Origin of the sequence: Rhizobium giardinii bv. giardinii H152 (genome assembly GCF_000379605.1) — a bacterium.
GTDB lineage: Bacteria > Pseudomonadota > Alphaproteobacteria > Rhizobiales > Rhizobiaceae > Pararhizobium > Pararhizobium giardinii.
This window is the reverse complement of record NZ_KB902613.1, coordinates 57672-114850: the sequence shown is the minus strand read 5'-3', so window position 1 is coordinate 114850 and position 57179 is coordinate 57672. Positions and strand designations below refer to the sequence as shown.

Sequence of the window (57179 nt, the reverse complement as noted above, 5' to 3'; positions counted from 1 at the left end):
TTTTGCGGGCCAGAGCCTTGCGCTCATCCATCGTTTCAACTGCGGCCCACTTGGCGCGCAGCGCCTCATATTCATCGTTCTTTGGCCAGCCGTACCAAGCATTTTCGCCATTCGCGCTGAGGAGCGCGCACCCAAGTGGATCGGAGAAGGCGCCATTAGGCCAACTCGATATGTGAACGTTCCAGCCACCTTTCTCAGCCGGACCCTTGTTCGCTCGGCGCGCGACAATGCCCGCCCAGTCGCTCGGTGCCAACTCTGCGTTGACGCCGATTTTCTTCAGCTCTGACGCCAGTAGCTGAGCGGAAACGTCGCCCTGTGCCCAGTCAGTCGAGTCAAGAATGACGACCTTCTCGCCAGCGTATCCAGCCTCCTTGAAGAGCTGCTTGGCTTTTTCTGGATCGCCGCCTTTTTTATACCATCCCGTGTTTTCGTCATTCGTGTATGGCGAGCCATTGCCGAACATCGACGTCATGGGGTGGACGTATCTTGGATCGGGAGCCAGGACGCTCAGGAACGCCTCCTGATCAACCAAGTGCAATAGCGCTTGACGCGCCTTGACGTTGTCGAATGGCGGCTGAAGGAAGTTTACTCGTGCAAACATGCATTGCCCCCCCTTAACCACAAGCTGTAGTTGAAGGTTGGGATCTCCCTCGACAGTAGAATAGAAGTCCGGCGGGCAAGTAAGCAGCAAATCAATCTCACCCGCCTGCAACGCGGCCAAAGCAGTCTGTTGATCGGCGATGTTCTCCCAGATGGCTCGATCGACTTTAACGATCTTCCCCCCGGCGAATCCGTCGGGCGCCTCGTTGCGGGGAACGTATTTTTCATTGCGGTCGTACGTGAAGCTTGCACCCGGCTTGGCCAGTGCGTGATTGAACCTGAACGGCCCCGATCCGATATTGGCAGTTACTTGCTCCGCTGGGGGAAGATTAGCGTCCTTCTCCCGCATTATCGCTAGTAACTGCGACGGCGAGGCCAGCGCTTCGATCAGAAGCTCAAATGGCTCCCTCAACTCGATCGTGAAGGTTTTATCATCCTTCTTCGAAACGTCCTTGGTCCTTTCCATGAGCAGTTTTCCACCCGAGGAACCCGCGCCCCAACGCCGAATTGAAGCCACACAGTCTGCTGCGGTGACAGGGGTGCCGTCGTGGAAGCCCAGGCCGTCCCTGAGCGCGAATGTATAGGTCTTCCTGTCCTCGGATACGCCCCAATTTCCGATCATTTGCGGGCGCGCCACCCGCTGGGAGTCGAACCCAAAAAGCATATCATAGATCGCCAGGGCATGGTTTCCAGTGTTGGCACTTGTCGTATTGTGAGGGTCGAAGCCCGAGGGGAGTTGGTCCAGCACCACGCGGACCACGCGCGTGTCTGCTGAAGCCGCCTGAGCACGCAGGATAGACGGGGCCGCAAAAGCGGCTCCTGCAGATACGCTCAGCTTGATGAGATCGCGTCGAGAAATATGCATGTGTTCCTCCCTGTGTTGAGTAGTTTCGTTGCGAACTTTGTCGTGGCGACCCCTCCTCGAGGGCCAGACCCCTAGAGCGCGTTAGCTCGCTTTTTCACGATTGCGCTCTCCACCAGCTTCTTGAACTCCGGACGAGTAGCGTTCCCCGTCGATTCCGACTGGGTCAAATAGAGGCCGATTAGGTCATTTTCCTTATCAACCCAGGATAAAGTGCCTTGATGTCCCCCATGCCCAAAAACACCATCGCCGAATGCTTGCCAATGGAGACCGTATTCATTCGACATCGCGCTTGGGCCCGTGGCGAGTTCGACAGCCTCCTCCGACAGCAAGCGGCAGTCGCCAAAGCGCCCACCGTCCAGCATGCAGGACAAAAACTTCGCATAATCGATACCCGAAGCGAAAAGGCCGCCGGAGCCCCGGAAAAACGGGACTTCCTCCGGTTGCGTGTTATCCCAGGTCTTTGTCCAGGGGCCGCTCTCGCCGTTCTCCCTGCAGTAGCTTGCGGCAACACGTTCTGCACGTGGATCGCCAGGCTGCAGCTTGAAGTCTAAGAACGAGTCGCCCATCCGGAGCGGCTCCAAAATTCGGTTGCTGATGAAGTCTTCGACAGGCATCTCGGAGATCTCGGCGACAACCGCCCCAAGAGTGCTCGAGCCCGGATCACTGTATTCATATCGCGTGCCGGGCGGATGTTCGGGTCCTTTCCGACCAACCTCGTCAACCGCCTGACGCAGTGAGGCGTATCGCGCGGCCCCAATATTCCCAACAATCGAGCCGGTGATTCCAGAGGTGTGAGTGAGAAGCTGGTAGATCGTAATGTCGCGCGAACGCTCATTGTCAAATGCCGGGAGATACTCGCACACTCTATCCTGGAGCGTCAGCCGCCCGTCTTCTTTCAACATCAGGATGGCCGTGCCGAGGAGCGGCTTCGTCATTGAGCGCATCATAAAGATCGTGTCGGTTTTCATCGGAATCTGGCGCTCTCGGTCGCTCCAACCAACCGCCTCGTGCAAAACGATTCGATTCCGGCGGATCACCAGCATCACTGCACCAACGATGCGGCCCTCGTCTACCCAGACCCGAGCAGTCTCGACGGCGAGCCTAAGAGATTGTGGCAACATGTCCACGCTTTCGGGCGACGCGGGCGAGAAGGGCTCACTCAACTCGTACCGGACGGTCTCATAGTTCATTGTGTTCTCCACATTGTCGGAGCAGATGGCATGCATCCGCTGCCACCGTTTCCCTAGCTCACTCGCATCATTTGTTTTATCTTTATGTGAATGCACCATTTGTGTCAATGTGCCATTGGCGCTTAAATTGCGCGCCTCGGTCAAACTTAGTGAGTAGAAAAGTCTGGCGAGCGGACTTGTGGTATGCTGACATTTCATCTGGCGGAGGGTATGTATGGACGTACCTATCCTGACCGAAACCGATTTCGAGAACGGGGATATTCAGCGGGACGAACGTGGGGCTCTTGGCTATTCAACTCCCGTGAGGGTAGGCAAGAAATTTGCTTTCTGAATTGGCGCCCGAGTAGCTTTCAAAAATGGTAGGTTGAAATGCGTTGGCGGACTTCTTGGAGGCGTCGATCTTACGGGGGATGGGTCTCGGCGGCGAATTTGAGTTCGAGAAGAATCCCGATGAGTTTGATGACGGCAAAATCGGGGGCTCGCTCGAACACGCAAGGTGGTTCCGTCGGAAATTCGGATAGCCGTCCGTGAATGGAGCGAAGCAGTATTTGTAGGCCCTTGGTTGGCCGTCTGCCGTTCAAGGGAACATAAGGTATGTGGCGACGAAAAAGTTTGGCGTCACCGTCGAATTTTGATCGGGCTGGCGGATGTGAATAGGGGAAAACGGGCAACAACGAAGACTGCCGGAGAGGTGGCAGTTCCAGAGCATAGATTTCCATCTTGCAATGCCGCATTTGGTGACAGGATTTGAATACAATGATGCGGCGTAGGTTCATTTCTCTCGATGAAGACGCACGCGAGTTATCTGGCGGCTTTCAAGTCATCGTGGGATGAGAAGGTATCCGCCTTTATCAGTTCGGTTATTCACACGGCGTTGTAAACGGCGGAAATCATCGCCAAGCCGCCTCTACGAACCGATTCAGATCTTTCGCCGCGGGATAGACGTTGCGTATGTATTCATCGCGGAGAGATGGCGATCGGCACGCTTAAGTTCTTCCAAAGCGGCACTGCGGTTGTGGCTAGCCAACAGACCGCAGAGAACTTCCGAGACTGCAAGGGCGGGAACTAACGTATGGAAAAACGTCTGACTCTCGGTTGAGAAAAGCACGACGTGGTCAGCAATGGTTACGAGAGGGGAAACTTCACTATCTGTAATCGCAACAATTCCCATTCCCTTTTCCCGAGCAACCTCGGCGAGCTCCAGTGTGTAACGGGAATATGGACTTATAGAAACTGCGAGCAGAACATCTTCGGACTCAGCACGAATGAGCGCATCACCGCTCGTGCCAGCCGGCCCGTCGAGATGCACCGTCTTATCTCCAAGTAACGTCATGACATAATGAAAATGCCAGGCAACGGAATGGCAAGAACGCAGCCCGAGAACATAGATCTTACGAGCTTTGCCCAGGTGGCCGGCCATTGTGGTTAGCCGTAGAAGCGAATCAGGTTCGCAGAGGCGAGCAACCTGAGCAGAAAGGTTCTGAAGCATCCGTAGCGCCAGTCCCTCAACATTTCCGCCTTCGTCCCGCTGCAGCGCCCGAGCCGCAAACCCGTCGGCGCTGACGCGAATAACATCGGCATGCTGACTACGAAACTCGTCGTAGCCAGGAAATCCCAAGAATTTTACAAGGCGGGTCATCGTCGATGGTTGCACGCCCGCATTTCGCGCCAGCTCACGCATCGAAACGAGCGCCACTTCCTGCGGATGTTCGAGGATGTGGCGAGCTGCTTGCTGCAACTGATCGGACATGTCGTCGAATCGCTCAATGATATGAGCGTGGAGGGGGCCTTTTTGCAACATTTGCCTCATTGTGGTCATTATAAATCAACCGAACCATCTCTCTACCCGACGAAAAAGTCAAATATTTCCGAAACTTCGGGCCTGCCCCTGGAAACCTGGCGAATGCCTCGCAATTGAGAAAACAAATGCATCAGAAATTCGTGTATAAAACAAGTGTTGCATTTTTTTGAAAAACCTGCAAATCAATAAACAGGAACTGCCGGCATGCCGGATAGACACATAGCCCGAGAAATCAATATGACCAAAATTTTGCATCGAACGATCGGTACGCATTTGCCACGAGCTTTGGCAGGTGAAGGTATCTACATCACCGACAGCGAAGGCCGGAGCTATATAGATGGATCAGGCGGCGCAGCTGTAAGTTGCCTCGGCCACAATCATCCAGAAGTTTTGGACGCGATGAAGGTGCAGATGGGCCGTATCAGCTATGCTCACACGTCCTTCTTTACGACTGATGTCGCCGAGCGGCTTGCAGAGCAATTGATTGAACTCGCGCCGGAAGGTCTCGATTATGTCTACTTGGTGTCGGGCGGCTCAGAAGCTGTCGAGGCTGCCCTCAAGATGGCGCGCCAGTATTTTGTCGAAATCGGGCAACCCCAACGGCGCCACATCATCGCACGTCGGCAGAGCTATCACGGCAATACGATCGGTGCTCTGGCAACAGGCGGCAATGCTTGGCGCCGTGCCCAGTTCAAACCGATCTTGCCTGAAACACATCATGTTTCTCCCTGCTATGCCTACCGCGATCAACAGGAAGGCGAAACGCTCGAGGCTTATGCCGAGCGTCTGGCCGCGGAGTTCGAAGACAAGATCCTTGAACTTGGCGACGACAAGGTCATGGCTTTCGTCGCCGAACCGGTGGTCGGAGCGACGCTGGGCGCAGTGGGGCCGGTTGCCGACTATTTCAAACGGGTTCGGCAGGTGTGCGACAAGTATGGCATCTTGCTGATCCTCGATGAAGTCATGTGTGGAATGGGGCGGACCGGCACGATCTTTGCGTTGGAACAGGAGGGGATTGTTCCGGATCTTGTGACGATTGCAAAGGGTTTGGGCGGAGGCTTCCAGCCGATCGGGGCGGTATTGCTCTCCGAAAAGATCTACCGTGCGTTCGCAGATGGGTCTGGTCTGTTCCAGCATGGGCATACCTACATCGGACATCCTATCGCAGCAGCGGCAGCCAGTAAGGTAATTGAAATAATCACGCGCTCCGAGATGATGGCAAACGTTATCAGGATGGGTGATCGCCTGCAGGCCGGACTCGACGAGGCGCTTGGACAATCGCCATATGTCGGCGACATCCGCGGCCGCGGTCTTTTCCGCGGCGTGGAGATCGTGGCGGACAAAGACGGCAAGCAGCCTTTCGATCCAGCCCACAAGATGCATTCCCGGATCAAGAAGGAAGCGATGCGCCGCGGCCTGATGTGTTACCCAATGGGCGGGACAATTGACGGGGTGCATGGCGATCATGTGCTGCTGGCGCCACCATACATTATTCAACCCGAGCAAATCGATATGATCGTGGAGCGGCTCGCCGCCGCAATAAATAGCGCAGTTGCTGGCTGAGGTTATTTGTCATGAATGTCTCCCCTAAAACGCCATCTCCCTGTCCGCCCCTAGCCGACGAAGACTGGCCCGCAGAAATCGCCGATATGAAGGCTAGCTTTGCCGGAGCACTTAACGTCTATCGAACGATGGCGCGTCACCCGGCGTTGCTAAAAGCCTGGGCCCCGCTACGCCAACACATCGTCAAGCACAGCGCTCTGGGTAGCGTTCGATCAGAACTTGTGATTTTGAGATCTGCCCATCGTATGGATTCGGACTATGAGTGGATCCACCATGTGAGTCGCGCCCGAGCACTTGGCATTGCAGACGCGCGAATTCAAGCAATGCGAAATTCGCCAGACGGAGAAGACGGTCTTGTTGCATCTGCTGTCGACGCGCTGTTTGACAGAGGATACCTGCCTCCGGAGATAGAAGCAGCCCTTGCCGCAGCAGTGGGCCAAAAGGCTGTATTCGACCTGATAGCGACAGTTGGGTTCTACGCAATATTAGGCTTCATCTTGAGGACCTATGAGACGCCTATCGACCGCGCTGTCGCCGCCGAATTCCAAGAGTGGCCCCTCTGAAATCAGTCTGCGTTGTGCATTGGCCATCGACGTGGAGGAAGGATTGAACTCGTGAAAGTAGCCATCGCTGGATTCGGGGTCGAATCAGTTAGTTTCCTGACTAACCTTTTGACAATCGAGGACTTCAAACACTCAGAGTGGATCGGAAGTGAGATATTACGAAGTCACCGCGGAATGAATACCGTACCGGGCGGCTTCGTTGACGTCTGTGAGCGTGAGGGCATCGCGATGGTGCCCATTGTTTACGCCGAAGCCAGTGCAACGGCACCTGTTTCCGATAAAGCGTTCGACTACTACAGTCGAGCCATCATTGATGGCCTGAAAGAACATCGTGGGACGCTGGATGGCGTACTCCTCTACCTGCATGGGGCATGCACGACTCCGACGCGACCCGATCCCGATCGCGACCTTCTGCTCCTCGTTCGGGCCGAGGTCGGCCCCGATGTTCCTATTATGCTGGCCCTCGACTACCATGGCAATTTGGATGCATCTACAATCTCGGGTGCAACGGCTGCATTCGGCTATCACTATTCGCCGCATATTGACATGGCAGACACCGGGCGGCGTGCCGCGGAATGCCTCGTGAAGACTTTGCGGGGAGAGATCAGCCCCGTCACGGCAATCGCGCGTCCCGGTGTTATGGTTCCGAGTATTTTCAGCGCGACAACTTTACAACCGCTTTCGAGCTTCGTCGCCCGCTCTGTGGAACTTCCACAAACGACCCCCGGAGTGCTGGATGTTTCTATTTTTGCGGGCTTCTCATATGCAGACGTCCCGAACTGCGGTTTCTCCGTGGTCGTCGTCGCGGATCGAGACCGCAGCCTTGCCGAGCGGGTGGCAAACGACCTTAGCAGGTCAATACATGACGCTCGTCGTGAACTCCATGTGCCTGGATTGGTAAGGAATTTGACAGAGGGTGTGTCCTATGCCCTTCAACGGGCCCAATCGTCAAACGGGCCAATTGTCCTGCTCGAGCACGCCGATAGGATGATAGATTCTACCCACGTTTTGCAGGAATTGATCCGGCAGGGTGCCAAGAACGCAGTTGTACCGTTTCTTTGGGACCCCGACAGCGCGGCGGCTGCATGCGGAGCTGGCGTAGGAAAGACGATCAAACTGAAGCTAGGTGGTCACTCGTCCCCGAGATCGGGCGGGCCGGTCGCGGTTGAGGCAAAGGTCAAGTTTGCAGGTGAAATGAGCTATTCCGTTTCCGGGCCGATGTATCATGGACTTAAGGTTGACCTGGGTCCGACGGCATTGCTTGACGTTGGAGGCATTGTTGTAAGTGTCACCACTGCGCCGAGCGTGGCGGTCGATGAGGACCCATTCTTGCAGTTTGGCATGCGCCCGCAGGACTTTGACATCATCGTGCTCCGATCGAAGACGCACTTCCGGGCGGTTTATGAGCCCCTGGCCGAAGAGATTGTCATTGTCGACACGCCGGACTGGGGGCCAGCCGACCTCACGACGCTGCCGTACCGGCACGCACCTACCGCCACCTCCTATCCGTTCGTCGACTATGACTGAGTTCGGTCGCCGCCTTTCATCGGACGCCAGGTTTAGTCGCCTTAGGGTGGTACCTGGACGCTGTGGTGACGGCAAAGTCCCGACGCTGGATTCGGCCCAACAACTGTCCGTGGGAAAAAAGCCGACAGGCCGAACCGAACGCTGCCGCATGACCTCGTCGCTTCGACATGTGCTCAGAATTCACATGTCATTGGGAAAGCAGCACCAATTCGGGCGTCGGCATTTTGGTAGCACTCTAGGCACAGAACAGAAGGCCAGCCCAACCACGGTTCAGCGTGGCCACCGGTAGAGTTTTCACAGTTGGAGGAGTGACATGAACAAAGTCTTTTCCGAGGTAGCATTGGCCCTTGAGGGATTGCTGTTTGACGGGATGTTCATTGCCGCAGGCGGTTTCGGGCTTTGCGGGATACCGGAACTGTTGATCGACGCGATCCGCGGGGCTGGCACCAAAGACCTGACGATCGCCTCGAACAATTGCGGCGTCGACGACTTCGGCCTCGGCGTGCTGCTGAAGACCAAGCAGATCAGGAAGATGATCTCGTCCTATGTCGGTGAGAACGCCGAGTTCATGCGGCAATATCTGAGCGGCGAACTGGAGCTCGAGTTCAACCCGCAAGGAACGCTGGCCGAGCGGATGCGCGCCGGCGGCGCCGGCATTGCCGGCTTCTATACCAAGACGGGCGTCGGCACGGTGGTTGCCGAGGGCAAGGAGACGAAGACCTTCAACGGCGAGACCTTCGTTCTCGAGACCGGCATCGTCGCCGATCTGTCGATCGTCAAGGCCTGGAAGGCGGATACCTCGGGCAATCTCGTCTTCCGCAAGACGGCCCGCAACTTCAACCCGCCCGCCGCCACCTGCGGCAAGATCTGCGTCGCCGAAGTCGAGCAGATCGTGCCGGTCGGCAGCCTCGATCCCGACCATATCCACGTACCTGGAATTTACGTGCATCGCCTGATCCAGGGTCAGCACGAAAAACGCATCGAACAGCGCACCACGCGCGCGGCGGCATAGGGGCAGGGGGGAAGAGACATGGCCTGGGACAGAAACCAGATGGCGGCGCGGGCAGCCCGCGAACTCGAAGACGGAACGTACGTCAATCTCGGTATCGGCATTCCGACGCTGGTCGCCAACTATATCCCCGAAGGCGTCCATGTGACGCTGCAGTCGGAGAACGGCCTGCTCGGCATCGGCCCCTTTCCCACTGAAGGTGAGATCGATGCCGATCTCATCAATGCCGGCAAGCAGACGGTGACGGCACTGCCGCATTCAGCCTTCTTCGATTCCGCGCAGAGCTTCGCGATGATCCGCGGCGGCAAGATCGCCATGGCGATCCTCGGCGCCATGGAAGTGGCGGAGAACGGCGACCTCGCCAACTGGATGATCCCCGGCAAGCTCGTCAAGGGCATGGGCGGGGCGATGGATCTGGTTGCCGGCGTCAAGCGGGTGGTGGTCGTCATGGACCACACCAACAAGGTCGGCGAATCCAAGGTGCTGAAGGCCTGCACCCTGCCGCTGACCGGACAAAGCGTCGTCGACCGGATCATCACCAATCTTGGTGTGCTCGACGTCGTCGAGGGCGGACTGAAGCTGGTCGAGCTTGCCGACGATGTCACCGACGGCGAGATCCGCAGCGCCACCGAGGCGACCATTGTCAACTGAGAACCGGCGCTTCTTTGCGAAGTAGCTGGAGCCAAACTCTGCCAGTTTCGCAGGACCATAGAGGAGACCACCATGAGCACCGCATCGATCGTCATCGCCAGCGCCGCCCGCACCGCGGTCGGATCCTTCAACGGTGCTTTCGCCAACACCCCAGCACATGAGCTCGGCGCCGCCGTCATCAAGGGCGTGCTCAAGCGCGCCGGCGTCGAAGCGGGCGAAGTCGACGAGGTGATCCGCGGCCAGGTCCTGCAGGCCGGCGAGGGCCAGAATCCGGCACGTCAGGCGGCGATGAAGGCGGGGATCCCGCAGGAAAAGACTGCCTGGGGCATGAACCAGCTCTGTGGTTCGGGTCTTCGTGCCGTCGCACTCGGCATGCAGCAGATCGCCACCGGTGATGCGGACATCATCGTTGCCGGCGGCATGGAATCGATGTCGATGGCGCCGCATTGCGCGCATCTTCGCGGCGGCGTGAAGATGGGCGACTTCAACATGATCGACACGATGATCAAGGACGGCCTGACCGACGCCTTCTACGGCTACCACATGGGCATCACCGCCGAGAACGTCGCGCGCCAGTGGCAGTTCAGCCGCGAAGAGCAGGACGCTTTCACCGTCGCTTCGCAGAACAACGCGGAAGCGGCACAGAAGGCCGGCCGCTTCGCCGACGAAATCATTCCCTTCATCGTCAAGACCCGCAAGGGCGACGTCACCGTCGACCAGGACGAATATATCCGCCATGGCACAACGCTCGACCAGATGACGAAGCTGCGCCCGGCCTTCGACAAGGAAGGCACGGTCACCGCCGGCAATGCCTCCGGCCTCAATGACGGGGCCGCCGCCACCCTGCTGATGACCGAAACGCAGGCCTTCAAGCGCGGCATAGAGCCGCTCGCGCGGATCGTTTCCTGGGCAACGGCCGGCGTCGATCCGCGGGTCATGGGCACCGGCCCGATCCCGGCCTCGCGCAAGGCGCTGGCGAAAGCCGGTTGGGCGATCGGCGACGTCCAACTGGTGGAAGCCAACGAGGCCTTTGCGGCGCAGGCCCTGCGCGGTCAACAAGGACCTTGGCTGGGATCCTGGCATCGTCAACGTCAATGGCGGCGCCATCGCCATCGGCCATCCGATCGGCGCGTCCGGCGCCCGCGTGCTCAACACGCTGCTCTTCGAAATGAAGCGCCGTGGCGTGTCCAAGGGCCTGGCGACCTTGTGCATCGGCGGCGGGATGGGTGTCGCCATGTGCGTGGAAGCGATTTAATGAAGGGCAGTGTGATGGCTCCCGCCGAGTACCGTCTTTGCGACGTATCGCTCGACCGGTCCTTCGGTGGCCGGGACGCAAGAATTGAGCGGGAGCAGGCGCTCGCGGTCATCGACCTGCTGGAATCCAATACATTCACTCCGGTCGACCACGACGGCGGCCCTTATCGTCTCCGGATCGAAGCGGTTGATGGGCGCCTGGCTTTGGATGTGGCTGATGACGAGGGCGAGCATGTCGTCAGCCACTACCTGTCGCTCACGCCCTTCCGCCGATTGCTCAAAGACTACACCCGCATCTGCGAGAGTTAGTCTGTTTACGCTGCGCTGCTCGTGCGCAATGCCGATCAGCGAATTTTGTTGAGCTGAGACAGCATGCGGCGCCAACACAATCGAACAAGGAGAACCCACAGTGAATGCAATACCACAACGCGAAGCACACGTCGGACAGACAAGTTCCGCAGGCTTTCTCGAAAGCGTTGACCAGAACTTCCGCCATGCGATGACGTTCCTCGATCTGCCGGCAGGCCTGTCGGAGCGGATCATGCAGTGCAACTCGACCTATACGGTTCGGTTCGGCGTCCGCTTGCGCGGCCGTATGTACAGCTTCATCGGCTGGCGGTCGGTTCATAGTGAACACTGCGAGCCGGTGAAGGGCGGCATTCGCTATGCGTCGAATGCCGATGCCGAAGAAGTCGAGGCGCTGGCAGCCCTGATGACACTCAAATGCTCGCTGGTCGATGTGCCGTTCGGCGGCTCGAAGGGCGCCCTGAAGATCGATCCGCGTGAATGGACGCCGCAGGAGCTCGAGCGCATCACGCGCCGCTTCACCCAGGAACTCAACAAACGTGGCCTGATCGGCCCCGGCGTCAACGTCCCGGCTCCCGACATCGGCACGGGCGAACGGGAAATGGCCTGGATGATGGACGAGTTCCGTCGCGCCAATCCGACCGATGTCATCAATGCCCGCGCCTGCGTCACCGGCAAGCCGCTGTCGAAGGGCGGTATTGCCGGCCGGACCGAAGCGACTGGTCGGGGCGTCCAGTTCGCCATCCAGAGCTATCTCCGCGATCCGCGCACTGCCGGGCTGAACGGCAAGCGTGACCTGAAGGGTGCTGCGGTCATCGTTCAGGGCTTCGGCAATGTCGGCTACCACGCAGCAAAGTTCCTCTCCGAAGAGGACGGCGCCCGGGTGACGATCGTTGCAGAACGCGACGGCTATGTCGCCAATGCCGATGGCCTGGCGATCGAGGCGCTGAAGCAGCATCAGATCAAGACAGGCAGCATTCTCGGCTTCGAGGGTGCTGCCTCGTTCCTTGGTGACATGACGGGCATCGAGCAGCCGTGCGACGTTCTCATTCCAGCGGCAATGGAAAATGCCATCCATGCAGGCAATGCAGAGCGCATCAAGGCAAACCTTGTCGTCGAAGCGGCCAACGGACCTGTAACCTTCGAGGCCGACAAGTTTCTGCGCACTCGTGGGATCACAATCCTTCCGGATCTTTACGTCAATGCCGGCGGTGTCGTCGTCAGCTACTTCGAGTGGGTGAAGAACCTGACGCATATCCCCTTCGGCCTGATGGAGCGGCGCCGGCGCGAGCGGCGCAACCAGACGATTGCCGCAGCGCTTGAACGCATGACCGGCAAGGAATTCCCCGCCGATATTCGCGATGAGTTCCTCGAAGGCGGCGCTGAAATCGATCTCGTTCGTTCCGGACTGGAAGACGTCATGCGCAGCACCTGGGGTCGCATCGCCGACCTCATCGAACAGCAACCGGAGCTCGGTGATTACCGAACCGCCGCATACGTCGCGTCAATCCGGCAGATCGCTGACGCTTACGAAGCGATAGGGATATGACTTCTCCGTTCCAAAGCTATCTTATGCGATATGTTATGACATAACGTCTAGATAACTCGCCTGCTGCGTCGTTAACGCCGGTTTCCTGCATCGGCTAGCTGCATAACGGCGAAATCCGTCCTTCGGTACCAGATATTCTGCTGCGTCGCAGCAACGCGTTAGGAGCTTGAGAAAGACAAGAAGAAATGCAGCGTGAAGATCAGCATTCAGCCGTTTCGACGACCCTGGCTCCTCTCCGGAACCGGGCGTTTCGCGTCATCTGGACGGCGACCCAGATCTCCAGCCTTGGATGGCTCATCCAGACAACCGCGATCAGTTGGCTGATGGCCACGATTTCGGCTTCCGACCTTATGGTCGCGCTTGTACAGGCCTCGTCGACGCTGCCCGCATTCTTCCTGTCCATCCTCGCCGGAGCCATTGCCGACAGCTTTAGCCGGCGAGGCGTTATGCTCGCCGGACACTTCCTGATCGCTCTGGCTTCGCTTACACTGGCGATCTCCGTTGCATTGGGCCTTATCAGTCCATGGCTGATCCTGGGATTGGGCTTCCTCGCCGGCTGCGGCTTTGCCTTGAACGACCCGGCCTGGCACGCCTCTGTCGGCGACATTCTGGACAAGCGCGACATCCCGGCGGCGGTGACGCTGATGTCGGTCGGCTACAACATCGTTCGAAGCACCGGCCCGGCCATTGGCGGCGCCATCCTGGCCTTCTTCGGCCCCCTTGCCGCTTTCGTCCTGGCGGCGATGAGCGATCTGGTGCCGCTTGCCGCGATCTCGCGCTCGAAATGGCACGTGCGCTCGTCCTCGCTGCCACGCGAGCGCGTGGTTACGGCCATTCAGGATGGGCTGCGCTTTACCGCGATGTCCTCGGAAATCAAAGCGGCTATTGTGCGCGGGACGTTGTTCGGCGTGGCGAGCATTTCCGTCCTCGCGCTGCTGCCGCTGATCGTCCGGGATCATCTGGCGGGCGGGCCGATCGTTTACGGCGCGCTGCTGGCCGCTTTCGGCGTGGGTGCCTTTTCCGCCGGTCTCAGCAGCAGTTTTCTCAGACGGGTCGTGCCTCAGGACCGGCTGATCGCACTTGCATCCGTCGCCTGCGCCCTATGCTGCTTTCTGCTTCCGCTGACGACGTCGATCCCTATTGCGGCGCTTGCGCTGGCCATCGGTGGCGCGGGATGGCTGCTGACCTGGACCGGCGTTGACGTTGCGATCCAGCTGTCGAGCCCGAGATGGGTCGTTGGGCGGACGCTTTCGATCTACTACGCCCTCTCCTACGGCGGAATGGCTGCCGGCAGCTGGATCTGGGGCGCTGTCGCGCAGAACTACTCGCTGACCATGGCTTTCGAGAGCGCGGCCGCGGTCCTGCTCCTCGTGGCCGCCGCAGCATTCGTGCTGCCAATCGAGTTTTGGGAAGAACCCGAGAAAGAAGCGTCGGAGTTCGTACCGCCGTCGCTCGCACTCGACTTGACGCCGAGAAGCGGACCTATCGTCGTCAAAGTCGAATACGCCATTGGCGAGCACGACCTCGAGGATTTCCTCGGGTGCATGCGCGAGCGGCGGCGTATCCAGAGTCGGGCGGGAGCGCGCAACTGGACGCTCCAGCGCAACCTGCTGGTCCCCAATCTTTGGACGGAGACGTTCCGGACGCCGACATGGACGGACTATCTTCGCCTGAACCATCGGTTATCGCCAAGCGATAAAGAGCTCGGCGAGCGGCTTGCCGCCTTCCACAACGGAGCCGGCGCGCCTGAGACCGTGCTGGCGATCGAACGAGGGACAACTCCGTCTCGCGCACGCAGCCAGCCGATAACCCGCGTCTCGCGTCCCTGAGGAGCGTTTGAGATGTGGCAGAACATCAAACATCGCCAGTATCTGCAGCCTGTGCGCGCAAGCGGCGGGGTTGCTGAAACCTCGACGTTTGACTGGCGTCAGCTTCGATCTGAGAAAGTTCCCGGCCTGCGAATGGCATTTACTCCAGCCTCGCAGGGTCACTTGGCTGCCGTCGAACAGGTCCCGACGGCAGCCGCTTTTTCTTCGGTTTGCAATCGTGCGATCGCCTGGATGACACTCGCGGGAGACCGCCGTCCCCGGTTTGCGCTTCGGATTTGGGAAACGAGCATTTCGCATAGATTTTTCTTTTGCCCAGCCTCCCAGGGCAAAGTGGCTGTCGTCGGACCCGTTCCGGCGGCAGCCACGTCGCTTGGTTCTGAGAAGAAACGCGGTCTCGCGGTCGAAATTGTTCCGGGAGGCCGTCCGCGATGACCTGCATGAATTCCACGCCATCCCGATTTCGCCTTTCGGCAATTTCGCTGGACCCGCCGTTGGGCGGCCGGACGGATGCAGCACAGGACCACGAGCAGGCTGTCGCCATTTTCGACCTTTTGGACAACAATCGTTTTACGCCGGTCGAACATGGCGGCGGTCCCTACCGGCTGCACCTTGAATTGGTGGACAGGCGACTGGTGCTGACCGCCACCACAGAGACTGGCGCGCCTGTTTTGTGCCACCATCTCTCGCTGACGGCATTTCGCCGGCTGCTGAAGGACTACCGGCTCGTGTGCGAGAGCTTTGCCAACGGCACAGCGCGGCTGCCGCCGGATCGGTTGGAAGCCATCGACATGGGGCGCCGCGCCATCCACAACGAAGCGTCCGCCCTGCTCATAGACCGCCTCAAATCCAAGGTGGAGATCGATCAGGACACAGCCCGTCGGTTGTTCACGCTGATCCATTTGCTGGTCTCACAGACGCTGCCCGCAGGGGTCGATTGAAATGCAGGAACTGAACAGTCAAGCAATCGCAATTCTCTTCCTTCCGGCGGCCGAGACGGAACACTGTCCGAACGGTTGGTGACGGGGACCGCAATCGAGAGCCGGCAAGCCCATTCCCGAGCTTGGACGGCTTACGGAGACCGACTCCGGAGCGGCCCAATATTCGAGGAGAAGATTAAATGCGACAATGGCTGGACAAGCTCACCGATCTCGCCGCCATACCCGGCGATGAACGGATCATAAAACACGGACTGGCGACTTTCACCGAGGAGTTTGGCTTTGTGGGCTATGCCTATGTCAACATCCTCTCAAGTCACGCCCACGTTGTTTCAAACTATGGACCGGCGTGGCAATCCCATTATGCCGAACAGCATTACTTCGAGATCGATCCTGTCGTGCGACGGGCCAGGGCGCTGAAAGGCGCCTTTACCTGGAGCGGTGAAGCGGAGAGGTCACAGCTATCGAAGGAGGAGCGTTCGTTCTATGCGCATGCGGCCGATTTCGGCATCCGCTCGGGGGTGACCATCCCCATCAGAGCCGCACATGGCACGCTTGCGATGTTCACGCTTGCCTCGGGAAAGCCGGAGAGCGAATTGAAACACGGGTTGGACCCGTTGGCCGCGGCCGCGGCGGTCGGGCAATTGCATGCCCGCATCAGCTTTACCGATCTGGCGCCGACCCTTCCGCAGCCTGAATTCTTCGATTCCACGGCAGCCAACTATCTTTACTGGCTCTCCGAAGGCAAGACGAAGCAGGACGTGGCAGATCTCGAGAACGTCACATACAACAGCGTGCGGGTAAAGCTTCGAACGGCGAGCAAGCATCTCGAAGCCAAGAATACAATGCACCTGGTCTCGACCGCCATTCGCAAGGGGCTGATCTGAGACTCAGTTCGCCGGCACCTTCGGGATATAGCCGAGGATGTTGATCAGCGTGTTCGTCGCATACATTTGGGCGTGCATCTCCATGCAGGCCCTGATGTAGTCGAGATGCTGCGCGCTGCCGACCATCTCTGGAATCTTGTCTTTCTCGGGCAATGCCTGGAAGAGTTGATCGGCTTTGTCGACCAGGATCCGGTGGGTTTGAATCGCTTCTACAGTAAGTAGTTCCAACTGGGGCTTGGGAAGCCCCTTCGTGAGCCCGAACAGGGCGCGAATTTCGGGTTTCGATTGCAACGCGGCTGTTTCCGATCCCATTTCATTCTCCCGGCTTGTCTGCGGTGCGCCCCCGCAAACGTTAATCCCTGATCCCAAGCCGGGGGTTGGAAACTGTCGTAGACAGTCCTGCGACCTTTAGCACCGGAGTACCTGGACATACGTCACAGGCCCCCGGCCAAATGGTCAGAGGATCTGGCGCCGTATCGGCCGGCGCCAACCGCTACGAGAGGTTTCCACACCCCGGGACAGCGCGTACTGCCCTACCCGCCCTTATAGAGGGCGGTATCTGTTTTCGCCAGTGCAAACAGGCGGATAATTGCCGTCGGCACGGTGCAAATTTGGCTCTCTCGCACGCTCATTTCGCACCGAGGCCGGAAAGATCGATCCGGATGCCGGCCTTGTCGGGGTCACCGTCAAGATCGGGATTTTCGGCCGGTTCGCTCTGTTCGTCTGCACCTGGCGCTTCCGATTTCTCGGCGTCATCGTTGCCGGGCACGTCCCTGTTCGGCTCGGCCACCTCGGTCTCACGAGGATCAGGCGTCCGGAACACCGCCTCCCCCTCGAAATATCCCGATTGCCAGGCAATCAGCGCATCTTCCAACACCTGGCGCTCGGCCTCTTCGCCGGTCGGATTGCCATACCATTTCAGGATGACCCGGTAGATTTTCGCGAACAGGGCCGTGCCCATGCGGAGGTTGGCGCAGGCATCGACGAGATCCGGCTTCAGTGCGCCTGCTTCGAGAACGCCGAGCCCGGCCGGATATTGGGTGATCCCGACCCGCACGACATTGCGGCCGATATTCTGGCGGATCAGTGCCATCGCCTCTTCCGGCGTTGAGGGCTTCGGAATGAGGACGACGCGTTTTCCCGAGCGCACCGTGACCGTCAACGGGTCATCCGTGCCGGCCTCGGCAATGAACTTTTCGACGATCGCCGGCTTCAGCCCGTGATCGGCGCATTCCTTGATCAGTGCCGCATCGACCATGCGTTTTCTCCATTTCTCTCAGGTATTGAATGCGGTGACGAGCGGCAGGCCGAACAGTTTTGCCCAGGCGATCGTGCTCGCCTGCTGGATGGCGACGATCGAGGTGCCCGTCGTCCACCAGCCATTGCCGGTGGCGACAATGATGTCGGGGGAACCCAGCATCGACTCCAGTGCCGGCCAGACGAGGAACTGCTCGTAGCAGATCAGCGGCGCGATCCTGATGCCGCCGAGCTCGACGACCGGGTTGGCGAACAGGTGCCCCCTGGCGCCGCCGCCCTCGCCCGTCCAGGCTTTCCAGGGTTGCCACATCGATACCGGGACCGGCATGCGTTCGCGGTAGAGGATGTGCGACCGCTCAGTCGAGACCGCCACCAGCACGTTGTCGTAGCCGACCGCGTCGATGACGGTGGCGCCGGCGATCACCGTGATTTCGGACCCACGCAGTCCATCCTGCCAGAGGCGCGCCACGGTCGGCGTCCAGAAACCGAGCGCGCTTTCGGGAAGGACAACGAAGCGGACATTGGGACCTGCGGCGGATAGCACCGTTGCGATCAGGCCACGGTGATGCTCGAGCGACCCGTCGCGGCCGAGGTTTTGGCCGAGTTCGAGGTCGAAGCCTTTCCAGCCTTCCGGTAGAACAGGCTGCGTCCACGTTGCGGCGGACCAGAACCATAAGCCGAGCAAGGCAACGGCGGCGGCCGGCCAATATCGCGATGTCATCATCACGAGGCCGGCGGCAGTCGCCGCGACGCCCCACCATCCCCATCCCGGAAACAGTACGCCCGCCGCCGTTATTGGCTGCGCCCAGCCGGTGATGCCGAAGGGCGGCAGCCCCATCAACACGGTCGCCACGAGATACCGCACCGCGCGCTTTCGGTCCGGATGGGCCCTGCCCTCACGCCCCTCTTCCGGCCGCCCCCTCCCCGACTGCTTTGTCCAGGCCGCCGCATGCACAAGGACAAAGGAGGCCGAGGCCGCTGCCCAGAGCAAAAGCCCGGGCCAGAGATCGGCGGCATAGAAGTTCGCAACACCTTGCGGCAGACCGCGCGAGGCGGCTAGGAAATAGCCGGCCGAGACCAGGCTTGCGACGCTGCGCGACGGCGACAGCGCCCAGAGTGCGGAAAAGATCATCGCGACCGGAAGGGCAAGCACGAAGCCGCTCCAGCCAACCGCGCCAACGACGATCGCCAGCGCAATGAGGAGTGCGGCGCGTGCGCGGTTACGGGTCAACGGTGAGGACCGGCCGGGCAAACCCGAGCAATCCGGTTTCGGGGATCGGACCAAAATATCGGGAATCATAGGAGCTCGCAAAAGGGGAGTGCAGATAGAGCGTGCCCGGCGGCACGATGCCGCCGGCGAAGGGTGTGAGTGGTCGCCCGGCACCGTCGCTCTGGCGCAGACGCGAGGACGGCAGGCGCTTGCCGTCGATGCGCACCACGTCGCCGATCTCGACATGCTGTCCGGGCAGCGCCGCCACAGCCTTGATCAGGGGTGCGACGCCGCCCGGGCAAAGGCCGCGGGCGAGATAAAGGCGGCCACGCGCCTCCTCGAACAGCGGCGTCAGCGGCGGGCAGACGAAGACCAGATCGCCAACCGCAATGGCCTCAGTCGGCGTCTCGATCCGCCAAAGGCCGAGCGGTTCGCTCGGTGTCAGGTTCAGTCGAAAACCGCCGAGCAAGGCCGCGGCCGAGAGGAGTCCCACAACCATCGCCGATGCGCCGAGAACCATGATTGCCCGCCGCCGTTTCATTGTTTCAGGGTCGGAGTCTGGCGTTGGGTGAGGCGCAGGTCCTCGACCTGTTTGAGCGTGGCGGTGGTGCGCTCATGGGCGGCCAGTTGCTGGGCTGTGCGCATCACCGGCCAGGCCTCCTTGAGGCTTTCTTTCTCCTGTGGCTTGAGATCGGCAGAGAGCTTGTCGAAGAGCTTTCCTTCGGGCTCGCGCGCCGCGTTCGAAAGCAGCACGCGTTCGCCGAACCGTTCGGTCACAGCCTTGTTGAAGCCATCAATTTCGAGCTTGGTCTCTCGGTTGCTGAGCGCAAACCCAAGTGCGGCGGGAAGATCGTTGCGGTCGATCGCATCGCGAACCCGCTCGAGCACGACACGCGCCGCCGGCGACAGCGCCGGAATGTCGATCGACACGCGCTGCCGAAGGCTCTTTTCCTCCGCCTCCAGCCGTTCCCGGGCCGTCTCGCGCATCTTGAGATATTGCTCAATGTCGCGTTTCAGCGCGGGTACGTTGAGCTCGGCGACACGACGCGCCTCGCGGTCCGCCTTGCCGGCAAGCAGGCCGGTCTTGCCCTTCAACGCTCCGATCGATGCCGGCTCGCTTGCAAGCTGCTGCAACGCCTGTGTCGCCGCTTGCCCGTCGGCAAGAACCGCATCGAAGTTCATCGCCCGGAAGGCGGTTTCGGGATCGGCGAAAACGTAGCGGAAGCGGGTGGAGACTTCCTCCCACTGGGCCTTCAGCGCCGGATCCTCGCTGAGCTTGCGGTCGACGCTATCGCCAATGGAGAATAGGAACTGCTTGACGCCGGCGACCATCGGCTGGGCCTCCTTCTTCTGTTGCAGGATGGGTGATTGGAAAAGCCCGAGCCGCTCGCCCGCGACCCGCAGGCGAGAAACCAGATCGGTCAGCTTCTGTTTTTGACGCAGCGTCCAGTCGAGCCGGTCGCGCACAAGCGTGCGGGCGACCTGGACGAGGTGCAGACCGCGGTTCTCGGCAAATGACAGCGCCTGCCGGTAGAGCGTGGCACGCTCGTAATCGAGCGTCGTCTCCTTGGCGTTGCGGCGCGACAGCACCTTTTCGAGCCCACCATTGAAAGCGAAGGAGCGCGTACCGTAATAGACCTGCAGATCCTCGCGGTGGCGCGTCATCGCCACATAGGCGAGATGACGATCCAGGGAGAGTGAAGCGAGCACCTTCACCCGGTCGACGGTGGCGCCTTGGGCTTTGTGGATGGTCGTCGCATAGCCGTGATCGAGATTGTTATAGAACCGCTGTTCGATCGTGATCTGTCGGCGTTGGTCGCCCTCGCCGACCACGGCGACGATACGGTTTGGCGAGGCCTCGATGACATGGCCGATCATGCCGTTCTTGACGCCAAGCGATCCCTCGTTCTTCAGAAAGACGATCTGGTCGCCGGCATCGAATGGGCGCATGCCGTCGGCGGTGCGGAATGCGTGCCCCTCACTGAGAACGCCGCGCTCGACCAGTTTCGCCCGTGCCAGATCGTTCAGCAGGCGCACGTCGCGGCGTAAGTGCGCCAGCATCAGCGTGGTCTTCTTCGCATCGTAGTCACGGTTCCAGTCGGCGATCAGCGTGTCGATGGCCTCGGCCTTCAGCGTCGAGCCATGCAGGCTGTCATGGCTTCGATAGGCGGCAAGCGCCGAGCCGATGTTGCCCCGCGCCAGATCGAGCGAGGCAGCCCGCATCCAGTCCTCACGCTGGCGGTAGATCGTTTCGAGTTCGGCGTAGCCGATGCGGTCGGCAATCGCCCGGAAGGCGGCACCCGCCTCGATCGGCTGGAGCTGATCGGGATCGCCGACCAGGACGAGCTTTGCCCCCGCCCTGACGACCGCCTCGACGAAGCCGGCCATCTGTTTCGAGGCGACCATGCCGGCCTCGTCGATGACGAAGATAGTCTTGGCGTCGAGACTGTCGCGGCCCCGGTTCCAGCGCAGCTCCCAGGAGGCGAGCGTGTGGCTCTGGATGCCGGCTTCCTTCTCGAGGCCCTCGGCCGCCTTGCCGGCGAGCGCGCCACCGACGACGCGATAGCCGGCCAGTTCCCAGGCCTCCCGGGCCGCCTTCATCATCGTCGTCTTGCCGGCGCCGGCGCGCCCGACGATCGCGGCGATCCGCGCCGGGCCTGCGACATGCTCGATTGCGGTTTTCTGCTCATCCGAGAGGCGCGCATGGCGGGCGAATGTCGTCTCCAATACTTGCTCTCGAATACCGTGCGAAGATTGCCGCGAGAGCCAGATCGCACGATTGGCCATCTCGGCCTCGAGCCGGATCAGCGCCCGCGTCGTGTACCGCGCCGGCACCCGTTCGCCGGTGGCAAAATCGATCGTGTCGCGCTGCAGACGCAACGCCTCGGCGTGCTGGAGAACGCGTACCATCAACTGCTGGAAGAGCGCGGGATCGTCGACATAGCGATGCAGCACCTTGGCGACATCCTGGTTGTCGAAGACGCTTTTCTCCCGCGTGATCAGGTCGAGCACGATCGCCGGGTTTCGAAGAATTCGACGGGTGTTCTCGGTGCGGCGTTTCTCGTTGAGTTCGAGCCGTTCGAGCTCCGGCCGGACGCCTTGGCTTGCCGCCTTGCGCTCGATCGCCTTGGCACCGACGCCGAGATGGATGGTCGGTTCCAGCTCGATGCCCTGCTTCTCGTAGGAGCGGCCATCGACGGTGAGCGAAATCCCGTTCAGCGCCAGATGATGATTCTGACGCTCGAACCAGCCGTCGCGCAGGGCATTGAAATCATCCGTCGAACCGGCCCAGAGCTCGTAAACGATCTTGCCCGCTTTGGTCTTCAGCGGCTGGCCGTCCTCGCCGATGACAGCGACCTTCTTGGCGCCGAAGCCGTTCTCGGTCAGCGGCCGCAAGGTGGTCATCAGGTGGATGTGCTGGTTGCCGGGATTGTCGTGATAAACCCAGTCGGCGACCATGCCCTTGGCGACGATGTGTTTGTCGACGAAGTCGCGCACCAGAGCGATGTTCTGCTCGGGCGTCAGCTCCAGCGGCAGGGCGATGGTCAGGTCCCTGGCAAGCTGGGCGTCGGCGCGCTTCTCGAAGGCCTCGACCCGGTTCCAGAAGGCTTCCGATGCACCGGCAACCGCGCGATCGGCGATGAGTGCGCGCACCCATTTCGGGGCGTCGGCCGGAAGCACGAACTCCTCGTGCAGCAGCCCTTCCTTCCTTGTGTAGTCGATGGTGCGGGCCTCGCGCTCGTAGTCCATCCTGGCGCAGTGGCGATAGGCCGCCGACAGCACGGCGCTGCGGCCGGAGCCGCGGCTGACGATGCTGGCTGAGAAATGGGCGATGGCCACGGCGACAAAAACTCCCGGGTTGAACCTCGCTCGGCCCAAGAGCGGGCCCCGCCAGGATCGCAAACAGCCACGTCGCTACAGCGACGTATAATTGCGCCCTTGGATCCGCTCTCGTCGAGCGGCGGGATGATGCTCGAAAGTGTCGGCTTTGCCGACGTGCAGATTTGCACCTATGCCTGACGGCGCATTCGGGAGAGTCTGGCGCTGCTGAAGCAACGCCAACTCCAAGAGGAGCGACACCCGGAAATGAAGAAGCCGTCATCGAAGATCAGGGAAGAAATCGCACGCCTGCAGGACCAACTGAAAGCAGCGGAGACACGCGAGGCCGAGCGGATAGGACGCATCGCACTGAAGGCCGGCCTCGGCGAGATCGAGATCGAGGAAGCAGACCTCCAGGCGGCGTTCGAGGAGGTCACTAAACGCTTTCGCGGAGGCAAGGGACAGGCGACCGGAAGGAAGGATGCCGGCGACGGAAAATCGGGCACCACATCGCCCGCAGCGCTTGCGTCTGGCGCGGATGCGGGCGGCGCTGGCGAGGCTTGAGCGCATGGCCCGGACGATGTCGAACGATGCCCGGAAGAAGGACACCCGCGAGAAGATCGAGCTCGGCGGCCTAATCGTCAAGGCTGGGTTGCGTTATGAGAAACGGGCGCTGCTGCTCGGTCTGCTGATCGATGCCGGCCGACGCATCAGGAGCGACGAGAAGGAGCGCGCGCGCCTCGCCGCAATCGGAGCGGAGGCCTTCGGTCATGACGGCGACTAGGTTTCTCCTTGCCGTTATTCCGGTGACGACGATGGTCGCCGCTGCGATCGTCATGCCGGGCATCGAACATTGGCTGGCGGCATTCGGAACGACGCCCCAGGCAAAACTGATGCTGGGACGGATCGGGCTTGCGCTTCCCTATGTCACGGCGGCGGCGATCGGCGTGATCGTCCTATTCGCCGCCAACGGTTCGGTGAACATCAAAAGCGCCGGCTGGGGCGCGCTCGTCGGCAGTGTGGCGGTGATCGTCCTCGCGAGCTCGCGCGAAGCGATCCGTCTCGCCGGACTGGCTGGCAGCGTACCGGCAGGCCAATCGCTGCTCGCCTATGTCGATCCGGCAACAATGGTCGGCGCGGCCGCCGCCTTGCTTGCCGGCATCTTCGCGCTCAGGGTCGGGCTCAGAGGAAATGCCGCATTCGCGACAGCGGTGCCGCGGCGGATTCATGGTCAGCGGGCGATCCATGGCGAGGCCGACTGGATGAAGATGGGCGACGCCTCCAATCTGTTTCCGGAGAGCGGCGGGATCGTCGTCGGCGAGCGCTACCGGGTCGATCGGGACAGCGTTGCGGCGATGCCATTCCGGGCCGATGATCCGCAAAGCTGGGGTGCCGGCGGCAAGTCACCCCTCCTCTGCTTCGACGGCTCGTTCGGCTCGTCGCACGGCATCGTCTTTGCCGGCTCCGGCGGTTTCAAGACGACGTCGGTGACGGTTCCGACCTCGCTCAAATGGGGCGGCAGTCTCGTTGTGCTCGACCCTTCGAGCGAGGTGGCGCCGATGGTCGTCGAGCATCGCCGCAAGGCTGGCCGCAAGGTAATCGTCCTTAATCCCGAGACACCTTGCGTCGGCTTCAATGCGCTCGACTGGATCGGCCGCTTCGGCGGGACCAAGGAAGAAGACATCGTCGCGGTTGCCACCTGGATCATGACCGACAATGCCCGCACGGCCTCGGCACGCGACGACTTTTTCCGCGCGTCGGCCATGCAGCTTCTGACGGCGCTGATCTCGGACGTCTGCCTGTCGGGACATACGGAGGAAAAAGACCAGACGCTGCGCCGTGTGCGCGCCAATCTGTCCGAGCCCGAGCCGAAGCTGCGCGAGCGGCTGACACGCATCTACGAACAGTCGGACTCCGATTTCGTCAAGGAGAACGTCGCGGTCTTCGTCAACATGACGCCGGAGACATTTTCCGGCGTCTATGCCAATGCGGTGAAGGAAACGCATTGGCTGTCCTACCCGAACTATGCGGCGCTCGTGTCGGGCGACAGTTTTTCGACCGGCGATCTCGCCGACGGCGAAACGGACGTGTTCATCGCGCTCGATCTCAAGGTGCTGGAAGCCCATCCCGGGCTGGCGCGTGTGGTGATCGGCTCCTTCCTCAATGCGATCTACAACCGCAATGGCGACGTGAAGGGGCGCACGCTGTTCCTACTCGACGAAGTCGCCCGCCTCGGCTACCTGCGCATCCTCGAAACGGCGCGTGACGCCGGCCGCAAATACGGCATCACGCTCACCATGATCTTTCAGTCGATCGGACAGATGCGCGAGGCCTATGGCGGCCGTGACGCGACAAGCAAATGGTTCGAATCCGCGTCGTGGATCTCGTTTTCGGCGATCAACGATCCCGACACGGCCGACTACATTTCGAAGCGCTGCGGCGACACGACAGTCGAGGTCGATCAGACGAACCGCTCGACGGGCATGAAGGGATCGTCGCGATCGCGATCGAAGCAGCTCAGCCGCCGCCCGTTGATCCTGCCGCACGAGGTGCTGCGCATGCGCGCCGACGAGCAGATCGTGTTCACGGCCGGCAATCCGCCGCTCCGGTGCGGACGCGCGATCTGGTTCCGGCGCGAGAACATGAAGGCCTGCGTGAAGCCGAACGCGTTCTTCCGCGACAGCGTGGAGAAGCAGTGAAGCCGGGTGTCAGGTCGCGTCCACGGGCGCCTCATTGAGCAGCCCGTCATAGACTTCCATGAGCGCATTGGTGATCGCCTGCCCGAGCGCGTTGCCGGCAACCCGGACATCCTCCTCCGTGCCGTCACGCGCCGCCCTGGCGAGTTCGAAACCCTCTTCGCCGACGATCTGCTTGGCGACTTCGATCGCCCAGAGGCCGAAGTCGCCACGGCTTCCGATTTGTATGCTGTCGTCCATGCTGAACCCTCAATCATCCTGTCCGCGCCGAAAACCAGCGCGGCTGCTGAAGGGGCGTATTCATCATCGTTGTGAATCGATCAAGGCCTATCGATTCACAAGTGTCGTTGGACGCAACCGCCAGGATCGGCGATTCTCACAGCATGATCTCACAGCCCTATCAGTTTTACGTGGAACGGACAGATCGCTCGAGGAATATGGCGCGCTATTACGCCATGGCGATCGAGCCCAACCTGTTCGGGGACGTCTGCCTGCTGCGCAGATGGGGCAGGATCGGCGCCAAGGGACAGATGAAGGTCCATCAGTTCGAACGCGAGAAGGAGGCGGTCGAGCTGTTTCTCGATCTCCTGCGACAGAAGCGCAAGCGTGGCTATCGTCCGCGGCCCGCGGTGCCTGTCTGAAAACGGCCCGCCGTAGCGGGCCCGCATACGCCTCATCGGCGCGCCGATTCCAATCGGTTTCGAAGGACGCCTCGATCTCGACGAAGAACGGGATCTTGATGGCGAGCTTCAGGCCGAGCTTACCCTTGCGGAAGAAGTGACAGATCACCTTGCCGAGGGTGCGGAGCTGGCGGCCGGTGGCGGTGAGGAATTGAGCGAGTCGTTGCATCATTTGTCTCCTTCGATTGCGGTCATCGCGGGATGACCAACCAGACTGGAAGGAGGGGAGCACCCGACAGGGCCGGAACGGAGGTGGATGATCTGCTCAAGCCTGAATTTTGAGCCGCGAGGAGCCGCTTAAGCGGCGGGGAAAATTCTGGCGCCGGCAGATTGCGTCACGACGAAGGGACTGCAACATCCCCGATGCAGATGACAACAATGTCGAAGGAAGAGGAGCGGAAGGGTCGCTCCATTGCCGCCCGGGTTGGCGCCAGTTGGCCAGATGCCGCCTCAGAAAGGCGGCTCGGTGTCAACTTCGCCGTCCTGCTCGGCCAGCGCGATGATCAGCTCGGCCTGGGCAAGCTGGAGTTCCGCGTCGATCTGGCGGCGCTCGGCGGGATCGACAGTATTTCTCAGTTCGGCGCGAAGCTGTTCGATTTGCAGTTCGAGGGACATCGTCATCGTCGTCATCTCCTTGAGTTCGTGAAAGACGACGCCGCGAGGCGGGAGGAGAGGACGGGGTCAAGGATCGCGCAAGCGACCGCCAGCGGCGGCGAGCGGGGGAGCCGATTTCGTGCCGGTGCCCTTCAGGGCGCCCGACGCGAAATTGGGGGTACTGCTCGTGCTTGAGGCCGGCATTTCCTCCCGGCACAATGAAAGGATCTGAGTAAACATTTCAGGGTCCGTATGGCACCAGAAAAGTCGGAACGGGTTTGAAGCCCGGTTCCGGCTTTCTTGATCCAGCGGTTTAGCCACGCTCGACGTGAGGTCTTTCATAGGCCTCGCCGCAGGGGCATTGGGATAGACGCAGGCTATCCCTCGGCGCGGCCACTCTCGAGATAGGTCGTAGTTCCAACCTGGACGCGTCGCAGAACCTGCCTGAAGCCGCCCAGCGCTGCTTCGAAGGCTTCGCTTCGAATTGCGGGCCCGGCCTGTTGCGCGGAGTCCAGAACCTCCGTAAGCACGCGCCCGGTCATGCTCTCCGGCTGTTCGATCCCGAGAAGACGCAGAATGGTCGGTGCGAAATCGCAGATGCCGGACGGAACGGATGAGCTCGCACCCGCGGCCGGAAAGGCGGAGCCGGCAACGATGCCGACGGCGGCGAGCTCCTTGGGATGCAGTCCACCATGGACGCCGAGGCCCGTACGGCGGTCGTTGTCGTAAAACGTGCCGCCGATCAGGCCGAAAGGATCGATGCGGTCGTCCGCACGGAAGCAAAAGGAGACGTCCGGAGCGCGGGCATGATCGGCGAAGACCAGATGATTGCCAAGGCTGCCGGGCGCAATGCCCTCCGTCGCGTTCTTTGCGCGGGTGAAGACCGGACCGCACCAGGGTTCGCTGGTAATCGCCCCCACGAGACGGGCAACCTGTTCGTCAGTTGGATTGGTGAAATAGAGCGCGCCCACCTGACCAGGCACAACCACCACATCAACTTCCGGCCCAGGGACTGTGCCTGGCCTAAATCCAGCGTTGCGCAGACGGTCCGCTACCGAGACGCGAGTGTGGCCGGTGATGTGGCCATGATCCGATATTGCGATGATCTGCACGCCTTCGGCGCGACCTTCAGCCTCCCACCAGTCGAGAACGTGTCCAAACTGGCGATCGCAATGGGCGATGATGCTCCGCGTCGCCTCCGCTCCAGTACCATGGAAATGCGAGGTGACATCGGGCTCGCCGTAGGAGAGGATCGTCACATCGGGACGATACTTCGGCCACACCACATCGAGGAAAGCCGAGGTGATCCAGTCCTGGCCGGCTCTGTCGGGCTCGATCTTGGGTTGCTCGGGTGTCAGCGAACCTATGCGAAGCTCAGCTTCCGCCAGCACCTCATCCGGTGTGCAAGCCTCGCGAAAATGTCCCGAAAGACGAACGTGCCCAAAGTCTTCCGCCTTGTGATGGAAGAAGCGGGTCGTGCCGGGCGTGTTGGTCGCCAGAACGGCAAGCGTCTTCCCGGAGGCGGCAAGGATTTCTCCGAGCGTCGGCGCGGACATCAATCGTCCACCACTCTCAAGGTCAAGCCGGCGCAGGAGTACCGCATCGGCCGTGTCGATGTAGCGTTGCGGATCGACGGACCGGTCGACATATTTGTTGCCGACCATGCCATGCCGGTTGGTCGTTGCACCAGTAACGAGACTAGGGAAAGCCGAACGGGTTTCGCTCGGATAGACCGTGCGATGGTTGGCGAGAGTCACGCCAAGTGCCTGCAAACGGCATAGGTTCGGCGTTAGATCAGCAGATATAAGATCCGGACGGAGGCCGTCAAAGCTGACCAACACGAAACGGCGGATGGTGGTGTTCATCAATGACTTCCCTCGAGTTGAGTTAAGGCTGTCGCGCGAAACGAGACGGATCGAACAGGCTGATGTCTCTGTTCGTTGTTCCGTCGAGTGCCAGATCAGCCAGAATTTCACCGATCACCGGTACGAATTTGAAGCCATGACTCCCGAAGCCGCTGGCGACGATAACGTTGCTGCACATTGGATGAGGACCTATGATGAAGTTGTCGTCCGCGGCTTTTCCTGAGAAGCACGCTGCGACCTGAGACGCCCCCTTGCCTCGGATGGAAGGCACAAGTTCAGACATGAAACTGACCAGGGTCTCAACTTCACCAGGCAGTGCCGCCCTCTCAAGGTTTTCGGTGTCCGACGCTGCTCCGGCAGTGAAAGCCATTTTTATTGAATCCTGACCCTCGAGGATCGGAAATGCGTATGCAGTCCTTCCGTCGCTATTTTCGAGCACCCAACGAGGGTGATGCGTGACCGAAAATGCTGCAGTGTCGGTGTCCGGCTTGACCCAGACCTGGAACAACCGCTCGCACTTGACCGGGAACAAATCCGCGAAAAGACCTTCCGACCATGCGCCGCCGGCGATGATAAGCTTATCAGCTGCGATGATCTGATCGCCCACCTTTAGTTCGACGCCCTGTTGGGTGTGCGTCCAGGAACTGACGGGAGTGTTGAAATGAAGATCGGCTCCATGACGAACTGCAAGTTCGATGTGCGTAGCGACTGTCTTTTCTGGCGGCATGATTGATTGGCTACGTTCATAGAAGGTGGACGTGCCCGCAGGAGGATGCATCGTGGGCCAGCGCTTGGTGACCTCGGATGGTCCCAGTACTTCGTAGGGAATCCCGTACTTCGTCGCCGTTGCAACGGAGCGGTCCAATGTTTGCCCGTTCGCAGGGGCGACCACCAGACCGCCGATTTCACGCAGCAGGTCGGCTCCGGTGTCTCGCTCCAGCCGCATCCATAGATCATAGGCCTCCAACACGAGCGGTGCATACTGCTCCTCACGAACGTAGGCTTTACGGATAGCGCGCGTGTCACCGTGACTAGAGCCCTGATTGTGGGCTCGCCAAAACTGTTCGAAGCCGATCACCTTGCAGCCGCGTCGCGCCAGCGTGGCGGCGGCAGCACTTCCCATAGCGCCCAGGCCGAGCACCGCTACCGTCATCTGTTTCGCTGTCATTTTGGATCATTCCGTCTCTCTGATCTCGATGACGACATTGAAGTGGCCATCGACGCTGATGAATGTGTTCGGTCCTGCGACGATCGTGGATTCACGTTCCTCAATGATGGCCGGACCGGCAATTGTCGCTCCGGCAGCCAGTTTCGAACGCTCGAATACGGCGCAGTCGATAAAGCCCTTGCCTTCGAAGTACGCTCTGCGCTGTCCTTTGCGGGCATCGCCACCCTGACCGGATGTGGCGAATGCCAACTGGGCCTCTCTTCTCGGGATGGAGGCGGTTAGGCGCCAGGTCAGGGCCTCGACACCGACACCGTCGACGCGACGGCCGAACCGGACGGCGTAATCGTGGATGAACCTGGCCTCGATGTCCGCCAACAGATCGGGGCCAAGTTTCCCTTCAGGAAGGACGGTCGGAATTTCAAATCCTTGTCCGATAAACCGCATGTCGGCCGAACGGGTAAGGACGATCTCCTCCTTCGAGACACCGGCGGCAACCAGCAATGCACTTGCCTCGCCCTCCATGTCCGCAAAGAGCCGGTTCACGATGTTCCAGTCGACAGCCGACAGATCTGAGATATAGCTGCGGGCGACGTCGCAGGCCGGTGCCGCGGTCAAAAGACCGAGGGCTGACATGACTCCAGCACCCGGAGGCACGACGATTTTCGCTATGCCAAGGCTCTTGGCGAGGCCGTAAGCATGGACGGGACCGGCTCCGCCGAAGGCGAGCAGCGTGTAGCGGCTCGGATCCTCACCCCTTTCCGTCAGGTACATTCTAGTGGCCGAAGCCATCGTCTCGTTGACGATCCGGTGCACGCCGGCCGCCGCACTGCTGACATCCATTCCCAAGGGCGCGGCGAGCCTGTCGCCGATCGCCTGATGCACGGCAGCCAGATCGAGCTTGAGTTCACCGCCAAGAAAGTAATCGGGAGACAGATAGCCGAGGACGAGATCGGAGTCGGTCACGGTCGGTTCGGTGCCGCCCCTGTTGTAGCAAACGGGGCCGGGCGTGGAACTGGCGCTTTCGGGCCCGACCTTCAACAGGCCCATCCCGTCGACCCTGGCTATCGAACCGCCACCCGCGCCGATCTCGATGAGATCGATGACCGGCACCTTGAGCGGCAGGCCGGAGCCCTTCTTGAAACGTTGGACGCGCGCGGCTTCGAACTCGCTCGAGCGCTCCGGTTCACCGTCGCGGAGCAGGCACATCTTCGCGGTCGTACCGCCCATGTCAAACGAGATGAGATTAGGCGTGTCGGTCAATCGGCTAAAATATCCGGCAGCGATCGCTCCCGCTGCCGGTCCGGATTCGATCAGATGGATCGGCTGCTTCTTCGCCGTGCCAAGAGTCGTCAATCCCCCGGCGGATAGCATGAGATGAACCGCGCCATCGAAGCCGCGGTGGGAAAGCCCGGTCTCAAGTTCCGTCAGATATTGCTCAACGACGGGCTGCACATAAGCATTGCCGCTTGCGGTATTCGCCCGCTCATATTCCCTGATGACCGGCGCGATATCGCTCGACAAGGTGACCGGAACGCCAGGAAGCAGATCCCGCAGTTGCGCGGCGATCCGCTTTTCGTGGGACGGGTTGCGGTATCCGTGCATCAAGCACACCGCAACGGCTTCGACGCCGTATTCTCGAAGCACTTCTGTGGCAGCCGCTACGTCGTCTTCGTCGAGAGGCGTAATGACGTCGCCGTTGACGCCGATCCGTTCGCTTACTTCCTGGCGCAGTTGCCGCGAGACCAGAGGGGCGGGTTTCTCGAAGAAGAGATCGTAAAGTTCGTAACGGGTTTCGTTTCCGATCTCGAGAACGTCCCGGAAGCCGCGAGTGGTGATCAGCCCGACCTTCGCGCCCTTTCGCTCAATGATTGCGTTGGTCACCAGTGTCGTGGCGTGCACGATATTCCCGACGTCAGTCCAGGCAATTCCGTTGGCATCGAGCAGCCTCTGGAGACCCTGCAGCATGCTGCGGCTGGGATCATCGTGTGATGTCAGCTCCTTGCCGAAACTTGCCCTATTGGTGCGGCCATCGACAAGAACCAGGTCGGTAAATGTTCCGCCCACGTCAATGCCAATACGAAAGTCATTGTTTTTCATCGCTTTTCGTCCGATCTGTCGCGGGGCTGCATGCGGTTCGTCGTTGCGTAGCCATTTTTGATGTCGCTGCGGATGTTCCCCTCACTTCGTTCCGCCGGATTTCCGAAGCCACCGCCGTCACCGTAGCGAAGCGTCAGGCGATCGCCCGGCAAAAGCGTCGTCCGCGCCTTTGGATGCAGGGTTCTGCCGCTGGCGAGAGAGACACGCACGGGTTGCCCCGTTCCTCCGCCTTGCAGTCCCTCCGCCGGATTGACGATCCGGTCGGCCATCAGCGACATGTTGACGGGCGCCGAGCCGATCACCTCGATCTCGACTTCCTGCCCCAGGCCGCCTCTATGTTTTCCCTCTCCGCCGGAACCGCACACAAGCTCCTTTCGACGAACGAGCAGCGGTGCAAGCCCTTCGAATGCCTCGATGCTTCCAGAGCCCGTATTGGTCGGAAAGGGCGTGCAGGCATGCCCGTCGCGATGGGCGCTCGCGCCCATGCCACCGCTACACATCAACATCTGGGAAAACCGTTTGCCGCTATCGTCGGCACCATTGAAGACAGCCCGCAAGGTTGGCGCAGTCCCCGATTCCGCGACGATGCGATCCGGTACAATCTGCGCCAGGCATTTGTAGATCGCTCCTGCCAGCAATTGGCCCGTAAGCTGTCGTGCGTTGCAAGGCGCCGGGAAATGGGGGTTAAGGATTGAACCCAACGGCGCATTGACCGTGACCGATCGATACGATCCGTCATTGTGCGGGGTCACCGGATCGAGCACACATTTCAACGGATAGACCGTATACGCGTAGGTGTAATTGAAGACCGAGTTCAGGCCACGATCGATCTGCGGGGACGTACCGGTATAGTCAACCGTGAGGTTCGACCCCTCGATGCGGACGCAGCAATGAATTTCGGTCTGCTTGTCGTCATATCCGTCCGCGGTGACGACCGACCGATATTCACCATCCGGCATCTTGGCAATGGCGGCCCGCATTGCCATCTCGGCGCGCTGGTGGAGAGCCTGCGAAATGCTGCTGAGCTTCGAAAAGCCTGATTTGCCGAGAAACTTCTGGACGCCCTGTGCAACGACCCGGTGCGCGGTCACCTGGGCGTAAATGTCCCTTAAGACCATGTCCGGCAGGCGGACGTTTCCGCGGATGAAACGCGCCACCTCGGGATTCTCGTTGCCGGCGGCCATGAACTTGGTCGGAAGGATGCGCGTTCCCTCCTCGAAGAAATCCCTGCAGTCGGCGGAGAAGATTACCCCACCGATATCGGGGAGATGCGCGACCGTGGCGGAAAACCCGACAAGCTGGCCCTGCAGGAATATCGGGGATGCCATGACGAGATCCGGCAAGTGGCCGGCGCCCATCCACGGGTCGTTGGTGACGATGCAGTCGCCCTCTTCCCACTCGTCGATTGGGATCTCCTGCAGCAAGCTTTTTACGGCACGCGGCAGGACGCCAAGGAAGGCCGGCACGCCAATCGTGTTCTCAGCAACGGCGGCGGCATTCTCATCAAGGATCGTCACACCAAAATCGTTGGACTCCCGGACGATGGTCGAGAATGCCGTGCGACGGAGCGCCGTCGCGGCTTCGTCGGCAATCGAGATTAGCCGTGACCACAGAATTTCGAGATTGACGCCGTTGATCGCGCTGTTGGATGTCAGCGACATTGCATACTCCTGTCTCCGCAGCACCGTTCACGGCGCTGCGGTTGCGGCTGAAGGTGGAGGTTATTTCGCCTGTAACAGCGGCTTGATCGCAGCCATCATGTCAGCCATGACGACCTTGGGCTTTTCATGCGCGATGAGAACCCGGCGCAGATGATCGCGGATCGCCTCGCTGATCTTGATGGAGTTCTTGCCTGGATAGGAGAGCCAATTCGTCAGGCGCGCAGTTGCCTCGAGAGCCGGCTTCTGATTGGGATTGTCCTGATAGAATTGGCCGAGCAGGGCCGGATCGCTGATGGCCTTGCTGTTGACCGGTACTGCACCGACGCTCTTCACCAGGATTGTCTGGCCGACCGGCCCGGTCAGGAACTTTGCATATTCCCAGGCTGCCTTCTGCTTTTCAGCGTCCTTTGCGTAGATCATCAGCACACGACCTCCGGCGGGAACTCGACCGTCCTTGGTCGGGATCGGCCATGGCGCTGCCTTTACCGCGAACTTTCCGGCGACCTGCTTCTCAATCTGGCCGAGCGCGGCGCTGTAGGATGCAAAAACGCCGACAGTTCCCGAAGCGAAGGCCTGCAGCATCTGTGCCTGGGACATGTCGACGGTACCTGCCGTGCCGAAGTCATGCAGGATCTGCAGCGCCTTCAGTCCTTCGGGGCTGTTGAAAGCGACGTCGGACCTGTCGTCCGTCAGTATCTTGCCGCCGAGGCTGGTAATGATCGCCTGGAAGGTCCAGTTGCCGGTCGAATTGTAGTCGAACAGGCCCCCCACTGTGTTGCCGCCAAGTTTGTTGACCTTGGCCGCAGCCTCGGTCAATCCCTGCCAGTCCGAGGGCGGCTTGTTGATGTCGATGCCAGCCTTCTTCAGAAGGTCCAGATTGAAATAGATGGTCGGCACCGAGGTTGCATAAGCAAGCGCATAGGTCTTGCCGCCGATGGCGCCCACTTCACCGACCGAAGGGGAGTAGCCGAGATCGCTCCAGTTCTTGTCCGACGCGATCAGGTCGTCGAGTGCCATGGCGATCCCGGCCTGCACCACAGTGCCGACGTTCTGGCTGCCTTCGAGCGAAACGTCCGGAAGTGTGCCGACCATCGATGACCGCAAGGTGGATTGAAGCAATTCATCGTAGGTGTTCGCGACGGGCGCGACATATTTGATTTTGATGTCGGGATGCGCCGCCTCGAACTGGCGCGCGCTTTCCGTCATGACATCCGTGTAGGCGCCTGACGAATACGCGACATTGATGATGATCGGATCGGCGCAAGCGGCGGTAGAGACGCCGGTAGCAAACGCGCCGGCGAGAAAAAGCGAGATTCTATTCATGATAACTCCGTGTCGGTGGCATTGGGGTTAATCGGCGGTATGATTTGCAGTCATTGTTGACGAAAGAATTCGTCATGGCTGTCGGCAATAACCCGGGTCGCCTCTTCGAGCTCGGCGTGGGATTTGGCGTGGCCGATGCCGATGCGGATTGCCTGCGGCGCCTTTTCGCCCGGCAGGGCATAGGGGTCGCCGGTTCCGATATTGACGCCGCGCTCGCGAATGTGGACGGCAAGATCGGCTGCCGAAACCGTTTCAGGCAGCCGGATCCAGACGTGGAGAGCACCATCCTTGGTTTCGAAATCCGTCCGCTCGAGCATCGGCCGAACGATCCGATGACGGGCAACCATCTCCTGCCGGACTGCATCGATGATGCGTGCCGTCCCGCCCGTCTCGATTAGTTGTGTGGAAACGGCGGCACTGATCGGCGCCGCCATCCAGAAAGTTGCGCGTACGCCCGGCCAGAATTGCGCCTCGGCAAGGGCAGCATTCGGGGCGACGACATAGGCGATCTTCATGCCCGCAGCGATCGTCTTGGCGACCCCGAGCATGTACCAGGAGCGTTCGGGGGCGAGCGCAGAGAGCGGCGGCGGCAGATCGTCCGGCAAGAGGCTATAGATATCGTCCTCGATGATCTGCAGATCGTATCTGCGAGCGACGTCCACGATCGCCTGGCGGCGCGCAAGCGACATCGTCGCCGTCGTTGGGTTCTGAAGCGTCGAGAGAAGATAGAGAGCCTTGGGGCCGTCGCTGCGGCACAACTCCTCGAGCGCTTCGGGAATGATTCCCTCACCGTCCATTTCGACGCCCTTCGGGATGAAACCGAAACGCTTCGCCAGAACCAGGATCGGCGGATAAGTCAGTCTCTCGACGGCCAGGACATTGCCTTGACCCACCAGCCCACCGAACAGCATGTTGAAGGCGCTCTGGGTACCATTGGTGACGATGACCCGGCCAGCGTCGGGGGTGGAGCCGAGCCTGCGCCCAGTGAAGGCGGCTCCCGCCTGCCGGTCCGCGTCAGTTCCCATCCATCGGTGCGCTCCGACCACTTCGCTTGGCGAGAATCGCGACAACACACCGTTCATCGCAGCCCTATATTCGGGATCGAAAATCGCCGGAACCAGCGGCGGGTGTGTGCGGCTCATTTCGATGATTTTCGTCATGATGTCCTTATTCCTTTGTATTCGCATTGTTTCAGAGAGGCTCAACCCTTTGTGCTGAGCCTGTCCGATCTGAGGAGAAGCCCGGCGTTATCGTGGGAGCAGGCTTTCCACGTCGCGTGTCATTGCAGCCAGCGCTGCTTCGGGCTCAACTTTGAGGGTGGTCACCGAGCGCATGTGGTCGATCAGTGTATTGGTGATCTTGCCGCTATTCTGTCCCGGAAAGGCGTACCAACCATCCAAGATCGGCAGTGCGTCAACGACCGGCTTCATGTTCGGTTGGGTCGCGTAGAAGCCACCGAGCATCGAAGGATCCGTGGCAACACGGCTGTTGGCGACCATGTAGCTACTGTTCTTGGCAATGATCGTCTGTCCTTCGGGACCCGCGGCAAAATTCAAAAATTCCCAGGCGGCTTTTTGACGTTCTGGATCCTTCGTGAAGACGATGCCAAGTGCACCACCTGCTGGGAGGCGGGCGTCCGGAGAAAGAAGCGGAAAGGCCGCTGTAGCCACTTTGAAATGACCGGCGGCTTGCTTTTCGAAGCCGCCAAGGCTGCCACTGGAATCGACGAGAATTCCGAGTTTACCGGAAGCAAACAGCTGCCGCACCTGATCGCGAGGCATATCGAATTTGGACTGCCCCGCCTGACCAAAGGACTTGAGAAGCTGCATCGCCCTGAGACCTTCTGGTCCAGCGAAGCCAACGTGCTTTTCATCAGCGCTCATCATTTGAGCGCCCTGACTTTCGATCAGCGCAATCCAAAACCAGTCAGCCTGGTCATAGGTGAAATAAGCCCCGAGCGTGTTGCTGGACGGATTGTCGATCTTTTGCGCCAGTTTGAGAATACCCTCCCACGTTGTGGGCAGATTAGCGGCGTCAACACCAGCTTTCTCGACTAGATCGAGGTTGAAGAAGACAACGGGAGCTGAGACCGAAAGTCCCAGCCCATAGACCTTGTCACCGAAACGGCCAACCGACGCTACAGACGAGGACAGGGTCGATTGGGCGGATTGCGATGCTTCGGAGAAATAAGCATCAAGCGGCACGGCCATTTTCCGGTCGACATAGAGGCGGATCTTGTTATTGCCCTGGATCGATACATCGGCGACCTCGCCAGTCAGCGCATCCCGTAATGTCGCGTCCACAAGCGCATTGTAATCGCGATACGTGGTGTCAAGTGTGACGCGGATGTTCGGATGGGATGCCTCGAATGCGGTTGCAAGCGCCTTGTACATCTCAGAGACGTTCGAGGGGGCAGCAGTAACCCTGAGTTTGATCGGCTCTTGCGCGCTTGCCACGGATGCCGCCGCAATGCCTGCGCCGATGATCAGGCTCGCGCAGAAGGTACGTCTGTCAATTTTCATTTCATCTTCCTTTTCGGCTGGGCTGAAAGGCAGCTTCCGACGCTTTTTGCGCCAGCTGCATCACTCGACGAGTCTCGCTATGAGATGCTTGTGACGGCTCGATGACATTCATCGAAATATTCGATATATAAACCTCGGTTGCGGATGGAAGAAACATCGCGCACGCCCGATCTCGCGGAGAAGAAGCGTCTTGCATTGATCGCACAATTCGATGGAAAGAGAACATTTCGGTCCTACTTGCTCAACGCGGCCAGGATCGCCCCCAGCTCGGACTTGAAAGCCTTGCTCTTCTGACGGAGTGCTACGATGGCCAAGGCTGTCTCCTTTGCACCTCGCTCGCCGACGAAAAGGAAGTGGCCGCCCTGAACTCGAGCGCAGAGGTGAGACGGTAATTTCGCCGTCAGGTGACTGATGGCCGCCCAGGCTTCGTCAGAGACATGCATGCCATTTGCGATAGCCGCTGAGTATTCCCGGATGACGAGGAGGCAATTCATGTACGACCACCCCTGCTGGTCAGACAGAGCATGGCGATAGTCCTTGGCATCGGTTGGAACGATCGGTGCTGCCAGAGGTATGCTTGGGAGCTTCTGGTCCGGCGTGCCGCTGTTTCTTTCGAATCCGCCGGGAACGAGGCCTATGGGGGTGGCGGTCAGGATCTCGCGTGCATAGGCATCAGGTGAGATTACCAGGCGGCCAAGCTCCGCTTCGATTTCCGCAATTTCCTTCTCCCAAATCTCACCGCGACGAACGCCATTCACCAGCGAATCTGCTACGTTCCAAAGACCAATTTCAGTCGTTCGCTCCGTCAATCCCTGAACCCCGCCCGGCCTTGGTAGTGGTGCGCTGGCGGCTAAAGGTATGAGCGCTGAGACATCTATCCCGCGGCCCTTCAAGCACGACGCGATGTGACCCGCGAACGCGCTTGCCAGACTCCAGACGCAAAGAATGATCTCCGGTGGATTCGAAGTGCCCGCGACATCCGTGATCGTCTCAGCAATGGCATCGGACCATCGCTCGATTGTAAGATCGCGGAAAAGCGCGGGATCGAAGAGCGGGTGCGAGGGGGCTGAAATCGCCAGAAAGCCATATCCCTGCTGCTCGAGCCAATAATCCAGAAAGTCCTCGGGTCTTGAGGTCGAAACACCATAGGCAATTCTTGCGCGATGGCCTGCGCCGGGAATGAACACCACCAATGGCGCCTTCTCGGTCGCAGGCTCTCTATAGAAGTAGAGGAGCGGCGTTGCTGAAGCGTGTTTGATCTTCTCTCTTGGAAACAGTGTGAATTCATCCATTCGCTGCATCCGTTAGCCGGTAAGACAAGACATCGGCCTCTACTTTACGGCCCCGCCAGTCAGACCTTCGACGAACCATCGCTGCGCGGATAGGAATGCGATGATGAGGGGCGCGACGACGATGGTGGATGCGGCCATGAGCGGTCCGTAGTCGTTGCCGGCTTCCTCGTTCTTGAAGGCCATGATGCCGAGCGGCGGCGGCATCAGGTTCTGGTCGCGCACTGCGATCAGCGGCCAGAACAGGCTGTTCCAGTGACCGACGACGGAGAAGATGCCGAAGGCGATGATCGCCGGCAGCGCCATCGGCACCATGATCCGCCAGACGATCGCAAGCTCCGACAGACCATCGAGACGCGCAGCATGGATGACGTCGTCGGGGATGGTCTTGAAGAACTGCCGGAACAGGAAGATGCCGAACGGCGAGACCACATAGGGGAAGACCAGCGCCGCATAGGTGTTGAGGACGCCGATCTGGTAGCCGAGGATGAACAGCGGCAGCGACAGCACCTCGTGCGGCAGGATCAGCGCGATCAGCACCATGGCGAATAGCAGGTTCTTGCCGGGAAACTCAAGCTTTGCCAGTGCATAGGCCGCCGGTGCGCAGACGAGGACCTGGGCGGCGACGATCATCGTGCAGACGAAGACGCCGTTCAGCATGTAACGCGGCAGCGGGGCCTCGGTCAGCGCTTTGGTATAGTTCTCAATGCCATAGAACTGCTTCGGCCAGAACGAGAACGACGCATGGAAGATCTCGCCGGGCGGCTTGATCGACAGCGACACCATCCAGACGAAGGGGATAAGGATCAGCGCGCCGGTGATCAGCAGGATGGCATGGCGGGTAATGGCCGCAGGCGAGCCAAGGCCATGGGTCGCGGATGTGCTCATTGGTAGTGAACCTTTTTGTCCATCACGCGCGCCTGTATCAGCGTCAGCGCGACGACGATGAAGAGAAAGACGACGGCGACTGAGGCGCCATAGCCGGTACGCAGATACTCGAAGCTCTCGCGGTAGAGCGTATAGAGCAGCATTTCGGAGGCATGGCCCGGGCCGCCCTGCGTCAGCACCTGCACGGTGTCGAAGGTCTCGAAGGCTTTGAGCGCCACGACGATGAAGACGAACATGGTGACCGGGCCGAGCATCGGCAGGGTGACGGTGCGCAGCCGGTCGAACCAGAGATCGGCGCCGTCGATGTCGGCGGCATCATAGAGGTCCTGCGGGATCGATTTGAGGCCTGCGAGGAACAGCACCATGGCATAGCCGAGGTTCTGCCAGATGCCAATGATGGCAAGAACCGGCAGCACGGTGTTCTCGTCCCGCAGCCAGTTGGCGGTCGGAAGACCAAGGCCGGCGAGCGTCTGGTTGACGAGACCGATGGTGGGATGCAAGAGCGCCTCCCAGGCGATCGCCATCGCCGTCAGTGTGGCCATGAACGGCAGGAAATGGATGGCGCGATAGAACGCGCGGCACGACTTGCCGCTTTCGATCAGCAGCGCAATCGCCAGGCCAAGTACGATCGTGCCGGGCACGACGATCACCACATAGAAGATAGTGTTGGCGAACGAGGCGCGAAAACCCTCGTCGGCCAAGACCTCGCGGAAGTTGGCCATGCCGATGAAGGACAGCGTGGTGGCGCCGAACTGCCAGTCGGTGAGCGCGATTGCAAACACTGCAAAGACTGGCAGGAAGAACATGGTGACGAGCAGGACAAGCGCCGGCCCGGCGAGCGACCAGGCCACAAACGCCTCGGCGATCCGCTGTCTGCGCAGCATTTTAGGGACGACGGCAGCACCCGTTGGATCAGCGGCCCGCTCCGGCATTGAGGAGGCGATGGTCATTGCATCCGCTCCTTGATCGGCAACACCTTCGCGCCCGCATGCCCCTGCGGACGCAGGCGCTTGCCATCGGCGGCGAAGATCAACAGCCGTTCCGGCCTGACGCCGAGATGCAGGGTCTGACCCAGCTCGATCTGCGGCGCGCGTTCGGCGAGCAGGCGCGCGACAACCGGGTGCTCGGTTCCTGGAACGTTCAGATGAACAAAGAGGTCCGAACCCATGTGCTCGACGAGACGGACCGCGCCGGTCAGAACGTTCGGGCCGCCGGTCTCCACGAGATGGAACGCTTCCGGTCGGATGCCGACCGTCAGGGCCGTGCCAGGCCCGGCATCGGCGGCTACCGTGAAGCTCGTGCCGGCCGCATCGGCCAACGCAGCGTCGCGCAGCTTCGCCTCCAGCATGTTGATTTTCGGCGAGCCGATGAACTCGGCGACACGGCGATCGTCGGGATCGGCATAGATCTCCTGCGGCGGGGCAACCTGCAGCAGCTCGCCATCGAGCATCACCGCGACCCGATCCGACATGGTCATCGCCTCGGACTGGTCGTGGGTGACGTAGACAAAGGTGACGCCGAGCCGGTTGTGCAGTTCCTTGATTTCGGCGCGCATCTGCACGCGGAGCTTGGCGTCAAGATTGGAAAGCGGTTCGTCCATGAGGAAGACGGCTGGCTGGCGCACCATGGCGCGACCAACGGCGACGCGCTGGCGCTGACCACCGGAAAGCTGGCCGGGCTTGCGGGCGAGCAGATGGCCGATGCCGAGCGCCTTGGCGGTACGGATCACATCCCGCTCGATCTCCGCGGCTGTCGCCTTGGTTCCCGGTAAGAAACGACCCAGCAGCGGCAGGCGCTGCCAGGCCGTGAGCCGCCGCATTCTGAGTGGCACGCTCATATTGTCCTGCACCGTCATATGCGGATAGAGCGCATAGGACTGGAAGACCATGGCGACGTCCCGCCGCTTCGGCCGAACCCCGTCCACGACGCGATCGCCGATCGCCACCGAACCGGCCGTCTGCACCTCTAGGCCCGCCAGGATCCGTAAAAGCGTGGACTTTCCGCAGCCCGACGGCCCCAGCAAGGTCAGAAACTCGCCATCGGCAATCTTCAGCGACACCTCGCGCAGAACGGGCGTCGCGCCGAACGTCTTTTCTATTTTTTCGATGGTTATGCCCGCCATAATGCGTTACCTCGTCGAGCCGCCGCGGCTAACCGCCGCCACTTTCAGGTTTTGAATGGGTGCATCCATCGACCTGTTCTGTTACAGACACATGACATATATCGAATAATGCGATATCAAACGCGCAATTTCGGATCGATTGGTTGCTATATTTGGAGATCAATTTGGCTGAGGAAAAAGATCTTTCGCTTAATGCAGTCCGCGCCTTCGTGCAGGTTGCACGAGACAACAGCGTGACGCGGGCATCGAAGGCTCTCGGCATTACCCAGAGTTCCGTCAGCCGCCATGTGGCGGTGCTGGAGGAGTATTTCGGCGCCAAGCTCGTCGAGCGTCGCGGCCGGCAAAGCCACTTGACCGATTTCGGTCGCTTGTTCGCCGACGCCGTGGCCGAACCGCTCGATACGATTCTGTTTACGGCAAAGCGCATGCGCCGCAACGGCAGGAAAGACGCCAACCGTCTCGTCGTGCGCACGTCCCTGGCGACCTTCGCCTATACGGTGTTGATCCCGAATTTGCGCGAATTCTCGAAGGAAATGGGCGGCGTCACCGTCGACGTCATCAGCACCTTGTCGGCGCCTACATCGACCGACAGCTTCGACGTGCTGCTAACCCGCGATCTGACGTTAACCGAACCGGGGGACCGGTGGGACGTCTATGACGAGCAACTCGTCTGCGTCGGGGCGCCGGACTGTGTCGCCGGCCGCGGCCTCAAAGCCTTGCGCAATACCCCCGTGATTGCCGTGACCTCACGGCCGGACATTCTGCCGACCTGGCTGCGCGGATTGGACCTGAAGACCTCCGATATCACATCCGGCGCACGTTATGATCACCATTATCTCGCCTTGCCGGCGGTCACGACCGGGCAGAACTTGTTGGTGACGCCGCACATTCTCGTCGCCGACCTGATCCGGCAGGGGCTGCTGGAAGTGCTCAGCGGCTCGCGTGCGCCGAGTGGCATGCAGTACCGTGCCTACGCGATCGACCGCAGCAGCAATCCGGACGTTGCGCGCGCTTTTTGTCGCTGGCTCACGCGGCTTTGCCGGAAGATGACGGAGGAAGACGTCCCCGCGCAATAGAGGCCGCTTGTCGTCATATCGCAAAATGCGATCACTTGGCTCGCTTTAAGCGATACGAAAACTGGCGAGTGATGATCTCCATGGGTAGTTCTGGATCAGATCAAGTGCTTCGAGGAGAGTTGCTTTGCCACTCATCGCCAAGAGACTACAAGCCGTCCGCCCCTCCCAGACCAAGGCCATGACCGCTGCGGCCACCGCCCTGAAAGAGAAGGGTATCGATGTCATTGCGTTGAGCCAGGGCGAACCCGATTTCGACACGCCGGAGGCGGTCCAAAACGCCGGCATTGCCGCCATCCGCAACGGCAGGACCCGCTATACGCCGGTCGCCGGGGTCAAGCCGCTGCGCGAGGCGATCCGCGAGAAGCTCGCGCGCGATAACGGGCTCGATTGCGACATCGACCAGATCACCGTCGGGTGCGGCGCCAAGCAGGTGGTCTTCAACGCGCTCTTCGCCAGTCTCGATCCCGGCGACGAAGTGATCATTCCGACGCCCTGCTGGGTGTCTTATCCCGACATGGTGCGGTTGGCTGGCGGCGAGCCGGTTCTCGTCGAATGCCACGAACACTTCGGCTTCAAATTGAAGCCGGAAGATCTGGACGCGGCGATCACCCCACGCACCAAGTGGCTGATGCTGAATTCGCCCAACAATCCAACCGGTGCGGTCTATTCCAAAGCCGAACTCGCCGCGCTCGCCGTCATTCTCCGCCGACAAGATCACGTGCATGTGCTTGCCGACGACATCTACGAAAAGCTCGTCTACGGCGTGCGGTTCGCCACCATGGCCGAGGCCGCTCCCGACCTCATCGACCGGACGGTCACCGTCAACGGTGTTTCCAAGTCGAGCGCCATGACCGGCTGGCGCTTGGGCTACGGCGCGGGGCCGAAGGACCTGATCAAGGCGATGAACACCATCCAGGGCCAGACGTCGTCGCATACCAGCTCGATCTCGCAATATGCGGCGATCGAAGCGATCGGCGGGAAGCAGGATTACATCACTGACTTCATCTCCGACTTCCGCAAACGTCGCGATCTGGTGGTCGAGAAGATCAACGAAGCAGAGGGGCTCAGATGCCGCACGCCGGACGGCGCCTTCTACGTCTTCGTCAACTGCGCCGGCGTGATCGGCAAGGTCACGCCGCAAGGGAAGATGATCGACACCGACATGGATTTTGCGATGTATCTTCTGGAGCAGTTCGGCGTTGCCGTCGTTCCGGGTAGCGGCTTCATGGCCTCGCCCTACATCCGCATTTCCTACGCCGCATCGATCGAAGACCTGCAGCACGCCTGCGGCCGCATCCTTGCCGCCTGCGAAGCCCTTTCCCAAAGCGAGACCTATCATGAGCAAAGCAAAGCAACTGCGTGACCGCATGGCCGAACGCGGCCTCGTCCACATCATGGCGGCGCACAGTCCGCTTTCCGCCATTCTCGCCGAGGAGGCGGGCTTCGACGGTCTCTGGGCGTCCGGATTCGAACTTTCGGCGCTCTACGGCCTTGCCGACATGAGCTTGATCACCATGACCCAGCATCTCGACATGCTGCGGGTGATCGCCGGTCAATCGTCGCTACCGATCGTCGCCGACATCGATACCGGCTACGGCAACGCGTTGAATGTGATCCACGCCATTCGCGAATACGAAAAAGCCGGCACGGCTGCCGTCGTGATCGAGGACAAGACATTCCCGAAAGTCACCAGCCTCGCGGCGGACGGACGCCAGGAGCTGCTGCGGATCGAGGAATTCCAGGGCAAGATCGAAGCTGCGGTCTCAGTCCGCAACGATCCGGATTTCCTCGTCATCGCCCGCACGGAAGCGTTGATTGCGGGGCTCGGCGAAGAGGAGGCGCTCAAGCGCGGCATGGCCTATGCCGAGGCCGGCGCCGACATGATCCTGATCCATTCCAAAAAGAAGGATCCGGCCGAGATCGAGAGCTTCTCGCGCGCCTGGAAAGGGCCTGTGCCGCTCACCATCGTTCCCAACGCCTATCCGGAACTCGACGCCACGCGCATCCGCGCGCTCGGCAATATCAAGATGACCATCTACGGCAATTATGGTATCCGCGCCGCAACGACCGCTATGCAGGATGCCTTCCGGCGGATCATTGCCGACGGCGGCGTGCAGAATGTCCACAAGGACATTGTCCCGGTGGAAGAGATTTTCCGGCTGCAGAAGATGGACCAGGTCAAAGCGGACGAAAAGCGGTTCCTGAGATAGGTGGATACCATGCGGCTGAGACGCGCCGCCAATTCCGACCAGTCCGAATTTGGCATCTCCGTTGTCCAGGACGAAGGTGCCGTATCGTTGAGTTTCGACCTTGAAGTGATCGCGGCGTTTCGGACGAAGTTCGGGGACGGCGCCTTCGTCGAGGTCGCCACGCGTTATGTGGAAGAGAGGGCCGAGGCGCTGTCGGTTCAGGACGAACTCTGGCTCTGGAAGGAAGCCGTCGCGGCACAGGTCATGCTGCAGGATCCGCTCGCCTCGATTGATCGCGATGATTGGTGACGCGGGTGCTTGACGCCGGTGTAGAGCCCCTGCGTGGCGAACCTATGGCCTGGTAGGCGGTGTCTCGTTTCTGCACCGGACTGTGCGCGCGGCGCGTTTGTCTTCGGCACACGAAGCCGCAAGGCTCGGATGCCGTGTTCGGGTTTCTTCACGCGCAGAAAAGGAGCCCCGCCCTTGCGGCGGAGCCCCCTGGCGGGAACCTCAATCCCGGTTCGGCCGGGACCAGATCAGTTGCAGGCCTTCCTCGCCTTCCACCTCGATCAGTGTGGCGTAGATCGGGGCGGGGAAACTCGGGTCGTCCAGCTTGACCGAGAGGTAGTCGCGGCCCTCGTTGGAGACCTTCTGCCAGGCGGCCCCGAGTTCCACATTCGCCGCCGCGAAGATGCGGAAGTGCGGACCCTTGTCGGAGGGGTTTTCGATGCGGACCAGCTTGGCCTTGACGTTGAGGTTGAGGGTTTTGATGACGCCGGAAAAGCCGGAGTTGCCGTTCGAGGTGAAAGTGCCGATGGTAGCCATTGTCGTCTCCGTGAGTTTCTCGGGCCGCGACCACCGCGACCTCGATGGCGGTCGATGGACCGGAGGCGATCGGCCCGCACCCCCGGGGTCCCCGTTGCACTTGCGCAAGGGGGGTGGCTCGTTGGGCCGGAACGACAGTGGAGGGCAGCCAGGGCAAGACTTTCTTGGTCCGCGCGGAATGATGGCGAAGCCAGCAGGGGAAGAAAGTCGCGGAACGGCTGTTGCGGGCTTGAGAACGAGGCGGAGCGCAGCGAAGACGGCCTTCGGTCAGACCAGCCACATCGAGGACGCGATGGTAGCGGCCCATCCATGAAACCACCGGGCGAGACGACAGGCGGCCTCCCGTCGGCATGATGCCGCAACCTCGGTACCGGTCAGGGACCATCAAACCCGGCAGCCCCCGTCATGTGTGATCGCATAACGCAGACATCCTCAGCCGGAAATGGACGCAACCGCCGCCTCATATCGGCCGAAAGACGACGGGCCGACTGATGAAACGCCGTGAGCCCGGCGGCTGCCAATCAAGAAGGGAACGGCCGCTTCGCGATCATGGATATGCCAATCTCGAGCTGGACGGCGGCCCTGGCCGGCTGGTCCGGTTGCGGCCCAAGGCTGCAGCCGAATAGCGGTCGGCCGCAAGGTGGACGGAGGAGGGCTCAGTGCCTCCCCCCATTTTGATCGCAGAAATGCAACATCACGCCGCCTCCGCGACACCAGCTGCGGGCGGCTGAAGTTCGTGGAGATAGTTGACCGCACGCTGGGCATGCGCGGCAGCGGCGAAGATGAACCGCTTCTCGTTCTTCAGAATTTCCAGCCAGCTAGCAAGGTAACTTGCGTGATCGGGTCTCGGCTCGAGCTCTGGGACAATGCCGAGATCCGCCGCCAAGAAACAACCGCCAAGATCGGCGATCAGCTCTTCGTGAGCCCGGAACGAGCGATCCTTGTGATAGCGCGAGAGGTTGCGATCAAGCCGTTTTTCCGAGCCAACCCAATGAGTTAGCTCGTGTCCGAGCGTGGCATAGTAGCTCGGAGCATCGCGGAAACCTTCGAACGGCGGCATTTGGACGATATCGAGAGCCGGATTGAAATAGGCCTGGTTACCACCGTGCCGGATGACGGCGCCGGTATTGGCAAAGAAGGTATCTGCCTGGGCGATCCGCTCCACCGGATCGGTCGCTGGTGCCGGATTGAGGTAATAGTGCTCGGGAAGGCCGTCGATCTGGTCCGCGCAGAACACCGTATAGGCCTTTAGGAACGGAATTCCGCGTTCCACTTCCTCACCACGGGCATCGGTCTCCGTGCGCGTGAAGCTGCTGGCATAGACGACGGTTGCGCCGGTCGCGCCCTTGCGGACATGTCCGCCCAGCTCGATGCTCTGCTTGAAGGTCATCCAGGTCGGAGAGACGAAGCCTCTCGAAACCGCGTCCGACCAGAAAAGCAGGGTATTGATGCCCTGATACGGCAGTCCGTTGTGACGCAGCGGACGCGTGATGCGACCCGTGGCGTTTGCCGCACTCCACGGCTTGACCCAGGGGCGCACGCCCTTTTCCAGATCCGCGACGATACGGTCGGTGATCTTCGCGTAGATATCGACACGGGGCTTGTTCTCTCTGCTGCTCATTTCCTGAACCTCCATTCGAGGCCGCGCCAATCGCAGCCGTCACAAGGTCCGACCGCTGAGGACCGCAGGACCGCGAACCCGGTCGAGGTTCAATCGGAGCAAGGAGAGATGTCGCAGCCGGGCCGCAACGCGAGTGGAGGACGGCGAAGCCGTTTCGGGGGCCGAGGACCGCAGCAGGACCAACATTCGTGACGGTTGCGATCGGCCCGCGGCAAAAAGCGACGGGATTTCGTTCTTTTTTCAGGGGGTTGAAGTCGGATAGGTTGCAACACGCAAAAAAGCTGGCGTCCCGCAGGAAGCCAGCCTTGCTATCGGATAGGTGGGCGGAGCCGAAGCCCCGCCCGGAACAGATCAGCCAAGCGCAGCCATCTGAGCCTCGGCCGCCTTGCGGTCGAGCGATGCGCCGGGGTTTTCGACCGGGCGATCGAAGGGCTTCCAGACCTCGCCGACGATCTGCTCGTAGGCGGCGACAGCGCCCTCGGCTGCCATCCGCAGCGAATAGGCCTGGATGCCCATGTCGGCTGCGAACTCGCGCTTGCGCTGGGCGGCGCTGTCGTAACCAACCGGACCGTCGAGATCCTCGTCGCGGGCGTCGTTGGCGGCCTTGGCGGTGGCGTCGCGGGCCTCGGTGACGGCACGGGAGTAGAACTGGCCGGCGCCGTGCGCTGATCCGACATAGGCGCCGACGATGCGCTGCAGATGGATCTGCATGGCGCGTTCGCCGAGGCCTTCGGACAGGCTGTCGGCCGTCTCAACGATCAGGCGCTCGTGCAGGTCACGGATGCCATCGCCGTCGACGACGGCCGTCCCAAAACTTTCGGCGATCGCCATCGCCTGGGTGGCGTCCGGGCAGGTGAGCCGGACCATTTCGAGTGTTGCTCCCTTTCGAAGCGGCACGACGCGGGCGGACTGGCGGGATCGGGTTGCGGGCTTGGCCATGGTTTTGTCCTTTCTGAGGTTTCCTCCGAAGCGGTTCCGGCCCTTGGCCGACCTGTCCTTCGGTGCGGTCGAAAGGAGCCGGCGGAAGACGGGCGTTTCAGGGTCCGGGCCCGCCTGGACGAGCGAAGCCGGGATGCGGGCAAGCAGGTCATCCTGACCTCGCGAAGCGCGCGGACCTGCTTTGCCGAGGACGGCGGGATCCGGCCGCCTCGCGGCGCGGCACGCGGCCTTGAAACGAACGGCCGCCGGTTCAGACCGCAGCAAAACCGAAGGACAGACCGGCAAGGGGAGTGGTCCGACGACGGAAGCCATTGAACAGGACGCCGCTCAGCAGAGCCGCTGTCCTCCGACCCGGCCGGAAGCGAGCAGCCGCTCGAGGGACCGCCACTGGGCCGAGCCGGTTCATCGCCCAACAGCCTGAAGGCGATCGCGGCAGTCTCGGCTGAGGGGATGGTGCTCGACACGGTAGCCTCGAGCACTGACCGCCTCATCAAGTTTCCGGCACGTCCGGCCGATGCTCCGAATCAGGCTCTTCGTCAGGGCGCGGTTTTGGCAAACGATAGGACTGCAGCCAGGTGGGACCACGCGCGTTACGCTGGCGACGCAATGTGGCGCCGTCGTCATGAGGCTGGCCGCCCATCCAGACGTGGTTGAGGACGCTCTTCCACCGCCGGCCGTGTTTGGCAGCATAGGCCTGGAGCGCCTGCTCCTCTGCTGCGGTCAGGCGCGGCAGTCGTTCGCGTTTGGCCCGCGCCGCGGCGCCCTTGCCCGCCGCTACCGAGGTCGCCTCTTTTCCGCGATCAGTCGGTTCAGCTCCGCCACGCCGGCGTTGAGGCATGCGGCCCCGTCGAGGTGATGGAACCGCATCCAGAACGCGGTCCGTGCCTCAGGCGAGGAGCCGATCCCGGCTCTTCTTTCCAGTTCGCCGATCGTGCTCATGCGGGATGACCTCCGCTTGGAGCCTTGCCACCGCCGTCTTTCGAAAACCAGAACTGCGGATGGCGTGACCTGAGCGCTGCGATTGCCGCATCCTGCCGGGCGAGTTTTCGGGTGAGCGCGTCGACCTCCGGCTGGCGCTCGGCGGTGAGCGCCGCGAGGTTGGCGCGATAGCGTTCAAGGAAAGCGCCCGGCGCCAGTGCCTTGCCGCGGCGATAGCCCTGATGACGCCGACCGAGGAGCGGGATAAGCGCCGTCATTTTCCGCGTGATCTGCCGGTCGATCAGATCGAGCTGATGCTGCGTCTGTCGCCGTGCGGCTTGCATGCGCGAGAGCTGGGCGGTGCGCTTTTCCGGGTCGAACATCATCCGGCCCTCCCCCGCCAACTGGCGAAGCCGGAGGGACCGTCATAGGCGGCATGGTTCGTCTCATCGATGACGAAGCCGAACCGGCCGACCGTATAGTCGTCACTCGGCACCAGGAAGCGGCGCTCTTCAGCCCGGTGATCGCGCGCTCCCCCGATGGTTGCGATCACCTCGGACATATCAGGGTGATGATCGGACAGCAGCGCGGCGATCACGATCCAGTTCTGGGCGTGCCGCCGCTGGAAGTCCCGGCGGTCCTTCTCGTGGGATTCACCGGGCGCGAGCGCGCGACCATGGATTTCTTGCCACCCGTCCGGCCACCAGTCACGAAGGATTTGGTCGCCGACCTTCCGCTCGTAGCGCGTGAACAGGTCCGGAAAGGTGAGCGCAACGATCGCCCATGCGGCGTCCTCCTCGTAGAACCCGTCGTCCACCCGGAGCATCGGGTGGACAGCGGCGTTTCGCGCGGCCGAGAGCTTGAAGCCGCCATGTCCGGCCGTGGTGTGGCAGACGATCCCGTCTGCATAGATCGTGGCGCCCTGCGATAGGCCCCATGGCGTATTGCAGTTCATCCGGACGGTCTGGCGTTTCAGCGCCAGCAGGTCGCGGCTATGTTCGGCCTGCTCGATCATGCGCTCCCGGAAGGCCGCTTCGTTGTCGATGGCGCCGTGGTGCGAATAGAAGTCATCGCGCCTCAAATCGGAAAGCGGCCGCGACACGCGCCAGGCGCTGGCGACAAGATGCTGGCCGTCCCTTGCCGGCACCATGGCGAAGACGAGATCGCCCACACGCGCAACGTACAAGCCATCGGCGCTTCGGCCGAACTCCACCCCCGAATGTTCGGGGGCGGAGAGGTCTTTGGACAGAGAGAGCGCCGTAGTCATGCCGCGGCCCTCCCCTCGACGTGGTCGGCGGCCACCTCGTCGGCGCTCACCTCCTCGAGTACGGCATTGGGATGGCCATGCGGCGTGAGCCATTCCTCGGCCGCCTGCCGACTGGAGGCCAGATGGACGAGCTCGGCGCTCGCCCCGGCGCGGTCGAAGACGCGGACAGATCCCGGCGCCGGACGCTCGATGACCTTGAAGGTCAGGTCACTGTCGAGCGAAAAGGTCCGGTGGACGCGGATGGCGATCACGCCGCCCGCGCCGAAATCGCCCTCATGCAGGGTGAAGTCCGGCGAGAGGCTGATATTGCCGAGGCCGCGCCTGTCCTGCTTGCGGATCAGACGACCTCGGCTGTTGCGGTTTTCCCAGGCCGCCAACCTCTTTTTGTGGTGCTCGGGCGGGCGCGGCGTGCCGTCCGACCAGGCGACGATGGCGCCGATCGGCGCGAGATCATAGATGAGGGATGCAGACATGAAAGGCTCCTTCGGGTTCTGCAGGTGAAGAAACGGAACCGCCGCCGGAGCGGCCGGCGGCGGAGGTTGGGAGAACGGTGTTGGAAAGGGCGGCTATTCCGCCGCGATGCCGTAGCCGGTCTCGTCCTCGTCGGCGTCGTCTTCCGTCAGGCCGGCGTCGGCGAGATCGCCGTCGGCCGGATCGGGCAGTTCATCCGCGTTACCGGTGTCGGGCAGATCATGGTCGTTGGACTCATCCTCCGGCCGGTCGCCTTGCGCAGCGGAGGTCGCTTCTTCCGCATCGAGGTCGCCCTGCCGGATGAGATCGAGAACCTCCTGGCTGTCGGGCGCGAAAAGAGCGGCCGGATGGACGAAGGTCTTGTCCGCCCCGAACTGCTCGACGAGTGCCGCACGGGTTTCGCGGACCCGCGCCCGTGGCTGCACACCGGTCTCCTTGGCGGCGGCTTCCAGTGCCTGGCGCGACAGGCACAGCAGGAAATCTTCGCTGCCCATGTTCGGCAGGAAACCGTCCGCGCCGACAGCCGCGCCGCCGATGCGCGCAACGACACCGCTGTTCGACATGCCGCGCCGGCATGACAGCACGTCGATCAGCACCGAGCGGGCAACGACCCGCACGGTTTCCATGTCGAACGACAGGCTGCCGTTTTCGGTAACGAGGCGCGCAGCGTGACGGGTAAACCGCTTCGGACCGAACAGGGCATCGTTCGCACCGGAATCGACCCGCACATTCTGGCCGGCGAAGGCGAGCACGAGCAGCGCCATCAGCGTGTCGTCCTCGATCGGCGCGCGGGCGAGCGCCTCGTGCAGCGCATCGGTGCGGAAATCGCCGATCATGTCCTGGCCCTTCTGGGTGACGTCGGGACGTGATTTGACGGTGATAGCGTCATCACCGTCGACGGCGGCATCACGCTCGGCGCCGGTCCTACCATCGCCCGAGCCAGCTTGCCCCTTGGCGCCCTTCGGCTCCGGCATCCGGTAGTGCACGCTCTGAACCTTGCCGTCCCGATCGAGATAGAGGCCCGTATGGTCGCCCTTTCCGGGCTTGCCATAGACTTGGTTTGCCTTCTTCGGCAGTTCCGGCTGGCCCCAGCTGTTGACCTCGACGATCGCGCCCTTCTTCGGAAGATTATTCGTCATCCATTCCTGCTGGGCGCCGAGGAAGGCTTCGACATTGGTGGTGTAGCGATTGTCCTCGTCGGCCGGGCCGAACAGGTCCTCGGCCCATTCGATTCCGTAGGCCTCTCGGAGGTCGTCGCCGAAACTCGCATCGCGGGCGTACATGCGGGTCTTGGAAAGCGCATTGGCAATCTGCCACCAGGCCGCGGTGTCGCCCTTCTTCGGCTTCTGTGCCTTCCAGACTTCCTTTTGCTCGTCGAGCGATGCGGCGGCGATCGTTCTGAGCTGCTGCTCGTTCGGCATGTCGCCCTTGGCCATCTGGTCGAGCATGGCCGGAAGCACATTGGCGAGCAGACGCAGCTTGCGGATCTGGCGCACGGGCAGCGCCAGCGCCATCGCAATCGCCTCCTCGGTCCAGCCGAGCGCTACCAGCCGTTCGATCGCCCGCCATTGATCGACGGGATTGAGCTGCTCATGCGCCAGGGTTTCGGCAAGCGACCGCATGGCGCCACCGTCTTCGGCCCGTTCGATGACCAGCACCGCAATCTCTTCGAGGCCGGCGGCAATCGCTTGGCGCACGCGCCGGTGTCCGGCATCGATCACATAACCGTTGCCGCCTTCGCTTTCGGGTGCGACGACGGGCGGCTGCACGATGCCGACCGCCCTGATCGTGGCAAGCAGCAGGGCATCGGCCTGCGGGGACGATTTCGAGCGTCGCGCCTTGTCGGGATTTTCCTTGAGCGCGCGCGGATCGACAAATTTCAGTTCCATCGGAATGCTCCTTCCATGGGTTTTCGAGGCGGCCGACGGCCGCTCTTTCCTGCCTTCATGTTTTTCGAAGACACCTTCCGGACTGCGGGGCGGGGCGACCGGCGCAACTGCGCCCGAGCAGCCCTGCCGCGAAGCCCAAGCGGGGCTCTTAAGCCCTGCGCGGGGCGAGTGGCCGGGTTGCGCAGGGCGCGGTTGAGCGCCAGCGGCGGCGGGAGAGCCGGTCTGCGACCAGGCCTTCTCCTTTCCTTTTTTCTTCCTGATACCCGGCAAAACCCGTCGGCGTTATCGCGAAAGGCGGTTGCAAACGCCGTCGTTCCGATGGCAAAAGAACGCGGGTCGATTGCATCGGCGATCATCGAACTTGCGCAGCAATTGTATGGGTACGCCGCCGGCGGCTGCTTCAGAAGGAGACGACAACAGTGTCTGGGAAACGCGATCGCAACGGGCGCGCGGGCTGCGCCGCCGCGTTACATCCCACGCATTTCGAGGCCTTCGTGACTATGACTCTCAACCAGATCCTGACCAACCCGCTCGACGGGGAAACGCCGGCATCCCGCCTCAAGCAGGTCGCCCTGATAATGGTGATCGGCAAGCTGCAGGGCGACGAGTTGCCCATCACCTTGACCCGTCTGATCGAAATCACCGGCCTCACCCGGGGCGGCGTTGGCCAGGCCGTCGGTCCGCTCGTGCAAAGGGGGCTTCTGATCGAGGAAATGGGGAAAAACGCCATGGGGCGCGGCATGGCCCGGCAATTCAATCTCTCCCCAACGTTCCTCGAGACGCTGGGTCTCATCAACGGAAATCCGATCCGCCATGCAAAATGAAGCCGAGCACCTGTCGCAAACGCTTGCCTGGACATGCGGCATGATCGCGCAAAGCGGGCCTAAGGATCGGCAGCGGATCGCGCTGGCTTACAGGCAAGCGCAAGCCCTTATCGCCGCCATCCCGCTGGAGGGAGGTGACGCCCGGCCGCGGATCGTCGCCTGCTTCCAGCGGTCAGATACCTATCGCGCGGCGGACGACATCGCCTGTGTGGGCTGGATACTGACGGCAATTCAGGCGCGAGTGAACGAGCGAAACCTTCCCGACTGGCGCCAGCTGCGCAAGGTCGTCAGACAGGCGGTGAAACAGTTGCCCCTGTCGGAGGCCACCATGCATTGAAGGGCGACGCCTGAAAGGATGGCCGCTCTCATCTGACCGAGCGCCGCATCGACTTCGGCAAGTTGCCGGCTTCTCGGCGCGTTCTTCGGCGAAGGCGAACGATCCACACCGTCGCGAAGCGCTCTTCTTCCTTTGTCGCATTTCACGCTTCCCCTCTTTCGTTTCTCTGCTACTCACGGGAGCACCACCCAGGGATTGTCTGATGACCACGGAAAGGATCGGTCGACCGTTGAAGAATGCGCTCGCCCACGCCGAACTGATCGCCATGCTCACCGCCGTCACCGGCGAGGAGCCGCGCGTGATGACGGTGAGGAGAGGCGACGCACTTCCATCGGGGCCGTTCGAGCTTGGCCATCGCAGCCTGCAGTCCGGCCTGCGCGAATGGGTGAGCGAGCAGACCGGCCATCCCGTCGGCTATCTCGAGCAGCTCTATACCTTCGCCGATCGCGACCGGTCGCCGGAAGAGCGCGCGCGGCGGACGATTTCGATCAGCTATCTCGGGCTGGTGCGCGAGCAAGCCGCGCCCGGCGCCGGCAAGCCGGGCTGGCATGGCTGGTACGAATATTTCCCCTGGGAGGACCACCGCAGGAGCAGGCCGGATCACCTGGCAACGATCACCGACCAGCTGCGGGCCTGGAGCGAAGCGGAACGCTTGCGGCACGAACACCGGCAGAGGCGGATCGACTTCGCCTTCGGTCTCGACGGCGCGCCCTGGAACGAGGAGTTCACGCTGCACCGCTACGAGTTGATGTACGAGGCGGGGCTGGTCGTGGAGGCGGGTGCGGCGCCGGATCGAGCGACAGGCCAGCCGATGTTCGCCGACCATCGCCGTATTCTCGCGACCGGCATTGCGCGGCTGAGGGCCAAGATCAAATACCGGCCGGTTGTCTTCGAACTGATGCCGGAGAATTTTACCCTGCTCCAGCTCCAGCGCACAGTCGAAGCGCTGGCCGGCCTGACCTTGCACAAGCCGAACTTCCGGCGTTTGATCGATCAGCAGGAATTGCTGGAGGAAACCGGCGCCATGAGCAGCGAGTCGGGCGGCCGGCCGGCCAAGCTCTTCCGCTACCGCCACGCCGTGCTTGAGGAGCGCGCACTCTCCGGATCGAAACTGCCGCTCTCCCGCCATTGACATATACTCGAATCGAGAATATCTCTAAATATACTCATTTTGAGTATAAAGGAGTTGCCGATGAACTCTCCGGTTTCGATGAATTCGCTTTACCAGCGCGTCAGTCGCGTCATGCCGAGGGCCGAATGGCTTTCACATGCGGGGGATGTCGAGGCGATTCTGGAACTGAAGCGCCAGCGCAACGCCGTGATCCTGGCCCACAATTACCAGACCCCTGAGATCTTTCACGGCGTCGCCGATATCGTCGGCGACAGCCTGGCGCTCGCCCGCAAGGCCATTGAGGTGGAGGCGGACGTCATCGTGCTCGCCGGTGTGCATTTCATGGCGGAGACCGCGAAACTGCTCAATCCGGAAAAGATGGTGCTGATCCCGGATCTCGGCGCCGGCTGCTCGCTGGCGGACTCGATCACCCCGGAAGATGTGGCGCTGCTGCGGCAGGCCCATCCCGGCGTGCCGGTGATCACTTATGTCAACACCTCGGCCGCGGTGAAGGCCGCCTCGGATATCTGCTGCACATCGGGCAATGCGAAAAGGGTCGTCGAATCGCTCGGTGTGCCGAAGGTGCTGATGATCCCCGACGAATATCTGGCGCAGAACGTGGCGCGCGAGACCGATGTCGAGATCGTCGCCTGGCACGGCCATTGCGAGGTGCATGAACTGTTTTCGGCCAAGGACGTGCGGGCCTTACGTGAAGCCCATCCCGGCGTTACCGTGCTGGCGCATCCCGAATGTCCGCCCGACGTGGTGGCGGAAGCGGATTTCGCGGGGTCGACCGCCGTGATGTCCGACTATGTCGGGAGCAAGAAGCCGGCACGTGTTGTGTTGCTCACCGAATGCTCGATGAGCGACAATGTCGCCGTCCATCACCCCGACGTGGAGTTCATCCGGCCCTGCAATCTCTGCCCGCATATGAAGCGCATCACGCTCAAGAACATTCGCGCGGCGCTGGAGGAAAACCGTCATGAGGTGATGGTCGATCCGGCCGTGGCCGCCGCCGCCCGCCGCGCGGTCGAAAGGATGCTGGCGGTATGACCGAGGTCCTCGATCGGCTTGCCGGCCGCGTCGCGATCGTCGGCAGCGGGCTTGCGGGACTGATGACGGCGCTGACCCTGGCGCCGCAGCCGGTCGTGCTCATCACCCGCGCTGGCCTCGGCATTGAGACCTCCAGCGCCTGGGCACAGGGCGGTATCGCAGCCAGCCTCGGTGCGGATGACAATGCCGATCTGCACCTTGCCGATACGCTCACCGCCGGCGACGGGCTGTGTGACACGGAAACGGCCGCCGCGATCCTCAAGGACGCACCGGCGGCGATCGACGCTCTGGAAGGTTTCGGGGTGCGGTTCGACCGCAGTCAAGACGGCACCCTCAAGCTCGGCCTGGAGGCAGCGCATTGCCGCCGCCGCATCGTGCATGTCGAAGGCGACGGGTCGGGCGGGGCCATCGTCCGGGCGCTCATCCGAGCGGTCCGCGCCACCCCGTCGATCGCGGTGCTGGAAGGCGTCGAGGTCCGGCGGTTGCTGACGACGGACGGCAGGGTGACGGGCCTGCTCTGCGCCGGCCGTGACAGCGCCGCAATCCTGTCGACATCGCGCGTGGTGCTGGCGACCGGTGGGCTTGGCGGTCTCTACGACGCCACGACCAATCCGGCCGGCAATTACGGCCAGGGCATCATGCTGGCTGCCCGCGCCGGCGCCGAGCTTGCCGACATGGAGTTCGTGCAGTTCCATCCGACGGCGCTCAGTTCTGCCCGCCACCCGCTGGCGCTGATCAGCGAGGCGGTGCGCGGCGAAGGCGCGGTCCTGGTCAACGAGCGTGGCGAACGTTTTCTGGCGGACATACCCGGCGCAGAACTTGCACCGCGCGATGTCGTCGCCCGCGCTATCGGCGCCGAGATCGCCAGGGGCGGCCGCGTCTTCCTTGACGCGCGAGGCGCCTTGGGAAGCGGTTTCACAGAGCGGTTTCCGACCATCG

53 protein-coding genes and 1 pseudogene (2 of these 54 cut by a window edge) are annotated in these 57179 nt (G+C 61.5%); 25 read left to right on the top strand and 29 right to left on the bottom strand.

Features of this window, described 5'->3' with window-relative positions; genetic code table 11:
- From A3AY_RS0110495 to A3AY_RS0110475, 3 genes are all read right to left on the bottom strand, one after another.
- On the bottom strand, positions 1-1465 hold the 5' portion of the coding sequence (locus A3AY_RS0110495) for an ABC transporter substrate-binding protein (RefSeq protein WP_018325637.1). The gene continues 143 nt to the left of window position 1, outside the view; the window shows 1465 of its 1608 coding nt (coding positions 1-1465); its start codon is at positions 1463-1465; the stop codon falls past the left edge of the window.
- 71 nt (positions 1466-1536) lie between these two features.
- Positions 1537-2655, bottom strand: a complete 1119-nt coding sequence (locus tag A3AY_RS0110490) for a serine hydrolase domain-containing protein (RefSeq protein WP_018325636.1) — start codon at positions 2653-2655, stop codon at positions 1537-1539.
- A 919-nt stretch (positions 2656-3574) separates the two neighbouring features.
- Positions 3575-4474, bottom strand: a complete 900-nt coding sequence (locus A3AY_RS0110475; RefSeq protein WP_018325633.1) for a MurR/RpiR family transcriptional regulator — start codon at positions 4472-4474, stop codon at positions 3575-3577.
- Between the two features lie 219 nt (positions 4475-4693).
- Here A3AY_RS0110475 and A3AY_RS0110470 point away from each other — a divergent pair, with 219 nt between their 5' ends.
- From A3AY_RS0110470 to traR, 12 genes and pseudogenes are all read left to right on the top strand, one after another.
- Positions 4694-6019 (top strand): aspartate aminotransferase family protein, encoded by a 1326-nt coding sequence (locus tag A3AY_RS0110470; RefSeq protein ID WP_018325632.1) that lies wholly within the window; start codon positions 4694-4696, stop codon positions 6017-6019.
- Between the two features lie 11 nt (positions 6020-6030).
- On the top strand, positions 6031-6582 hold the full coding sequence (locus A3AY_RS0110465; RefSeq protein ID WP_026203297.1) for a carboxymuconolactone decarboxylase family protein: 552 nt from the start codon (positions 6031-6033) through the stop codon (positions 6580-6582).
- A 51-nt stretch (positions 6583-6633) separates the two neighbouring features.
- Positions 6634-8109 carry a M81 family metallopeptidase gene (locus tag A3AY_RS0110460; protein ID WP_018325630.1) on the top strand — a complete coding sequence of 492 codons (1476 nt, stop codon included), beginning with the start codon at positions 6634-6636 and terminating at the stop codon, positions 8107-8109.
- A gap of 313 nt (positions 8110-8422) precedes the next feature.
- On the top strand, positions 8423-9121 hold the full coding sequence (locus A3AY_RS0110455) for a CoA transferase subunit A (protein ID WP_018325629.1): 699 nt from the start codon (positions 8423-8425) through the stop codon (positions 9119-9121).
- 18 nt (positions 9122-9139) lie between these two features.
- On the top strand, positions 9140-9769 hold the full coding sequence (locus A3AY_RS0110450; protein WP_018325628.1) for a 3-oxoacid CoA-transferase subunit B: 630 nt from the start codon (positions 9140-9142) through the stop codon (positions 9767-9769).
- 72 nt (positions 9770-9841) lie between these two features.
- A pseudogene (locus A3AY_RS34990) lies at positions 9842-11024 on the top strand (acetyl-CoA C-acetyltransferase).
- Positions 11024-11332: a UPF0262 family protein gene (locus tag A3AY_RS0110440; RefSeq protein ID WP_026203296.1), complete on the top strand. Its 309-nt coding sequence runs from the start codon at positions 11024-11026 to the stop codon at positions 11330-11332. The pseudogene A3AY_RS34990 and the gene A3AY_RS0110440 overlap by 1 nt, the downstream one beginning before the upstream one ends.
- Before the next feature lie 100 nt (positions 11333-11432).
- A complete protein-coding gene (locus A3AY_RS0110435; protein ID WP_018325627.1) occupies positions 11433-12878 on the top strand; it encodes a Glu/Leu/Phe/Val family dehydrogenase in 1446 nt (481 codons plus the stop codon).
- Between the two features lie 185 nt (positions 12879-13063).
- Positions 13064-14707, top strand: a complete 1644-nt coding sequence (locus tag A3AY_RS0110430; RefSeq protein WP_018325626.1) for an MFS transporter — start codon at positions 13064-13066, stop codon at positions 14705-14707.
- Between the two features lie 12 nt (positions 14708-14719).
- Positions 14720-15139, top strand: coding sequence for a hypothetical protein (locus A3AY_RS0110425; RefSeq protein ID WP_018325625.1), 420 nt, complete (start codon positions 14720-14722; stop codon positions 15137-15139).
- Positions 15136-15645, top strand: coding sequence for a UPF0262 family protein (locus tag A3AY_RS0110420; protein WP_018325624.1), 510 nt, complete (start codon positions 15136-15138; stop codon positions 15643-15645). The genes A3AY_RS0110425 and A3AY_RS0110420 overlap by 4 nt, the downstream gene beginning before the upstream one ends.
- A gap of 179 nt (positions 15646-15824) precedes the next feature.
- Positions 15825-16529, top strand: coding sequence for an autoinducer-binding transcriptional regulator TraR (gene traR / locus A3AY_RS0110415; RefSeq protein WP_018325623.1), 705 nt, complete (start codon positions 15825-15827; stop codon positions 16527-16529).
- Positions 16530-16532: 3 nt separating this feature from the next.
- On the opposite strand, the gene A3AY_RS0110410 is transcribed toward traR, so the two are convergent.
- The 5 genes from A3AY_RS0110410 to traA all read right to left on the bottom strand — a co-directional run bounded on the left by A3AY_RS0110410 (position 16533) and on the right by traA (position 22836).
- Positions 16533-16841 carry a transcriptional repressor TraM gene (locus A3AY_RS0110410; RefSeq protein WP_018325622.1) on the bottom strand — a complete coding sequence of 103 codons (309 nt, stop codon included), beginning with the start codon at positions 16839-16841 and terminating at the stop codon, positions 16533-16535.
- A gap of 316 nt (positions 16842-17157) precedes the next feature.
- Positions 17158-17787, bottom strand: a complete 630-nt coding sequence (locus A3AY_RS0110405) for a TraH family protein (protein ID WP_018325621.1) — start codon at positions 17785-17787, stop codon at positions 17158-17160.
- 18 nt (positions 17788-17805) lie between these two features.
- Positions 17806-19017, bottom strand: a complete 1212-nt coding sequence (locus A3AY_RS0110400) for a conjugal transfer protein TraB (RefSeq protein WP_018325620.1) — start codon at positions 19015-19017, stop codon at positions 17806-17808.
- Positions 19007-19537, bottom strand: a complete 531-nt coding sequence (gene traF / locus A3AY_RS0110395) for a conjugative transfer signal peptidase TraF (RefSeq protein WP_018325619.1) — start codon at positions 19535-19537, stop codon at positions 19007-19009. The genes A3AY_RS0110400 and traF overlap by 11 nt, the downstream gene beginning before the upstream one ends.
- Positions 19534-22836 carry a Ti-type conjugative transfer relaxase TraA gene (traA, locus tag A3AY_RS0110390; protein ID WP_018325618.1) on the bottom strand — a complete coding sequence of 1101 codons (3303 nt, stop codon included), beginning with the start codon at positions 22834-22836 and terminating at the stop codon, positions 19534-19536. The genes traF and traA overlap by 4 nt, the downstream gene beginning before the upstream one ends.
- 246 nt (positions 22837-23082) lie before the next feature.
- Between traA and traC the strand changes: the two genes are divergently transcribed.
- From traC to traG, 3 genes are read left to right on the top strand one after another with little or no spacing between them, the layout of a single operon-like run.
- Positions 23083-23379, top strand: a complete 297-nt coding sequence (gene traC, locus A3AY_RS0110380; RefSeq protein ID WP_018325617.1) for a conjugal transfer protein TraC — start codon at positions 23083-23085, stop codon at positions 23377-23379.
- Between the two features lie 4 nt (positions 23380-23383).
- A complete protein-coding gene (traD, locus tag A3AY_RS0110375) occupies positions 23384-23599 on the top strand; it encodes a type IV conjugative transfer system coupling protein TraD (protein WP_018325616.1) in 216 nt (71 codons plus the stop codon).
- Entirely contained in the window at positions 23586-25514 is a 1929-nt protein-coding gene (traG, locus tag A3AY_RS0110370; RefSeq protein ID WP_018325615.1) for a Ti-type conjugative transfer system protein TraG, read from the top strand. The genes traD and traG overlap by 14 nt, the downstream gene beginning before the upstream one ends.
- 9 nt (positions 25515-25523) lie before the next feature.
- Here the strand turns inward: traG and A3AY_RS0110365 are convergent, their stop codons facing one another.
- Positions 25524-25751: a hypothetical protein gene (locus A3AY_RS0110365; RefSeq protein WP_018325614.1), complete on the bottom strand. Its 228-nt coding sequence runs from the start codon at positions 25749-25751 to the stop codon at positions 25524-25526.
- Between the two features lie 143 nt (positions 25752-25894).
- Here A3AY_RS0110365 and A3AY_RS0110360 point away from each other — a divergent pair, with 143 nt between their 5' ends.
- A complete protein-coding gene (locus A3AY_RS0110360; RefSeq protein ID WP_026203294.1) occupies positions 25895-26152 on the top strand; it encodes a WGR domain-containing protein in 258 nt (85 codons plus the stop codon).
- Positions 26153-26641: 489 nt separating this feature from the next.
- Here A3AY_RS0110360 and A3AY_RS39675 read toward each other — a convergent pair whose 3' ends face one another.
- The 12 genes from A3AY_RS39675 to A3AY_RS0110300 all read right to left on the bottom strand — a co-directional run bounded on the left by A3AY_RS39675 (position 26642) and on the right by A3AY_RS0110300 (position 41720).
- A complete protein-coding gene (locus tag A3AY_RS39675; protein WP_018325612.1) occupies positions 26642-26812 on the bottom strand; it encodes a hypothetical protein in 171 nt (56 codons plus the stop codon).
- A 350-nt stretch (positions 26813-27162) separates the two neighbouring features.
- On the bottom strand, positions 27163-28650 hold the full coding sequence (locus tag A3AY_RS0110350) for an alkaline phosphatase family protein (protein ID WP_018325611.1): 1488 nt from the start codon (positions 28648-28650) through the stop codon (positions 27163-27165).
- A gap of 22 nt (positions 28651-28672) precedes the next feature.
- The gene (solA, locus tag A3AY_RS0110345; protein WP_018325610.1) at positions 28673-29818 is read right to left on the bottom strand and encodes an N-methyl-L-tryptophan oxidase; all 1146 of its coding nucleotides are present in this window, start codon (positions 29816-29818) and stop codon (positions 28673-28675) included.
- A gap of 6 nt (positions 29819-29824) precedes the next feature.
- Positions 29825-31915, bottom strand: a complete 2091-nt coding sequence (locus A3AY_RS0110340) for a hydantoinase/oxoprolinase family protein (RefSeq protein WP_018325609.1) — start codon at positions 31913-31915, stop codon at positions 29825-29827.
- Positions 31912-33576, bottom strand: coding sequence for a hydantoinase B/oxoprolinase family protein (locus A3AY_RS34985; RefSeq protein WP_018325608.1), 1665 nt, complete (start codon positions 33574-33576; stop codon positions 31912-31914). Before A3AY_RS34985 ends, A3AY_RS0110340 begins: the two co-directional genes overlap by 4 nt.
- 60 nt (positions 33577-33636) lie before the next feature.
- On the bottom strand, positions 33637-34899 hold the full coding sequence (locus A3AY_RS0110330) for an ABC transporter substrate-binding protein (RefSeq protein ID WP_018325607.1): 1263 nt from the start codon (positions 34897-34899) through the stop codon (positions 33637-33639).
- Positions 34900-34949: 50 nt separating this feature from the next.
- Complete coding sequence (locus tag A3AY_RS34980) at positions 34950-36059, bottom strand: aminotransferase-like domain-containing protein (protein WP_018325606.1); 1110 nt, start codon at positions 36057-36059, stop codon at positions 34950-34952.
- 87 nt (positions 36060-36146) lie between these two features.
- A complete protein-coding gene (locus A3AY_RS34975; protein ID WP_018325605.1) occupies positions 36147-37421 on the bottom strand; it encodes an extracellular solute-binding protein in 1275 nt (424 codons plus the stop codon).
- Between the two features lie 233 nt (positions 37422-37654).
- Entirely contained in the window at positions 37655-38713 is a 1059-nt protein-coding gene (locus A3AY_RS0110315) for a hypothetical protein (RefSeq protein ID WP_026203292.1), read from the bottom strand.
- Between the two features lie 39 nt (positions 38714-38752).
- Entirely contained in the window at positions 38753-39598 is an 846-nt protein-coding gene (locus A3AY_RS0110310) for a carbohydrate ABC transporter permease (RefSeq protein ID WP_018325603.1), read from the bottom strand.
- Positions 39595-40548: a carbohydrate ABC transporter permease gene (locus A3AY_RS0110305; protein ID WP_018325602.1), complete on the bottom strand. Its 954-nt coding sequence runs from the start codon at positions 40546-40548 to the stop codon at positions 39595-39597. The genes A3AY_RS0110310 and A3AY_RS0110305 overlap by 4 nt, the downstream gene beginning before the upstream one ends.
- Positions 40545-41720: an ABC transporter ATP-binding protein gene (locus A3AY_RS0110300; RefSeq protein ID WP_018325601.1), complete on the bottom strand. Its 1176-nt coding sequence runs from the start codon at positions 41718-41720 to the stop codon at positions 40545-40547. Before A3AY_RS0110300 ends, A3AY_RS0110305 begins: the two co-directional genes overlap by 4 nt.
- Before the next feature lie 164 nt (positions 41721-41884).
- Here A3AY_RS0110300 and A3AY_RS0110295 point away from each other — a divergent pair, with 164 nt between their 5' ends.
- The 4 genes from A3AY_RS0110295 to A3AY_RS0110280 all read left to right on the top strand — a co-directional run bounded on the left by A3AY_RS0110295 (position 41885) and on the right by A3AY_RS0110280 (position 45294).
- Positions 41885-42796 (top strand): LysR family transcriptional regulator, encoded by a 912-nt coding sequence (locus A3AY_RS0110295; RefSeq protein WP_018325600.1) that lies wholly within the window; start codon positions 41885-41887, stop codon positions 42794-42796.
- A 124-nt stretch (positions 42797-42920) separates the two neighbouring features.
- Positions 42921-44159 (top strand): pyridoxal phosphate-dependent aminotransferase, encoded by a 1239-nt coding sequence (locus tag A3AY_RS0110290; protein ID WP_018325599.1) that lies wholly within the window; start codon positions 42921-42923, stop codon positions 44157-44159.
- The gene (locus A3AY_RS0110285) at positions 44134-45006 is read left to right on the top strand and encodes an isocitrate lyase/phosphoenolpyruvate mutase family protein (RefSeq protein ID WP_018325598.1); all 873 of its coding nucleotides are present in this window, start codon (positions 44134-44136) and stop codon (positions 45004-45006) included. The genes A3AY_RS0110290 and A3AY_RS0110285 overlap by 26 nt, the downstream gene beginning before the upstream one ends.
- Positions 45007-45015: 9 nt before the next feature.
- Positions 45016-45294: a hypothetical protein gene (locus tag A3AY_RS0110280; RefSeq protein WP_154663274.1), complete on the top strand. Its 279-nt coding sequence runs from the start codon at positions 45016-45018 to the stop codon at positions 45292-45294.
- 201 nt (positions 45295-45495) lie between these two features.
- Here A3AY_RS0110280 and A3AY_RS0110275 read toward each other — a convergent pair whose 3' ends face one another.
- From A3AY_RS0110275 to A3AY_RS0110235, 8 genes are all read right to left on the bottom strand, one after another.
- Entirely contained in the window at positions 45496-45810 is a 315-nt protein-coding gene (locus tag A3AY_RS0110275; RefSeq protein WP_018325596.1) for a DUF736 domain-containing protein, read from the bottom strand.
- Between the two features lie 694 nt (positions 45811-46504).
- Positions 46505-47431, bottom strand: a complete 927-nt coding sequence (locus A3AY_RS0110265) for an ArdC family protein (protein WP_018325594.1) — start codon at positions 47429-47431, stop codon at positions 46505-46507.
- 351 nt (positions 47432-47782) lie between these two features.
- The gene (locus A3AY_RS0110260) at positions 47783-48370 is read right to left on the bottom strand and encodes a hypothetical protein (RefSeq protein ID WP_026203291.1); all 588 of its coding nucleotides are present in this window, start codon (positions 48368-48370) and stop codon (positions 47783-47785) included.
- A 490-nt stretch (positions 48371-48860) separates the two neighbouring features.
- Positions 48861-49208: a hypothetical protein gene (locus A3AY_RS40095; protein WP_234913187.1), complete on the bottom strand. Its 348-nt coding sequence runs from the start codon at positions 49206-49208 to the stop codon at positions 48861-48863.
- Between the two features lie 97 nt (positions 49209-49305).
- Complete coding sequence (locus A3AY_RS0110250) at positions 49306-49674, bottom strand: hypothetical protein (protein WP_018325591.1); 369 nt, start codon at positions 49672-49674, stop codon at positions 49306-49308.
- The gene (locus A3AY_RS0110245; RefSeq protein WP_018325590.1) at positions 49671-50555 is read right to left on the bottom strand and encodes a DUF7007 domain-containing protein; all 885 of its coding nucleotides are present in this window, start codon (positions 50553-50555) and stop codon (positions 49671-49673) included. Before A3AY_RS0110245 ends, A3AY_RS0110250 begins: the two co-directional genes overlap by 4 nt.
- The gene (locus tag A3AY_RS0110240) at positions 50552-51028 is read right to left on the bottom strand and encodes a hypothetical protein (protein WP_018325589.1); all 477 of its coding nucleotides are present in this window, start codon (positions 51026-51028) and stop codon (positions 50552-50554) included. Before A3AY_RS0110240 ends, A3AY_RS0110245 begins: the two co-directional genes overlap by 4 nt.
- 93 nt (positions 51029-51121) lie before the next feature.
- A complete protein-coding gene (locus tag A3AY_RS0110235) occupies positions 51122-52915 on the bottom strand; it encodes a ParB N-terminal domain-containing protein (protein ID WP_018325588.1) in 1794 nt (597 codons plus the stop codon).
- 419 nt (positions 52916-53334) lie between these two features.
- Between A3AY_RS0110235 and A3AY_RS0110230 the strand changes: the two genes are divergently transcribed.
- The 5 genes from A3AY_RS0110230 to A3AY_RS0110210 all read left to right on the top strand — a co-directional run.
- Complete coding sequence (locus A3AY_RS0110230) at positions 53335-53739, top strand: hypothetical protein (RefSeq protein WP_018325587.1); 405 nt, start codon at positions 53335-53337, stop codon at positions 53737-53739.
- A complete protein-coding gene (locus tag A3AY_RS0110225; protein ID WP_018325586.1) occupies positions 53729-54076 on the top strand; it encodes a hypothetical protein in 348 nt (115 codons plus the stop codon). The genes A3AY_RS0110230 and A3AY_RS0110225 overlap by 11 nt, the downstream gene beginning before the upstream one ends.
- A 202-nt stretch (positions 54077-54278) precedes the next feature.
- Positions 54279-55208, top strand: a complete 930-nt coding sequence (locus A3AY_RS0110220; protein WP_018325585.1) for an NUDIX hydrolase — start codon at positions 54279-54281, stop codon at positions 55206-55208.
- Positions 55209-55268: 60 nt separating this feature from the next.
- Positions 55269-56240, top strand: coding sequence for a quinolinate synthase NadA (gene nadA / locus A3AY_RS0110215; RefSeq protein WP_018325584.1), 972 nt, complete (start codon positions 55269-55271; stop codon positions 56238-56240).
- Positions 56237-57179, top strand: partial view of an L-aspartate oxidase gene (locus A3AY_RS0110210; RefSeq protein ID WP_018325583.1) — the 5' portion only. Its footprint extends 614 nt past the window's final position; 943 of the gene's 1557 nt are visible here — the first part of the coding sequence; its start codon is at positions 56237-56239; its stop codon lies beyond the right edge, outside the window. The genes nadA and A3AY_RS0110210 overlap by 4 nt, the downstream gene beginning before the upstream one ends.

Bases quoted from the DNA above. Each gene is read 5' to 3' on its own strand.
- A3AY_RS0110420 (WP_018325624.1), top strand. From the start codon at position 15,136: ATGACCTGCATGAATTCCACGCCATCCCGATTTCGCCTTTCGGCAATT.
- A3AY_RS0110235 (WP_018325588.1), bottom strand. From the start codon at position 52,915: ATGGAACTGAAATTTGTCGATCCGCGCGCGCTCAAGGAAAATCCCGAC.
- A3AY_RS0110340 (WP_018325609.1), bottom strand. From the start codon at position 31,915: ATGAAAAACAATGACTTTCGTATTGGCATTGACGTGGGCGGAACATTT.
- traC (WP_018325617.1), top strand. From the start codon at position 23,083: ATGAAGAAGCCGTCATCGAAGATCAGGGAAGAAATCGCACGCCTGCAG.
- A3AY_RS0110455 (WP_018325629.1), top strand. From the start codon at position 8,423: ATGAACAAAGTCTTTTCCGAGGTAGCATTGGCCCTTGAGGGATTGCTG.
- A3AY_RS34980 (WP_018325606.1), bottom strand. From the start codon at position 36,059: ATGACGAAAATCATCGAAATGAGCCGCACACACCCGCCGCTGGTTCCG.
- A3AY_RS34985 (WP_018325608.1), bottom strand. From the start codon at position 33,576: ATGTCGCTGACATCCAACAGCGCGATCAACGGCGTCAATCTCGAAATT.
- A3AY_RS39675 (WP_018325612.1), bottom strand. From the start codon at position 26,812: ATGACGATGTCCCTCGAACTGCAAATCGAACAGCTTCGCGCCGAACTG.
- A3AY_RS40095 (WP_234913187.1), bottom strand. From the start codon at position 49,208: ATGCCTCAACGCCGGCGTGGCGGAGCTGAACCGACTGATCGCGGAAAA.
- A3AY_RS0110275 (WP_018325596.1), bottom strand. From the start codon at position 45,810: ATGGCTACCATCGGCACTTTCACCTCGAACGGCAACTCCGGCTTTTCC.
- A3AY_RS0110360 (WP_026203294.1), top strand. From the start codon at position 25,895: ATGATCTCACAGCCCTATCAGTTTTACGTGGAACGGACAGATCGCTCG.
- A3AY_RS0110350 (WP_018325611.1), bottom strand. From the start codon at position 28,650: ATGAACACCACCATCCGCCGTTTCGTGTTGGTCAGCTTTGACGGCCTC.
- A3AY_RS0110245 (WP_018325590.1), bottom strand. From the start codon at position 50,555: ATGACTACGGCGCTCTCTCTGTCCAAAGACCTCTCCGCCCCCGAACAT.
- solA (WP_018325610.1), bottom strand. From the start codon at position 29,818: ATGACAGCGAAACAGATGACGGTAGCGGTGCTCGGCCTGGGCGCTATG.
- A3AY_RS0110440 (WP_026203296.1), top strand. From the start codon at position 11,024: ATGAAGGGCAGTGTGATGGCTCCCGCCGAGTACCGTCTTTGCGACGTA.
- traR (WP_018325623.1), top strand. From the start codon at position 15,825: ATGCGACAATGGCTGGACAAGCTCACCGATCTCGCCGCCATACCCGGC.
- A3AY_RS0110425 (WP_018325625.1), top strand. From the start codon at position 14,720: ATGTGGCAGAACATCAAACATCGCCAGTATCTGCAGCCTGTGCGCGCA.
- A3AY_RS0110250 (WP_018325591.1), bottom strand. From the start codon at position 49,674: ATGATGTTCGACCCGGAAAAGCGCACCGCCCAGCTCTCGCGCATGCAA.
- A3AY_RS0110470 (WP_018325632.1), top strand. From the start codon at position 4,694: ATGACCAAAATTTTGCATCGAACGATCGGTACGCATTTGCCACGAGCT.
- nadA (WP_018325584.1), top strand. From the start codon at position 55,269: ATGAACTCTCCGGTTTCGATGAATTCGCTTTACCAGCGCGTCAGTCGC.
- A3AY_RS0110285 (WP_018325598.1), top strand. From the start codon at position 44,134: ATGAGCAAAGCAAAGCAACTGCGTGACCGCATGGCCGAACGCGGCCTC.
- A3AY_RS0110405 (WP_018325621.1), bottom strand. From the start codon at position 17,787: ATGGTCGATGCGGCACTGATCAAGGAATGCGCCGATCACGGGCTGAAG.
- A3AY_RS0110300 (WP_018325601.1), bottom strand. From the start codon at position 41,720: ATGGCGGGCATAACCATCGAAAAAATAGAAAAGACGTTCGGCGCGACG.
- A3AY_RS0110330 (WP_018325607.1), bottom strand. From the start codon at position 34,899: ATGAATAGAATCTCGCTTTTTCTCGCCGGCGCGTTTGCTACCGGCGTC.
- A3AY_RS0110305 (WP_018325602.1), bottom strand. From the start codon at position 40,548: ATGACCATCGCCTCCTCAATGCCGGAGCGGGCCGCTGATCCAACGGGT.
- A3AY_RS0110430 (WP_018325626.1), top strand. From the start codon at position 13,064: ATGCAGCGTGAAGATCAGCATTCAGCCGTTTCGACGACCCTGGCTCCT.
- traF (WP_018325619.1), bottom strand. From the start codon at position 19,537: ATGAAACGGCGGCGGGCAATCATGGTTCTCGGCGCATCGGCGATGGTT.
- A3AY_RS0110280 (WP_154663274.1), top strand. From the start codon at position 45,016: ATGCGGCTGAGACGCGCCGCCAATTCCGACCAGTCCGAATTTGGCATC.
- A3AY_RS0110260 (WP_026203291.1), bottom strand. From the start codon at position 48,370: ATGGCCAAGCCCGCAACCCGATCCCGCCAGTCCGCCCGCGTCGTGCCG.
- A3AY_RS0110225 (WP_018325586.1), top strand. From the start codon at position 53,729: ATGCAAAATGAAGCCGAGCACCTGTCGCAAACGCTTGCCTGGACATGC.
- A3AY_RS34975 (WP_018325605.1), bottom strand. From the start codon at position 37,421: ATGAAAATTGACAGACGTACCTTCTGCGCGAGCCTGATCATCGGCGCA.
- A3AY_RS0110465 (WP_026203297.1), top strand. From the start codon at position 6,031: ATGAATGTCTCCCCTAAAACGCCATCTCCCTGTCCGCCCCTAGCCGAC.
- A3AY_RS0110220 (WP_018325585.1), top strand. From the start codon at position 54,279: ATGACCACGGAAAGGATCGGTCGACCGTTGAAGAATGCGCTCGCCCAC.
- A3AY_RS0110240 (WP_018325589.1), bottom strand. From the start codon at position 51,028: ATGTCTGCATCCCTCATCTATGATCTCGCGCCGATCGGCGCCATCGTC.
- traG (WP_018325615.1), top strand. From the start codon at position 23,586: ATGACGGCGACTAGGTTTCTCCTTGCCGTTATTCCGGTGACGACGATG.
- A3AY_RS0110410 (WP_018325622.1), bottom strand. From the start codon at position 16,841: ATGGGATCGGAAACAGCCGCGTTGCAATCGAAACCCGAAATTCGCGCC.
- A3AY_RS0110265 (WP_018325594.1), bottom strand. From the start codon at position 47,431: ATGAGCAGCAGAGAGAACAAGCCCCGTGTCGATATCTACGCGAAGATC.
- A3AY_RS0110315 (WP_026203292.1), bottom strand. From the start codon at position 38,713: ATGGATGAATTCACACTGTTTCCAAGAGAGAAGATCAAACACGCTTCA.
- traD (WP_018325616.1), top strand. From the start codon at position 23,384: ATGGCCCGGACGATGTCGAACGATGCCCGGAAGAAGGACACCCGCGAG.
- A3AY_RS0110450 (WP_018325628.1), top strand. From the start codon at position 9,140: ATGGCCTGGGACAGAAACCAGATGGCGGCGCGGGCAGCCCGCGAACTC.
- A3AY_RS0110365 (WP_018325614.1), bottom strand. From the start codon at position 25,751: ATGGACGACAGCATACAAATCGGAAGCCGTGGCGACTTCGGCCTCTGG.
- A3AY_RS0110490 (WP_018325636.1), bottom strand. From the start codon at position 2,655: ATGAACTATGAGACCGTCCGGTACGAGTTGAGTGAGCCCTTCTCGCCC.
- A3AY_RS0110310 (WP_018325603.1), bottom strand. From the start codon at position 39,598: ATGAGCACATCCGCGACCCATGGCCTTGGCTCGCCTGCGGCCATTACC.
- A3AY_RS0110475 (WP_018325633.1), bottom strand. From the start codon at position 4,474: ATGACCACAATGAGGCAAATGTTGCAAAAAGGCCCCCTCCACGCTCAT.